The organism is Pontibacter sp. FD36, assembly GCF_015686655.1.
Lineage (GTDB): Bacteria > Bacteroidota > Bacteroidia > Cytophagales > Hymenobacteraceae > Pontibacter.
Genome location: NZ_JADPMP010000014.1, coordinates 115,343 through 166,969, shown reverse-complemented (window position 1 = coordinate 166,969; position 51,627 = coordinate 115,343). Strand labels below are relative to the sequence as shown.

At 49.7% G+C, this 51,627-nt stretch carries 43 protein-coding genes (1 of these 43 running past the window's edge); 27 read left to right on the top strand and 16 right to left on the bottom strand.

Going from position 1 to position 51,627, the window contains the following annotated elements:
• Positions 1 to 396 precede the first annotated feature (396 nt).
• The 5 genes from aspA to I0P70_RS19475 form a co-directional block, all read right to left on the bottom strand.
• Positions 397 to 1,806 (bottom strand): aspartate ammonia-lyase, encoded by a 1,410-nt coding sequence (gene aspA / locus I0P70_RS19495; RefSeq protein ID WP_196120807.1) that lies wholly within the window; start codon positions 1,804 to 1,806, stop codon positions 397 to 399.
• Between the two features lie 28 nt (positions 1,807 to 1,834).
• Positions 1,835 to 3,022 carry an HRDC domain-containing protein gene (locus I0P70_RS19490; protein WP_196120806.1) on the bottom strand — a complete coding sequence of 396 codons (1,188 nt, stop codon included), beginning with the start codon at positions 3,020 to 3,022 and terminating at the stop codon, positions 1,835 to 1,837.
• Between the two features lie 130 nt (positions 3,023 to 3,152).
• A complete protein-coding gene (locus tag I0P70_RS19485) occupies positions 3,153 to 3,383 on the bottom strand; it encodes a hypothetical protein (RefSeq protein ID WP_007655526.1) in 231 nt (76 codons plus the stop codon).
• A gap of 329 nt (positions 3,384 to 3,712) precedes the next feature.
• Positions 3,713 to 5,440, bottom strand: a complete 1,728-nt coding sequence (locus I0P70_RS19480; RefSeq protein ID WP_196120805.1) for a M28 family metallopeptidase — start codon at positions 5,438 to 5,440, stop codon at positions 3,713 to 3,715.
• Positions 5,441 to 5,517: 77 nt separating this feature from the next.
• Complete coding sequence (locus tag I0P70_RS19475; protein ID WP_196120804.1) at positions 5,518 to 5,997, bottom strand: very short patch repair endonuclease; 480 nt, start codon at positions 5,995 to 5,997, stop codon at positions 5,518 to 5,520.
• Positions 5,998 to 6,273: 276 nt separating this feature from the next.
• Between I0P70_RS19475 and I0P70_RS19470 the strand changes: the two genes are divergently transcribed.
• The 3 genes from I0P70_RS19470 to lpdA all read left to right on the top strand — a co-directional run bounded on the left by I0P70_RS19470 (position 6,274) and on the right by lpdA (position 12,496).
• A complete protein-coding gene (locus I0P70_RS19470) occupies positions 6,274 to 9,027 on the top strand; it encodes a 2-oxoglutarate dehydrogenase E1 component (RefSeq protein WP_196120803.1) in 2,754 nt (917 codons plus the stop codon).
• Positions 9,028 to 9,272: 245 nt separating this feature from the next.
• Positions 9,273 to 10,838: a 2-oxoglutarate dehydrogenase complex dihydrolipoyllysine-residue succinyltransferase gene (gene odhB / locus I0P70_RS19465; RefSeq protein ID WP_196120802.1), complete on the top strand. Its 1,566-nt coding sequence runs from the start codon at positions 9,273 to 9,275 to the stop codon at positions 10,836 to 10,838.
• A 254-nt stretch (positions 10,839 to 11,092) separates the two neighbouring features.
• Entirely contained in the window at positions 11,093 to 12,496 is a 1,404-nt protein-coding gene (gene lpdA, locus I0P70_RS19460; RefSeq protein WP_196120801.1) for a dihydrolipoyl dehydrogenase, read from the top strand.
• 172 nt (positions 12,497 to 12,668) lie between these two features.
• Here lpdA and I0P70_RS19455 read toward each other — a convergent pair whose 3' ends face one another.
• Positions 12,669 to 12,884, bottom strand: coding sequence for a hypothetical protein (locus tag I0P70_RS19455; protein WP_196120800.1), 216 nt, complete (start codon positions 12,882 to 12,884; stop codon positions 12,669 to 12,671).
• A 48-nt stretch (positions 12,885 to 12,932) separates the two neighbouring features.
• Between I0P70_RS19455 and I0P70_RS19450 the strand changes: the two genes are divergently transcribed.
• Positions 12,933 to 13,721, top strand: coding sequence for a pentapeptide repeat-containing protein (locus I0P70_RS19450; RefSeq protein WP_196120799.1), 789 nt, complete (start codon positions 12,933 to 12,935; stop codon positions 13,719 to 13,721).
• A gap of 16 nt (positions 13,722 to 13,737) precedes the next feature.
• Here the strand turns inward: I0P70_RS19450 and I0P70_RS19445 are convergent, their stop codons facing one another.
• Positions 13,738 to 14,301 carry a hypothetical protein gene (locus tag I0P70_RS19445; protein WP_196120798.1) on the bottom strand — a complete coding sequence of 188 codons (564 nt, stop codon included), beginning with the start codon at positions 14,299 to 14,301 and terminating at the stop codon, positions 13,738 to 13,740.
• 309 nt (positions 14,302 to 14,610) lie between these two features.
• Between I0P70_RS19445 and I0P70_RS19440 the strand changes: the two genes are divergently transcribed.
• From I0P70_RS19440 to I0P70_RS19425, 4 genes are all read left to right on the top strand, one after another.
• Positions 14,611 to 15,330: an ABC transporter ATP-binding protein gene (locus tag I0P70_RS19440; protein ID WP_196120797.1), complete on the top strand. Its 720-nt coding sequence runs from the start codon at positions 14,611 to 14,613 to the stop codon at positions 15,328 to 15,330.
• A 45-nt stretch (positions 15,331 to 15,375) separates the two neighbouring features.
• Positions 15,376 to 16,620 (top strand): ABC transporter permease, encoded by a 1,245-nt coding sequence (locus I0P70_RS19435; protein ID WP_196120796.1) that lies wholly within the window; start codon positions 15,376 to 15,378, stop codon positions 16,618 to 16,620.
• A gap of 247 nt (positions 16,621 to 16,867) precedes the next feature.
• Entirely contained in the window at positions 16,868 to 18,118 is a 1,251-nt protein-coding gene (locus I0P70_RS19430; RefSeq protein ID WP_196120795.1) for an ABC transporter permease, read from the top strand.
• Positions 18,119 to 18,161: 43 nt separating this feature from the next.
• Entirely contained in the window at positions 18,162 to 19,259 is a 1,098-nt protein-coding gene (locus I0P70_RS19425; RefSeq protein WP_196120794.1) for an efflux RND transporter periplasmic adaptor subunit, read from the top strand.
• Positions 19,260 to 19,314: 55 nt separating this feature from the next.
• On the opposite strand, the gene I0P70_RS19420 is transcribed toward I0P70_RS19425, so the two are convergent.
• Entirely contained in the window at positions 19,315 to 19,908 is a 594-nt protein-coding gene (locus I0P70_RS19420; RefSeq protein ID WP_230392304.1) for a membrane-associated protein, read from the bottom strand.
• A 190-nt stretch (positions 19,909 to 20,098) separates the two neighbouring features.
• On the opposite strand from I0P70_RS19420, the gene I0P70_RS19415 reads away from it, so the two are divergent.
• Together I0P70_RS19415 and I0P70_RS19410 are read left to right on the top strand one after the other, a co-directional pair.
• The gene (locus tag I0P70_RS19415; protein ID WP_196120793.1) at positions 20,099 to 20,596 is read left to right on the top strand and encodes a CHRD domain-containing protein; all 498 of its coding nucleotides are present in this window, start codon (positions 20,099 to 20,101) and stop codon (positions 20,594 to 20,596) included.
• Between the two features lie 88 nt (positions 20,597 to 20,684).
• A complete protein-coding gene (locus I0P70_RS19410) occupies positions 20,685 to 21,164 on the top strand; it encodes a GNAT family N-acetyltransferase (RefSeq protein WP_196120792.1) in 480 nt (159 codons plus the stop codon).
• A 49-nt stretch (positions 21,165 to 21,213) separates the two neighbouring features.
• Here the strand turns inward: I0P70_RS19410 and I0P70_RS19405 are convergent, their stop codons facing one another.
• Complete coding sequence (locus tag I0P70_RS19405; protein WP_196120791.1) at positions 21,214 to 21,756, bottom strand: DUF4864 domain-containing protein; 543 nt, start codon at positions 21,754 to 21,756, stop codon at positions 21,214 to 21,216.
• A gap of 157 nt (positions 21,757 to 21,913) precedes the next feature.
• Here I0P70_RS19405 and I0P70_RS19400 point away from each other — a divergent pair, with 157 nt between their 5' ends.
• The 4 genes from I0P70_RS19400 to I0P70_RS19385 all read left to right on the top strand — a co-directional run bounded on the left by I0P70_RS19400 (position 21,914) and on the right by I0P70_RS19385 (position 25,318).
• Entirely contained in the window at positions 21,914 to 22,705 is a 792-nt protein-coding gene (locus I0P70_RS19400; protein WP_196120790.1) for a phosphatase PAP2 family protein, read from the top strand.
• A gap of 65 nt (positions 22,706 to 22,770) precedes the next feature.
• Entirely contained in the window at positions 22,771 to 24,030 is a 1,260-nt protein-coding gene (locus I0P70_RS19395) for a zinc dependent phospholipase C family protein (RefSeq protein WP_196120789.1), read from the top strand.
• Between the two features lie 256 nt (positions 24,031 to 24,286).
• Complete coding sequence (locus I0P70_RS19390; protein WP_143732152.1) at positions 24,287 to 24,733, top strand: hypothetical protein; 447 nt, start codon at positions 24,287 to 24,289, stop codon at positions 24,731 to 24,733.
• A gap of 138 nt (positions 24,734 to 24,871) precedes the next feature.
• Complete coding sequence (locus tag I0P70_RS19385; RefSeq protein WP_196120788.1) at positions 24,872 to 25,318, top strand: hypothetical protein; 447 nt, start codon at positions 24,872 to 24,874, stop codon at positions 25,316 to 25,318.
• A gap of 45 nt (positions 25,319 to 25,363) precedes the next feature.
• Here I0P70_RS19385 and I0P70_RS19380 read toward each other — a convergent pair whose 3' ends face one another.
• The 5 genes from I0P70_RS19380 to I0P70_RS19360 form a co-directional block, all read right to left on the bottom strand.
• The gene (locus I0P70_RS19380) at positions 25,364 to 26,878 is read right to left on the bottom strand and encodes an HTTM domain-containing protein (protein WP_196120787.1); all 1,515 of its coding nucleotides are present in this window, start codon (positions 26,876 to 26,878) and stop codon (positions 25,364 to 25,366) included.
• 88 nt (positions 26,879 to 26,966) lie between these two features.
• Entirely contained in the window at positions 26,967 to 27,545 is a 579-nt protein-coding gene (locus I0P70_RS19375) for a hypothetical protein (protein ID WP_196120786.1), read from the bottom strand.
• A gap of 175 nt (positions 27,546 to 27,720) precedes the next feature.
• Positions 27,721 to 29,085: a lysophospholipid acyltransferase family protein gene (locus I0P70_RS19370; RefSeq protein WP_196120785.1), complete on the bottom strand. Its 1,365-nt coding sequence runs from the start codon at positions 29,083 to 29,085 to the stop codon at positions 27,721 to 27,723.
• A gap of 168 nt (positions 29,086 to 29,253) precedes the next feature.
• Positions 29,254 to 29,652, bottom strand: coding sequence for a hypothetical protein (locus I0P70_RS19365; protein ID WP_196120784.1), 399 nt, complete (start codon positions 29,650 to 29,652; stop codon positions 29,254 to 29,256).
• Between the two features lie 265 nt (positions 29,653 to 29,917).
• The gene (locus tag I0P70_RS19360; protein ID WP_040574204.1) at positions 29,918 to 30,139 is read right to left on the bottom strand and encodes a hypothetical protein; all 222 of its coding nucleotides are present in this window, start codon (positions 30,137 to 30,139) and stop codon (positions 29,918 to 29,920) included.
• Positions 30,140 to 30,249: 110 nt separating this feature from the next.
• Between I0P70_RS19360 and I0P70_RS19355 the strand changes: the two genes are divergently transcribed.
• The 6 genes from I0P70_RS19355 (at position 30,250) to I0P70_RS19330 (ending at position 38,043) form a co-directional block, all read left to right on the top strand.
• Positions 30,250 to 30,411 carry a helix-turn-helix transcriptional regulator gene (locus I0P70_RS19355; RefSeq protein WP_196120783.1) on the top strand — a complete coding sequence of 54 codons (162 nt, stop codon included), beginning with the start codon at positions 30,250 to 30,252 and terminating at the stop codon, positions 30,409 to 30,411.
• A 133-nt stretch (positions 30,412 to 30,544) separates the two neighbouring features.
• Complete coding sequence (carB, locus tag I0P70_RS19350; protein WP_196120782.1) at positions 30,545 to 33,358, top strand: carbamoyl-phosphate synthase large subunit; 2,814 nt, start codon at positions 30,545 to 30,547, stop codon at positions 33,356 to 33,358.
• A gap of 226 nt (positions 33,359 to 33,584) precedes the next feature.
• Complete coding sequence (locus tag I0P70_RS19345) at positions 33,585 to 33,857, top strand: DUF4834 family protein (protein WP_196120781.1); 273 nt, start codon at positions 33,585 to 33,587, stop codon at positions 33,855 to 33,857.
• Between the two features lie 99 nt (positions 33,858 to 33,956).
• On the top strand, positions 33,957 to 36,401 hold the full coding sequence (locus tag I0P70_RS19340; protein ID WP_230392303.1) for a YfhO family protein: 2,445 nt from the start codon (positions 33,957 to 33,959) through the stop codon (positions 36,399 to 36,401).
• Between the two features lie 39 nt (positions 36,402 to 36,440).
• The gene (locus tag I0P70_RS19335; protein WP_196120780.1) at positions 36,441 to 37,346 is read left to right on the top strand and encodes a 1-aminocyclopropane-1-carboxylate deaminase/D-cysteine desulfhydrase; all 906 of its coding nucleotides are present in this window, start codon (positions 36,441 to 36,443) and stop codon (positions 37,344 to 37,346) included.
• Between the two features lie 61 nt (positions 37,347 to 37,407).
• Positions 37,408 to 38,043 carry a DUF4230 domain-containing protein gene (locus I0P70_RS19330; protein WP_196120779.1) on the top strand — a complete coding sequence of 212 codons (636 nt, stop codon included), beginning with the start codon at positions 37,408 to 37,410 and terminating at the stop codon, positions 38,041 to 38,043.
• 398 nt (positions 38,044 to 38,441) lie between these two features.
• Here the strand turns inward: I0P70_RS19330 and I0P70_RS19325 are convergent, their stop codons facing one another.
• Positions 38,442 to 38,924: a regulatory protein RecX gene (locus tag I0P70_RS19325; protein WP_196120778.1), complete on the bottom strand. Its 483-nt coding sequence runs from the start codon at positions 38,922 to 38,924 to the stop codon at positions 38,442 to 38,444.
• A gap of 148 nt (positions 38,925 to 39,072) precedes the next feature.
• Between I0P70_RS19325 and I0P70_RS19320 the strand changes: the two genes are divergently transcribed.
• The 3 genes from I0P70_RS19320 to I0P70_RS19310 all read left to right on the top strand — a co-directional run bounded on the left by I0P70_RS19320 (position 39,073) and on the right by I0P70_RS19310 (position 43,225).
• Complete coding sequence (locus tag I0P70_RS19320) at positions 39,073 to 39,954, top strand: DMT family transporter (RefSeq protein ID WP_196120777.1); 882 nt, start codon at positions 39,073 to 39,075, stop codon at positions 39,952 to 39,954.
• A 213-nt stretch (positions 39,955 to 40,167) separates the two neighbouring features.
• Positions 40,168 to 42,753, top strand: coding sequence for a DUF5686 and carboxypeptidase regulatory-like domain-containing protein (locus I0P70_RS19315; protein WP_196120776.1), 2,586 nt, complete (start codon positions 40,168 to 40,170; stop codon positions 42,751 to 42,753).
• A 112-nt stretch (positions 42,754 to 42,865) separates the two neighbouring features.
• Positions 42,866 to 43,225 carry a hypothetical protein gene (locus I0P70_RS19310; protein ID WP_196120775.1) on the top strand — a complete coding sequence of 120 codons (360 nt, stop codon included), beginning with the start codon at positions 42,866 to 42,868 and terminating at the stop codon, positions 43,223 to 43,225.
• Between the two features lie 79 nt (positions 43,226 to 43,304).
• Here I0P70_RS19310 and I0P70_RS19305 read toward each other — a convergent pair whose 3' ends face one another.
• Positions 43,305 to 44,255 (bottom strand): EamA family transporter, encoded by a 951-nt coding sequence (locus tag I0P70_RS19305; RefSeq protein WP_196120774.1) that lies wholly within the window; start codon positions 44,253 to 44,255, stop codon positions 43,305 to 43,307.
• Positions 44,256 to 44,562: 307 nt separating this feature from the next.
• On the opposite strand from I0P70_RS19305, the gene I0P70_RS19300 reads away from it, so the two are divergent.
• From I0P70_RS19300 to I0P70_RS19285, 4 genes are all read left to right on the top strand, one after another.
• Positions 44,563 to 47,013: a bifunctional UDP-N-acetylmuramoyl-tripeptide:D-alanyl-D-alanine ligase/alanine racemase gene (locus I0P70_RS19300; protein ID WP_196120773.1), complete on the top strand. Its 2,451-nt coding sequence runs from the start codon at positions 44,563 to 44,565 to the stop codon at positions 47,011 to 47,013.
• A gap of 245 nt (positions 47,014 to 47,258) precedes the next feature.
• A complete protein-coding gene (locus I0P70_RS19295; protein ID WP_007657272.1) occupies positions 47,259 to 47,507 on the top strand; it encodes a FeoA family protein in 249 nt (82 codons plus the stop codon).
• A gap of 12 nt (positions 47,508 to 47,519) precedes the next feature.
• On the top strand, positions 47,520 to 49,673 hold the full coding sequence (feoB, locus tag I0P70_RS19290; RefSeq protein WP_196120772.1) for a ferrous iron transport protein B: 2,154 nt from the start codon (positions 47,520 to 47,522) through the stop codon (positions 49,671 to 49,673).
• A gap of 899 nt (positions 49,674 to 50,572) precedes the next feature.
• Positions 50,573 to 51,627 carry the 5' end (the start) of a SusC/RagA family TonB-linked outer membrane protein gene (locus tag I0P70_RS19285; RefSeq protein WP_230392301.1) on the top strand. The gene runs 2,188 nt beyond the window's last position, so the window shows 1,055 of its 3,243 coding nt (coding positions 1–1,055); its start codon is at positions 50,573 to 50,575; its stop codon lies off the right edge, out of view.

The following is a 51,627-nucleotide window of genomic DNA, read 5'->3' as shown; positions in this document are numbered from 1 at the left end:
ATGGTACTGGGGTCACACCCGGGAGAGTAGGTGGCCGCCAACCCCAACAACAGACAGCCCCTGATTCTGAAAAGAGTCAGGGGCTGTCCCCGTTTGAAGCACTCACATGAAAGGGGGGAGCTGGACCGCCAATCAACTCAGTCCATGGCGATAATAAAGAGGACTTGCGCTAATCAATAAGGGCATGAATGAAGGGATGGTAGGTAATAAACATTGTTGTAATGCTTACCTACATACTATATAGGTATGACTTAATCTGATTGCAGTGCTTAGTTATGTGATGTTAAAAGCTATTAGAAGCTTTATCTCTTATTATTTTCGTTACTACAATACTAGCAATAAAAAAGCGGCTGCATTTGATTAAATGCAGCCGCTTTTTTATTGGGTACCTTAAAACTATATGTTGATGAACTTCGGGTTGATCAGGTTCTCCATAGAGAAAATCTCATCCCATTTAGCCTGGGTAATCAGTTTACGCTCTAGCACTGTAATCTCATGAATAGACTTGCCGGTTGCTAATGCTTCCTTAGCGATTGAGGCAGACTCCTCGTATCCAAGTATCGGGTTGAGCGATGTGACGATACCGATGCTGTTCATTACCATGTTGCGGCATATCTCTTCGTTAGCCGTAATGCCATCAACACATTTGCTTTGTAAGGTATAGCATGCATTCTCCAGGAAAGTCAGGGAATTAAATAAACTGTACGCTATAACAGGTTCCATTACATTGAGCTGTAATTGACCAGCCTCTGCAGCCATAGTCACCGTCATGTCTGCCCCTATAACGTAATAGGCCGTTTGATTGACTACTTCTGGTATTACAGGGTTTACTTTACCAGGCATGATAGAGGATCCCGGTTGCATGCGCGGAAGATTAATCTCATTTAAACCTGCCCGTGGGCCGGATGATAACAAGCGCAAGTCGTTGCAAATCTTAGACACTTTGATGGCGCAGCGCTTCATGACACCAGATACCTGCACATAGGCTCCCGTATCACATGTGGCTTCGATCAGGTCCTCGGCAAGTACAACAGGTACACCCGAAATCTCCTGCAGTATATCCGTTACCATTTGTGGATAACCCTGTGGTGCGTTGATAGAAGTACCGATTGCCGTAGCACCCATGTTTATTTCACAGATCAGCATCTTTACTTCATGAAGGCGCTGGATGTCTTCCCGAATCGTGGTAGAGAAACCGTGGAATTCGGCTCCCAAAGTCATAGGCACAGCATCCTGCAATTGGGTGCGCCCCATTTTCAGAACTTCTTTAAACTCATCAGCTTTACGTCCAAATGATTGCTGTAAAGCCTCGAGGCTCTCTATAAAGGCCTGTATCTTCCAATAAAGGGCCAGTCTGAAAGCAGTAGGATAGGCATCGTTGGTAGATTGCGAACAATTCACATGGTTATTAGGATGTAGATAGTTATACATGCCCTTTGTATGTCCCATGTGCTCCAAGCCAATGTTGGCAATCACTTCATTCACGTTCATGTTCACGGAAGTACCAGCACCCCCTTGAATCATGTCAGTGACAAATTGATCCAGGTACTCACCGGCAATGAGTTTGTCACTGGCATAAACAATAGCATCGGTTACCTCTTTGCTCAACACGCCACACTTATGGTTGGCCAGAGCGGCTGCTTTTTTTACATAAGCAAAGGCCTTTATAAAGAGCGGCTCTTTTGAGATGGGTGTCCCTGTTATATGAAAGTTCTCGAGTGCGCGTGTTGTTTGAATTCCATAGTAGACCTCATGCGGGATTTCTTTTTCTCCCAGAAAGTCGTGTTCTATCCTTACTTTGTCCATGCTATATGATGTGTTCTTTAAAGCGAATTTATTTACTCCCTGTCTGCTGAGGAGCAGTAGAGATATGTATTTCTATACCTAGATCCTGTGCCACCTCCAGTACGATGTTGCTTGCATATTTCTTCGTGCAACGCAACTTTCCATTCTGGCTATAGTCCGTAATCAGGCTTTGGTTAATGATCAGTTTGGAAGAATACTCCCCATACCTGGCAATAATTTCTTTCTGCACCGCAGTCATTAATTCTTTGCGACGTTCTGTTTCAGGAGTACGCAGCGGCCTTTGGAAGCGATGCTCAGGATAATCATGGCTGATATGGTTGGCCTTGGCTGCGTCCTTAGCATCCTGCAATGCGTCCTGTAGCATGCGCTCGTTCTTTGGCTTCTTCAGGTTCCCGTGTATACCTCTCGTATGGTTAAGCCATTCGTGTAGGTCGGCGTTCGGGTTGTTGGCTAATTCGACAAGTGCATCATTCGGGATAACGAAATGGGCAGGTTTGTTAAACTGTCGGGCCATGTTCTCCCGAAAGGTATAGAGACCCTTCAAGAGATACTGTTGGTAATAGTTAAGGCGGTATGAGTGCTTCAGACGTAAGTGTGGATTTTCTGACTCAGTATACTTAAGCTGCTCCAAGAGATGGTTCTCTTCTTCAAGCCAGTGCATGCGGTCCAGTTTCTCAATTTCCTGAAGTAGCTTGGCTTTTATTTTATGCAGGTATATCACATCAATAGCCGCATAGCGAAGTTGGTCTTCAGTAAGAGGTCGCTTATTCCAGTTACTAGACTGCTGTGACTTATCGATCTCTTTACCAAACTCCTCCTTAAGCACAGTAGCCAATGAAGAGCGCTCATAGTTTAGGATCTTGGCAGCAACATCGGTGTCAACTATACCTTTAACGGAGCATCCCATTTTGTCAAGTAGTAGGATGTCGTTGTTAGAGTGATGGATGATTTTCGTGATGGCCTGATTTTCCATTAGCTGGAAAAATGGCGTCAGATCATCAATGTAAAAAGGGTCTATTATAAAGCAGTTTCCTTTGCCGTCAGCAATCTGGATCAGGCAAAGGTTAAAGCCATAGGTAAAGCGGTTCTGATCAAACTCAAGGTCAACGGCTAGTTCGCCACACTGCTCTAATTGGTGTATAGCCTGATGCAGGTCCGCATCAGAGGCTACCAACTCAATTGCCACACCGTCTTCTTCTAAAGATAATTTTTCCATTGGCTAAATTTAAACAAGTATTAAGCCATATCCATACGTCTAATGCTATTTTTCTTCAGTGAGCGAGGTATAAAAAAGCCCCCTTTCAGCACGCTGAAAGGGGGCTTTTCATTTCGTAAATTTATGTAGATTATTGAATAGGTCTTTCTTCTGGAATTTCGTCTGCTACGCCGTCATTTACAGTTGTATCCATAACCGTAGTAGTATCGGCTTCCATGTCCATGTCTGCATCGATATCCATGTCAGAGGTTTCTACCTCATCAATACGGTCAGTTTCAGTAGCTGTGTTGTTTTCTGAACCACAAGCTGTGAAAGCAAAGAAAGCGAATGCAGCAAATGCAAATTTTATTGTCTTTTTCATGATTTTCAAATTTTGTTAAACAAGTAAATTTGTACTTATTTATTCGGTTTATACGGAAAGGTAACCCCTAAGATTATTTTTTTTTATAGTAATCCCTGTGAATGCATTGTATTTGGCTGCAAAACAACATTTTAAAAGGGTGAGTGGAGGGCATTTGAAGAAGCATAGCTTCAGGTCTATTATAGTGGGTTCTTTATAAAATAAGATTTTATTTATGTAAAGGTATGGGTGGGCTGATGAAGGAAAGAGTACTTAGCCTTAATATAGGCCATTAAAAAAGGAGCCCTGCTGAATTTACAGCAAGGCTCCTTCAGGCTAGTGGAATTCAGTTATTGCACTTCAGCTAAGGACTTCTCTCGCTTTGCTCTGAACTCAGACTTTTCGCGCCATGCTGGATAGGAAGTACCGTTTGCCACACGATAGCCTACCCGGAAGTAAAGTTGCAGATCTTCTACAGCACCGTCCAGGTTCCAGTCGTCATATACCTCGTCGCCCACCTTATGATAGTGCTCAGCTGTATACTGTTCCTGTCTTTTGGTTATGAAGTCAGCAGGCTGATCGCGGGCGACTATACCTGATTTGGCGTATAGCGCGGGTACGCCCTGCTTGGCGAACTCGAAGTGATCAGAACGATAAAATGAGCCTTTCTCAGGAGATGCCTCCGGCACGATACGACGGTTTTGCGTACGGGCCTCTTCAGCCAGTATATCTTCCAGGTCAGAGTTGCCATACCCGATTACGATCACATCCTCCGTGGGGTGATAAGGGTTGAGCACATCCATGTTAATGTTGGCCAGTGTTTTGTTTAGTGGGTAGAGCGGATTGGACGCATAGTATTTAGAACCCAGCAAACCTTTCTCTTCAGCAGTCACAGCCAGAAACAGGATAGAACGTTTAGGCTTTTCGGGTAATTGGGTAAATGCCTTGGCCAGCTCGATCAGGCCCGCTGTACCGCTGGCATTGTCCATGGCGCCATTATAAATCTGATCACCTTGCAGCTTCTCGTCCTTGCCCAGGTGGTCCCAGTGTGCCGTGTAAACTACGTACTCATCCTTAAGGTCCGGATCAGATCCTTCCAACTTGGCAATCACATTGCGTGACTCTACTTCCCGCAGCTGGTTCTTAATGTTGAAGTTTGCTTTGGCATTCAGTGGAACAGGTTTGAAGCCTTTTTGGGCGGCAGCGTTCTTTAGTTTTTCAAAGCTATTACCAGAAGCTGTAAAGAGCTCACGGGCCTTTTCTTCTGTTATCCAGGATTCGACAGAAAGGCGGTCCATATTCTTGCCTGCGTTGCTGATATCAAAGTTCTCGCGACTCCAGCTTCCTGATACCACTTCGTAAGGGTAGCCTGCAGGGCCGGTCTCGTGGATGATGATAGCAGCGGCAGCGCCCTTCTCAGCAGCTATCTCATATTTATAGGTCCAGCGACCATAGTAGGTCATGCCCTTGCCGCCAAACATGGTGCTATCCAACTGCTCAGGGTTATCAGGATTTGGTATTGGCGGGTCGTTGATGAGCATGACAATGGTCTTGCCTTTTACGTCCACACCTTTATAATCATCCCAGCCATACTCAGGCGCCACAATGCCGTAGCCCACAAATACTAAATCAGAGTTGTTCACATTCACATCCCGAACAAAGCGGCGCGACACAGCTACGTAATCATCCGGAAAGGAAAGGTTAATAGTTCTGCCGCCTGCTGTAAAGTTTGCCTGAGGCTGTGCGGTGAAGCCAAACATGGGAACATTCTGCACGAAAGTGCCGTCCGGATTGCCGGGCTGCAAGCCAAGCTTCTGAAACTCACGGGTAAGGTAGTTGACAGTAGAGTCTTCGCCGGGAGTGCCGGGGCTGCGGCCCTCAAACTCATCAGAAGCGAGCACGCGGATGTGCTGCAGGAGGTCATTTGCGTTAATGCTCTGTTGGGCAGCAAGCAAACCGGTCGTATCACCGGCAACAGCAGTGCGCTCACCATCGCTGTCTGCTACTTCCCTGGCATTTTCGTTGCAACCAAAAGCTACCAGGCTAAGCAAAGCCAGGCCGATCATATCTTTTTTCATAGGGTTTTGTAGGTATGTTAAAGTACTGAAGATAATACTTTTATTCATACCGTTGGTTGCGAATGGCCGGATTTCGATCAGGCGGCTATTTCCCAGCTGGCAGGAACACCGCGGTGCAGTGCCTTGATCAGACTGAGGCAGGATGCGAGGTCCTGATACAGTTGGCACTCCCACACCACCACCCGTTGCCAGCCGGCTTCCCGGTACAGCGTTCTGTAGCGTTCGTCTCGCATCTGATTATTGATAAACTTTTCTTCCCAAAACCGTAGGTTTGACTTTGGAAATGCAGGTTGGCAATAAGGGCAGCGATGCCAGAAGCAGCCATGTACAAAAATTGCTAACCGGCGGGATGGATAGCAGATGTCAGGCTTGCCTGGGGCTTTGCGCCAATGGACCCGGTAACCACGGAGGCCGTTCTGCCACAGGGCACGACGCAACAGAAGCTCTGGTTGCGTATCACGGCTTTTGTTTCCGCGCATGTATTTGCTCACTTTCTCGCGGGCAGTGAGCGGGACAGGTTTCTGGCTATACTTTTTGACTTTTTTTCTGGCGGCCAATTTTGAAAGGCTGTTATGATAGTTTTTAACAAACAGCTGCTGTTGAAAGTGCCGGATAAAGCTAGGATGCATTAAAAACAAAAAGTAGCCTACATTGGACACAGAGATTTGACTGGTCACATGATGAGTCTCTTTATTATTCAACACTATATATAAATAGTATATATGATAGTATGATGTTGATAAACAGACGTATTTGCTTATGCGAATGTATAAAGTTTGAATTCTTATAAATACTCTTAACTTTGCCTTTACACACAGCCGTAAACATTAGTTATGGATAAATATACCTATATCGCCAATGCGCACGGAGCCTACATTGATGAGCTGTACAAAGCTTATCAGCAGGATCCTGAATCAGTTGATTTTGGATGGCGCAAATTCTTCGAAGGCTATGAATTCTCAACTACTTACACTGAGAATGGCCACGAAACAGCGGAAGCTCCGGCTGCCGCCCCTGCCAAAGCCACCGCAGCAGGTGAATCCGACAAAGAAGTAGCAGTACGCAACTTTATATACGCTTATCGCAGCCGCGGGCACTTGCGCTCTAAGACCAACCCGGTACGCGAGCGAAAAGACCGTAAAGCCTTGCTCGACCTGAAAGACTTTGGTTTATCAGAGGCTGACCTGGATACAGTTTTTCAGGTAGGTGAAATTGTTGGTATCGGACCTGCCAAGCTGCGCGATATAGTAGCAGCAGTTCAGAAAATCTATGAAGGCCCGATCGGCTACGAGTACATGTACATCCGTGATCCGGAGGTACTGTCTTGGTTGCAAAACAAGATTGAGAACGAGTCCCTGAACTTCAATCCAGGTATAGAATACAAGAAACGCATTCTTTCTAAACTGAACGAAGCAGTTGTATTTGAAAACTTCCTGCACACCAAATTCTTGGGTCAGAAGCGTTTCTCACTGGAAGGTGGCGAAACGACTATACCTGCACTGGATGCTATCATCGACAAAGCTTCTGAGCTAGGCGCGAAGGAAGTGGTGATCGGTATGGCGCACCGTGGCCGCCTGAACGTGCTGGCCAATATCATGGGCAAAACTTACGAGCAGATTTTCTCTGAGTTTGAGGGTACGGCTACGCCAGACCTGACCATGGGTGACGGTGACGTGAAATACCACATGGGCTTCTCTTCTGAAGTGGATACCCCATCTGGCAACAAAGTGAACCTGAAACTGGCACCAAACCCATCGCACCTAGAGGCGGTGAACCCGGTGGTAGAGGGCTTTGTCCGTGCTAAGATTGACTGCATGTACGACCGCGATCCGAAGCAGATCGTGCCGATCCTGATCCATGGTGACGCAGCCGTAGCCGGACAGGGCATCGTGTACGAAGTAACGCAGATGGCAAAGCTGTCAGGGTATCAGACTGGCGGTACAATCCACTTTGTGATCAACAACCAGGTTGGATTTACGACTGACTTCGAAGATGCCCGTTCTTCTATCTACTGCACGGATGTGGCCAAGATCATCGACGCACCAGTGCTGCACGTGAACGGCGACGATCCGGAGGCAGTGGTTTTCGCTGTGCGTCTGGCTACAGAGTACCGTCAGAAGTTTGGTAACGACATCTTCATTGACATGGTGTGCTACCGTCGTCATGGCCACAATGAAGCTGACGAACCGAAGTTCACACAGCCGCACCTTTATAACCTGATCTCTAAGCACCCGAACCCACGTGAGGTATACAACAAAGAGTTAATCAGCAAAGGAGATATTAATGCAGAACTGGCAAAGACAATGGACAAGGAGTTCCGTCAGATGCTGCAGGACCGTCTGGACATGGTGAAGCAGAAGCCGCTTCCATATAATTACCAGACACTGGAAAAAGAGTGGAAAGAACTGCGCCGTTCCAAGCCGGAAGATTTCAATCAATCGCCTGAAACAGGTATATCAGAGGAAGTGATCCAGAAAGTGGGTACAGCACTTTCAAACGTGCCGCAGGGCTTTAAGCCGCTCAAGCAGATTGAGAAGCTGTTGAAAGAGCGTAAGGAAATGTTCTTCGAGACCCGTCAGCTGAACTGGGCAGCAGCCGAGTTGCTGGCTTATGGTTCTATCCTGGCTGAGGGCAGAGTAGTGCGCTTAAGCGGGCAGGATGTGCAGCGCGGAACGTTCTCGCACCGTCATGCGGTATTGCGCGACGCCAACACAAGTGCTCCTTACTCTAACCTGAACTACATCCAGGAAGACCAGGTTAAACTGGAGATATATAACTCTCTGCTGTCAGAGTATGGCGTACTGGGTTTTGAGTTTGGCTATGCCATGGCCAACCCGAATGCACTTGTAATCTGGGAAGCACAGTTTGGTGACTTCGCTAACGGTGCGCAGGTTATGATCGACCAGTTTATTGCGGCTACAGAGTCTAAGTGGCAGCGTATGAACGGCGTGGTGATGCTGTTGCCGCATGGCTACGAAGGTCAGGGACCGGAGCACTCCAATGCCCGTCCTGAGCGCTTCCTGCAGCTGGCAGCTGAGAACAACATGTTCGTGACCAACATCACAACACCAGCTAACTTCTTCCACTTCCTGCGTCGCCAGTTGGCCCTTCCATTCCGCAAGCCGGCCATCAACATGGCGCCTAAGTCGCTGCTGCGTCACCCGAACGTGGTTTCTCCGGTAGAGGAATTCACCAAAGGTGGTTTCAGAGAAGTGATCGGTGACAACTATGCATCAGCTAAGTCAGTGAAGAAAGTATTGCTGTGCACTGGCAAGGTGTACTTCGACCTGTTGGAAGAGCAGCAGAAGAACAAGCGCAAAGATGTGGCCCTGATCCGTATGGAGCAGCTGGCGCCGTTCCCGAAAGTGCAGTTGGAAGCTGAACTGAAAAAGTATAAGAACGCGAAAGTATACTGGGTACAGGAAGAGCCGGAGAACATGGGTGGCTGGATGTATATCCTGCGCATCATGCGCAATGGCATTGAGGATGTTGTGGCACGTAAGCCAAGTGCATCGCCTGCAACCGGTTACAACAAGATCCACGGCAAAGAGCAACAGGAACTGGTTGAACGCGCGTTCGCGATCTAATTAATAATGAGTATTAAATAATGACGAATGATTAATGAATAGGGGATGAGGAGTAATCGCTAATGGGTAGTAAATGATGTTTGATTCGGTATTGACTAACAAGAGTTATTTCTTCGTCATCACCCAACACTATTTCGTCATTATTCACTACTCATTATTCCTGCATAACTAAACATTAATAATTCGTCATTAATCATTATTCACTCGTAATTCTTAATTCGTAATTCATAATTGATCAAAAAAATATGAGCTTAGAAGTTAAAGTGCCTGCTGTAGGTGAGTCGATCACCGAGGTAACCATAGCCCAGTGGCTAAAGAAAGACGGCGACCGTGTGGAGATGGATGAGGTGATTGCTGAGCTGGAATCTGACAAAGCCACCTTCGAACTGCCCGCAGAAGCCGCAGGCATTTTACGCATCGTTGCGCAGGAAGGTGATACCATTGATGTGGGCGCCACCATCTGCCGCATCGAGCAAAACGGCGAGGCCGGTAGCGCACCAGCTGCCCCGGCCGCCAAAGAAGAAACCGCTGCCCCGGCTGCACAGGAGTCAGCTCCTGCCGCTGCACAAGGCACTGGCGAAACAGTAGAAATGCGCGTGCCAACTGTAGGCGAGTCGATCACAGAAGTAACGATCGCCAGCTGGTTGAAGAATGAAGGTGACCACGTAGAAATGGACGAGGTAATCGCAGAGCTGGAATCTGATAAAGCGACGTTTGAGTTGCCAGCAGAGGCTGCAGGTACTTTACAGATCGTAGCGCAGCAAGGCGACACGGTAGAGATCGGTGGACTGCTTTGCCGCATTGTGGCAGGTGCTGGTGCAGGTGCATCTAAACCAGCCGCTCAGCCAAGCGCTCCGGCTGCACAGCAGGCTTCGCAGCCAGCTGCCGCTGCTCCGTCTGGCGCACAGACTTACGCTTCAGGCACACCATCACCAGCTGCCGGTAAGATCCTTTCTGAGAAAGGCATCAATCCAGCCGATGTACAAGGCACAGGCCGTGACGGTCGCATCACGAAAGAAGACGCGATGGGTGCTCAGAAATCAGCTGCGCAACCAGCCGCCGCTCCAGCCGCCAAGCAGGAAACTGCCGCTCAAGCTCCTGCTGCCGGCGATCGCAACCAACGTCGCGAGAAAATGAGCTCGCTGCGTAAGACAGTTGCCCGTCGTCTGGTACAGGTGAAAAACGAAACGGCTATGCTAACTACCTTCAACGAGGTAGACATGAAGCCGATCATGGACATCCGCGCCAAATACAAAGACAAGTTTAAAGAGAAGCACGAGGTAGGCTTAGGTTTCATGTCCTTCTTCACGAAGGCCTGTACTGTAGCCTTGCAAGAGTGGCCAGCTGTTAACGCCATGATCGATGGCAATGACATGGTGTTCAACGATTTCTGCGACATCTCCATTGCGGTTTCTTCTCCGAAAGGCTTGGTGGTTCCGGTTATCCGTAACGCAGAGCAGCTGACGTTGGATGGCATTGAGAAAGAAGTGATTCGTCTGGCTAAGAAGGCTCGTGATGGGAAACTTTCAATTGAGGAGATGACAGGCGGTACCTTCACGATCACCAATGGTGGTGTGTTTGGTTCTATGATGTCTACACCAATCATCAACGCACCGCAGTCGGCTATCTTAGGTATGCACAACATCGTGCAGCGCCCGGTTGCCGTGAACGGACAAGTTGAGATTCGCCCGATGATGTACCTGGCCCTCTCTTATGACCACCGTATCATTGACGGTCGTGAGTCAGTTAGCTTCCTGGTACGCGTGAAAGAACTGTTAGAGGATCCGATGAGACTCCTGTTAGGCGTTTAATTTATTGAGATAAGGAAGGAGGGGTAAGCGAACAAGTTTGTTCCTCCTTTTTATGTTACTTAGTTGCAGTATGGCGCGAGCGTCCTCGCTCGTGACTTATATAGTGGGGCCTCTGGCCTATATGGCTGTATCTAAGTTATAAGCTTGCTGGACCAGAGGTCCAACCATAATAGACACGAGCGAGGACGCTCGCGGCATATTAAAAGAAATCAAAAACAGAAACGAGAGTATACCTCTCTTCAAAGTATAGAAAGATGAAATACGACGTTACAGTAATCGGTTCTGGTCCTGGCGGGTATGTGGCAGCTATACGCTGCGCGCAGTTGGGCCTTAAAACCGCTATTATAGAGAAGTATAACGTGCTGGGCGGTACTTGCCTCAACGTAGGCTGTATACCTTCTAAAGCACTTCTTGATTCATCGGAGCATTACCACAATGCGGCGCATACCTTTAAGGAGCACGGCATCGAGCTGAATGACCTGCAGGTGAACATCCAGCAGATGATCAAGCGGAAGGGCGAAGTAGTGAAGTCGAATAACGACGGCATCGCCTTCCTGATGAAGAAGAACAAGATCGACACGTACTATGGTCTGGGTTCATTCGTGAACAAGAACACCATCAAGATCGCAGGTATAGACGGTCAGGAGCAGCAGATCGAGACGGATAAAACCATCATCGCGACGGGTTCTAAGCCGACAGCGCTGCCATTCCTGCCAATCGACAAAAAGCGTATCATCACGTCTACAGAAGCTTTGTCGCTGACGGAGGTTCCGAAGAAAATGATTGTGATCGGTGGCGGTGTGATCGGACTGGAGCTGGGCTCTGTGTATGCGCGCCTGGGTACGAAAGTTCAGGTGATTGAGTACATGGACGCCATCATCCCGACGATGGACCGTGCGCTGGGCAAAGAGCTGCAGCGTGTGCTGAAGAAAACACTCGGCTTCGAGTTCTTCTTCAACCACAAAGTAACCGGCGCTACCAACGAAGGCGAAACAGTGACTGTGACAGCTGAGAACCCGAAAGGCGAAACTGTTACGTTTGATGGTGACTACGTGCTGGTATCAGTGGGTCGCAAGCCATATACCGAAGGACTTGGTCTGGAGAATGCTGGTGTGCAGATGGGTGAGCGCGGTATGATTGCCGTGAACGATCACCTGGAAACCAACGTGCCGGGCATCTACGCGATCGGTGACGTGGTGCGTGGCGCTATGCTGGCTCACAAAGCTGAAGAAGAAGGCGTGTTTGTGGCAGAGACCATTGTAGGACAGAAGCCGCACATCAACTACAACCTGATACCGGGTGTGGTGTATACCTGGCCGGAAGTGGCAGGCGTAGGCTACACTGAAGAGCAATTGAAAGAGCAGGGCCGTGCATATAAAACCGGTTCGTTCCCGTTCAAAGCGTCTGGTCGTGCCAAGGCATCGATGGATACTGACGGTTTCGTGAAGGTGCTGGCTGACAAAGAAACAGACGAAATTTTGGGTATGCATATGATCGGCCCGCGTATCGCTGACCTGATTGCAGAGGCAGTTGTAGCGATGGAGTTCCGTGCTTCGGCTGAGGATATCTCCCGCATGAGCCATGCGCACCCAACCTATACGGAGGCCATTAAAGAGGCTTGTCTGGTAGCGACTGAAAACCGCGCCCTGCACATTTAAGAAGAGTTACGTATCAATTGTAGAAGCAGCATCATCCGAGAAGGGTGGTGCTGCTTTTTTATTACTATATAGTTGGAATAACTATATTTAAATATTTTTCGTTATATTTAAACATGAAAAATTGAAAAAAAATATAATTATGAATGAGCCGCAGCAATCCTTCGACAAAGCATTAAGAATCATGATAGGTCTCGGTGTTCTGCTGCCTTTCCTGGTGGCGAGCTATACCTGTCAGTTGCTCTGTACCAATCTTGTGGAAAAAGCACTTACCTTTTCTGCGGTCTTCCTGTTTGTTTTCCTGATTTTTTGGATTGTGGTTCGCACTGTTGTGCAGTTTCTGGATGAATAAAAAATAATAGCCAGGCAACCTTTCCCGGATATGCTTCATCTAAGGGGTATAAGCTGATGTTCAACTCAATACTTATACCTTAAAACCATGAAAAAATCATTTTTGCTCCTCTTCCTGTTAGCAATTCCTTTCCTAACATGGGCACAAACCCGAGTGAATGCTTCCGAAATCATTGACAAGATAAACCGTGGTGAAGCCGTCACTTACAAGAATGCTGTGATTGTGGGTGTGCTGGATCTAACGACTCTGGACAACATGCGCCTTGAGAAGAAATCTGCTGACGATAAATATAGTACAAGGGAATATCTGAGCACCGTGAAAGTGCCACTAACCTTTGTTGACTGTACTTTCAAAGATGATGTGCTGGCTTACTACAACCCGGATAATCAGGACATCAAGCTATTTAACAGAAAAAACGAGGTGTTCAATACGAATTTCGATAAGGCCGTGCGCTTTGAGAACTGTGTATTTGAAGGGTACAGTGCATTCAAGTACTCAAAATTCAAAGAAGACGTATCATTTGCAGGCAGCCGCTTCCGGCATGAGGCAAACTTCAAGTATAGTAAGTTTTCGAAATCTGCTGATTACAGCAATGTAAAGTTTGAAGAAGAAGCTAACTTTAAATACACCAATTTCCCGCAGACTGCCAGCTTTGACCGTGCTACTTTCAGAAGAGAAGCAAACTTCAAGTACACAAAGTTCAGCCAGGACGCCAACTTCAGACAAGCGAACTTCAGAGGCTTGGCTAACTTTAAGTACACCAAGGTAGGCAACAACCTGGACTTTCAGAGAACCGAGTTTAATGGGGAGGAAGACTTTAAGTACACTCAAGTCAACAACCGAAAAGTATCAAGAGCGGATCTGGTGAATAACTAGAAGTTTCTTACATCTGTTAGCGGGCCTTGAGCAACAGCAACAAGTTGTGCAGCAAGCTTTGAGGCAGGAATAGCGGCACTGGAGGCAAGTTGAGCCATTGCTGGCGTACCCGATTGATCATTTGAAGGTCTGGTGGCTGCTGATTACCCAGTGCCGCAATGTTGACTGCAATGGCTGTCTTGAGGGTGTTGGCCTTAACCCGGATCGTGTGCTGGCTATACCTTGCTGGATGCAGGTGCACATGCCTTCCTTCTACAACTCCCCATCGCAATACCCAACTACTTTCGTCGGACAAGGTAATAACCCTATAGTCAGCCTCACTACTTGATAAGTAAGTCTGGAAAGCTTCTGGCTCCAGGATCTGGTGCTTTTGCAGGTATAGGATAGTCTCGTGAGCAATTTGTTGAGTCGATAACTCACCCAGGTACAGGTCGAGCTGTGAGCTACCTATCGTTTTGAGCTGAGCGACAAGTGTTGTCTCCTCCGCAGTTGCCTGCTTCTTTATAAACTCCCGGATATAACCCAAGTGATGCTTGAGTGGATGGAAGAGGATAGGCGCAGGTATATCCGTATATCGCATAGCTCTTCTACGCAAAGAGAGCTTGGTCGGCAAAATATTTACCATAGCTCAGGCAACCTACCAGCCGTCTTTTTCATCTTTATGATGAGCACGGCAAAATAGTCGTGTATTGAGTTTCGTTTTAACTTAAATAAGAGCAAAGGAGACTAAAGCTTGCCTGCTGAACTGTAATTGGTTGATAGATAAACTATACCTGTCAATCGATATAATGTCGCTGTAGGTATAAGTTTTGGAAAACTTAACACTATATAGAGCACTTTGCAAAGCAATTACTTGTAATTTATTTGCCACCATTTTCGTCTGCCGCCTATGATACAGTTGGAAAATATACACAAATACTATGCGGTAGGGCACAACAAACTGCATGTGCTCAAAGGAATCGACATGCACATAGAAGAGGGGGAGCTGGTCTCGATCATGGGTTCTTCCGGCTCCGGCAAATCCACTTTGCTCAACATCCTCGGCATTCTCGATGACTACGACAGCGGCAGCTATACCTTGGCGGGCACGCCTATCCGAAACTTGTCGGCTGCAAAGGCGGCTTATTACCGCAATAAGTTTCTAGGCTTTGTGTTCCAGTCCTTCAATCTGCTCTCTTTCAAAAACGCAATGGAGAACGTGGCCTTGCCACTTTATTACCAGAATGTAGGACGCAAACAGCGCAACAAACTGGCACTGGAGTACCTCGACATGGTAGGCCTGAAAGACTGGGCGGAGCATTCCCCTAACGAAATGTCGGGTGGTCAGAAACAACGCGTAGCTATTGCCAGAGCACTTATTTCGCAGCCCAAACTGATCCTGGCCGACGAACCGACAGGTGCTCTTGATACACAAACTTCCTACGACGTGATGGACATCTTCAAAGATGTAAACAGCAAAGGGATGACGGTGGTCATCGTAACGCACGAAAACGACATTGCTGCCCAGACGCATCGTGTGATTCGGCTCAAAGACGGCCTGATCGTGCACAATGACCATAGCGCAGAAGAAGCCATACTCGCAGCAGAGGCGGTAGCCGCTAAAAGCTAAGCCTGACGACCAGCATTCAATAATTAACAACCAGCAATCCAAAATATGTTTGACCTAGACAAATGGCAGGAGATACTTGGGACGATGCAGAAAAACAAGCTGCGCACGTTCCTGACCGCCTTTGGCGTGTTCTGGGGCATCTTTATGCTGGTGCTTTTGCTGGGCGCTGGCAAGGGGCTGGAGAATGGCGTGTACAACCGCTTCGGGGCTGGAGCCAAGAACAGCATCTACTTATGGACTGGCAAGACCGCGTTGGCGCACAAAGGCATGTCACCGGGGCGTGAGATTAAGCTGACCAATCAGGATATAGCGTCGGTGCACCGCGATGTGGATAACGTGCAGATTCTCTCGCCCCGCAATCGGGTGCTGGGTGAGTTCACCATCAACTACAAAACCAAGAACGGCTCTTACCAGGTGTTTGGTGCTGAGCCGGGCTTTCTGAAAATAAACGGCGAGATACCCTTCAGAGGTCGCTTGCTCAACGAAATTGACGAGCGCGAGAAGCGCAAAGTCGTTGTGATCGGCGACCAAGTAAGCAAAGTGCTGTTCGGGGAAGGCGATCCGGTGGGCGAGTATGTCAACATCAAAGGAATACATTTTAAAGTGGTGGGCACTTTTAAGATGCGCGGCAATAACAGTAGTCGTCGCGAAGAACGGGCCTACGTGCCTTTCTCGACGCTGCAGGGCGCTTTTAACCAGCCTAACCAAGTACATATGATGGCGCTGGTGGCAGAGCCCGGTGTGAGTGCCAAAGACATGGAAGGCCGCTTGCGCAATTTGCTGGCCGAGCGCCACAAGTTCTCCAGCGAGGACAAAATGGCTATTGGGGTAGAGAATACCGAAGCAGAATTCCTGAAAGTGATGGGACTCTTCAATGGCATCAAAATATTTGTCTGGATAGTGGGAATAGGCACCCTGATTGCCGGCATCGTGGGCGTGAGCAACATCATGCTGATCATCGTGAAGGAGCGCACCCGCGAGATCGGTGTACGCAAGGCGCTGGGCGCAACACCGTTCTCTATTGTGAGCCTCATTCTGCAGGAGTCAGTAGTGATAACGGCCTTTTCGGGTTATTTAGGCTTGTTGGCAGGCACTGGTGTGCTCGCTGGTCTGGAATACCTGATGGAATCGTCGGGGGCAGAAGCGCCCTTCTTCGCCAACCCCGAGGTAGATCCAGGTGTGGCGCTGGCGGCCACCTTGGTACTGGTAATCTCTGGAGCTTTAGCCGGTTTGATGCCTGCCTTGAAAGCAGCCAGAATCAAACCGATAGAGGCGCTAAGGGCGGATTAAATCTGTGAGTGAGCGATTGAGTGATTTTCATATTTGACTCACTAAGTGGTTAAATGGAGATAAGACTATAGAACCGGTTATTTATTCATTTAGTAAATCATGAGCATAATCACTGCTTAACAAAGACTTTCAGAATCAATAAATCAATAATCAACAGAACAGCTTTTCACGGAAAACTTACTAATTCAATCAATTAAGGAATAGACAATCACACATTCGCTAAATCATTCATTCACTCAATAAAAATATGATCGACATTGATAAATGGACCGAGATTTATAACACCGTAAAGAAGCACAAGCTGCGTACGGCGCTGACGGCTTTTGGGGTGTTCTGGGGCATTTTCATGTTGGTGCTGTTGCTGGGTGCGGGCAAAGGGCTGGAGAAAGGGATTACCTCTGAATTTAATGTGGCCAAGAATGCGGTGTTCGTATGGACGCAGCGCACGAGTGTGCCTTACATGGGCTTGAAAGCAGGCCGCTTTATCCAGATGACCAACGATGATATAGATGCCATTCGGACATTTGTGCCGGAGGTGGATGTAATCGCACCGAGTAACCAAGTGCGCGGCAGCTTCTCGGTGGTATACGGCACCAAGAGCTCTTCCTTTACCGTGAATGGCGAAACGCCGGAGGTACTGCAGGTGAAGCCGACAAATGTCATGAGTGGTCGCTTTATTAATCAAAAAGACGTAAATGAGCGCCGCAAAGTGGCGGTGGTGGGGCCGCGTACCCTGGAGCTTTTGTTTGGGGAGGGCGAAGACCCGATTGGCAAGTACATCAGCATCAAAGGCATTTACTTTCAAGTGGTGGGTACTTTCAAGCCGCTCGGTAAAGACGAAGATGTGGTGCAGGACGCGCAGACCATTTTTATACCGAACACCACCTTGCAGCAGGCCTTTAATCAGCCTAATCAGGTGAACTTCTTCGCCATGACACCCAAACCCGGTGTGCCAGCCGCAGTGGTAGAGGAGAAAGTGAAAGCCCTGCTGATGAAACGGCACAAAGTGGCCCCGACCGACCTTAAGGCTTTTGGTTCGGCCAACGTGGAGAAAGAGTTTCAGGATGTGCAGGGGCTGTTTGCAGGTATAGCGGGCTTTAGCTGGCTGGTGAGCATCGGCACTATCATCGCGGGTATCATCGGGGTGGGCAACATCATGCTGATCGTGGTGAAGGAGCGGACGAAGGAAATCGGTATACGCAAGGCACTCGGCGCTACGCCGCTTTCCATTGTAAGCCTGATCATACAGGAATCCATCGTGATCACGGGCTTTGCCGGTTATATAGGTTTGCTGGCTGGGACGGGGCTCATCGCGACCATCGAAGGCTTTATGGTGGATAACAATGTACAGGCTGGCTTCTTCGGTCCGCCGGAGGTGAACCCGACCGTGGCTGTGACCGCGACAATACTACTGGTGGTAGCCGGTGCATTGGCCGGGCTTATACCTGCTACCAAGGCAGCCCGAGTGAATCCGGTCGTGGCCCTGCAGGAAGAGTAATTTTAAGCATCGAATAACAAAGAACATAATTGAGTATAGCACTATGAAAAAGGTTTTTATCGGACTGTTCGTGATTGTCATGCTGGCCTTATCTGTTTGGCTGGGCCGGTACTTCTACAACAAGGCCAACACCGACCCGATCGTGTACAAAACGGAAGAGCCCTTCGAAGCAGACATCGTGAAAAAGACGGTGGCCACGGGCTCCATCGTGCCACGAAAAGAGGTAGAAGTGAAGTCGCAGGTGTCGGGTATTGTGGAGGAGCTGTACGTGGAGGCCGGGCAGATCGTCAAGCAGGGGCAGCTACTGGCTAAGATCAAGATTGTGCCGAACATCGTGAACGTGAACAACGCCCAGAATACACTGGAGACCGCCCGCATCAACTTCGAGGAGGCCAAGCGCGAACTGGCCCGTCACGAGCAGCTCTACGAGCAAAAGGTGATTGCCGAACAGGAGTTCCGCCGCTTTAAATCAGACTATGACCTGAAGCGCGAAGCCCTGCAGTCAGCGGAGAGCAACCTGCAACTGGTGCGTGAAGGTGCTTCCAAGCGTAGTGGACAGGCCTCTAACCTGGTATACTCCACCATCGATGGTATGCTGCTGGATGTGCCGGTGAAAGTGGGTACTTCCATCATTGAGCGCAACAACTTCAACGAGGGTACAACCATCGCCTCGGTAGCCGATATGCGCAGCCTGATCTTTGAGGGCAAGATAGACGAGTCGGAAGTAGGCAAGCTGAAAGAGGGTATGGACCTGATGCTGACCATCGGCGCTATTGAAGGCCGCGTGTTCAATGCCGAGCTCGAGTACATCGCTCCGAAAGGCGTGCTGGAAGAAGGCTCTATCAAATTCCCGATTCGTGCCAAGGTGTTGCTCGACGAGAAAGATTTCATCCGGGCAGGGTATAGCGCCAATGCCGACATTGTGCTCGACAAGCGAGAAAACGTAATGGCGGTGAAGGAAAGCCTGCTGAAGTTTGAGAAAGATAAGTCGTTTGTTGAAGTAGAGACTGCTCCGCAGGTGTTTGAGAAACGTGAAGTGAAAACCGGTCTGTCAGACGGGATCAACATTGAAGTGGTGTCCGGCCTGAAGACTTCGGAGAAGGTAAAAGTGCCGGATGCGAACGCTACGCAGAATATTTAATTGTTTGTTTAAGGTGAGTAAAAAAAGCGGGTTATACCCGCTTTTTTTATGCGCTCTAATTAAACAGCCACTGCAAGATGAAGTGTGAAGGTAGAAAGATGCAGAGCGGGAAGAACAGCATGGCCAGCACAAAGTACAGGCCGCTAGGTATAGCTTGCTGTGGTTCATTGCCCGGTCCGAATACCCAGTTCACATTCTCTTTGGGGTCAGTGAGGAGATAAGTAAGTGGCAGCACGATCCACGCCAGCACCGTTTGGTACCAGATGGCGCGGGTATCATAGCCCCACTCGATCAATAGCCAGATCACAATAGCTGGCAGAAAGACATGAAACAGAGACAGACCTCTCAGAAACAGGCTTTTGTCAGGGTGAAACATGTAATCACTCAGGCCTAGCAGCTCCCTGCCTGTGAGCAGGCGACCAAAATAATCCACATTCCAGACAAGCTCCAGTCCCAATACGCCCACGGCCATCATACTCAGCAAAAGATGGTTCTCCGTCCAGAGCACGATGCCCACCGAGAACAGCGCCACATCCGAGAACCAAAGAAAGTTGCCTGGCCCGTAGTGCTTCCAATAAACTGGTACCAATACCAGCAGAAACAAGGTATAGGCGATCGGTAACCAGAGTGGAATGGTCTCAGGAGTCATGATGTAAGATTCGGTTTCACATTTATACCCCAAAAGACTGGAAAGGATCAGGTATAGCACATTCACCCATCAGGCTTATTCGATGGGCCACCTTATACTCCACTAAATATCACTCAACAGTTAACAATTGGCGACAAGACAAGTAAAATAATATAAGGATTTGATTTATAACGATTTGATTTTAAGATTTATGGAATACCAAGATATAAATATCAGGAGGGTAATGTTCTATTGTTTGGTGCTGTTGAGTGGCTTTGCCTATGCCTGCGATGACGAAGATGATATAGATGACATGCTCGAGAGTGAAATAGAATTCACAAACGTAGAGCTGACCGGTGAAAATGAAGTGCCGGCTGTTGCCACAAGCGGATCAGGTTCACTTACGGCTACCTACGATCGGAGCACCCGGATTCTGACATACAATTTCAGCTGGACACTCGGTGATGCCGGCGACAACACAGTGGGTATTCATTTCCACGGCCCTGCCCTTGCCACCGAGAATGCTCCCGTTGTGATACCGATTGAAAACCACACAAGCAGCTATACTGGCTCCGTAACAGGTACCACCAGGGAGCTCACTCAAACAGAGGAAGAGCAGTTGCTTGATGGCAGGTGGTACCTGAACATCCACAGTAGCACCTATCCGGACGGAGAACTGCGAGGACAGCTACTACGCGGTGAAAACTAGCAGGCAGTATTGCCGGTGAGGATTATGTTCAGCCTGTTTGACAATAAGGCAGGTATAGGTGTACCTTTGTGGCAAATTAGAATACCCTATGCACTTGGCTACTACTGAAGCTACCGTTAAGATACTTGATTTTGAACCCCAATACGCTGCTGCGTTCCGGGCCCTGAACGAAGAGTGGATCACCCGCTATTTTGTGATGGAGGATGCCGACCATAAGTCTCTTGGTAATCCGCAAAGCTACATTATAGACAAGGGAGGCTTTATTTTGATGGCGAGCCACCAAGGCAAGATCGTAGGGACCTGTGCGCTGATCAACGATGGCGATGGGGTATACGAACTGGCTAAAATGGCGGTGACACCCAAGGCGCAGGGACTGAAGATCGGGAAACTCTTAGGAGAGGCGGCTATACAGAAGGCCCGTGAAGTCGGAGCCCGCATGGTATACCTGGTGTCAAACAGGAGACTTGAGACAGCGCTGAACCTGTACCGTCGGCTGGGATTTGTGGAAGTACCGATGCCACCCAGCATCTACGAGCGTGCGGACATCAAAATGGAATTGCCTCTTTAAGAATCTGTGGAAGTTGCTTAGGTATAAGCCTGCAGCAGGTATAGCTGTTTTAAATCAGACTGGTCTGGCGGTTTGAGTCCTGCCTGGCGACGCCCACTGTCATCCAGCAGCCTTTGTATATGCCTTTTCGTTGCTTTGCTAATATGAACAGGTAAGGAACTTGCTCTCCGCTTGAGCCCTTGATAACGACAAGTTGATAGGCCGTGTCATCGGTTATCACCATTTTGCCGGTTTTGTATGAAACAAAGTTGAGCATGGGGCTGTAGGCAGGGTCGCGCACCATCATCCGGAAATGGTTGAGTGGTCCTAAACTTACCCGACTGGTTGGCGATGAGAAATTAAAAACTGTGATAATACCGCTGTCGGTGATATCGTTTCGCTGCAGGGCGTGTAGCTGTATTTTGATAACCTGACGAGGAGAAAGTGTCTTAGAGGGCTTCAGAAAGCGGGCTTTTGAGTTCATGACCGTCCTGGCTTCGTCCGAGGTGTAGCGTACATGGTCTTCCGCATTCATCTCGGGCATAGCCGGAAACTGCACCCACAGCAATACCAGCAAAATAACCCCTACACCGAGCAGGAGTTTGTCGTACATATTTTCAAACCCTCTCATATTAAATATGTACTTTATATAGAGCTAATAAGTTGTTAATAAATCATTTTGCCATGTAAACAGCTCTTTTTTAAGGGTAAATGGCCTGCGGGACATATAAAATTGAGAAGATTGCGTATAAGAGTTGGATTTTTCCTGTATGAACCATTTTCTGACACATCTTTTTCAATCTACACGTGGCTGGCTTGCCAGGCAACCGCTGGTGCAGCGGCTGTTTCATCGGTTTCCCGGGCTTTTCCGCTTTCTGCTCCGCCGCTTCGACACTACCACTTTCATTGGCTTGCCCCTGACCATCCTGTTGTTGGTTATAGCGGTCAACGCGGCGTTGCTCTCACAACTAACTGAAGATGTGGTGGAGTCAGAGGGGGTGGTGCACCTTGACAAAGCCTTTACAGCTTTTCTCTACAGCATGCGCAGCGAGTGGCTGAGCCATACCTTTTATGCATTTACCCAACTAGGCACACGGGAGGCAGTCTTTGCCATCGGGGGGCTGGCTACGATTGTATTCCTATACAACCGGCGCTACACAGCGGTATTGGCTTTCTGGCTTACCATGGCCGGGGTGGGGCTATCGGTGCAGTATGGCAAGAAGTTTATCAGCCGCGATCGCCCTACTGAGGTGGCTTTCTATCCGGAGCATAACTTTTCTTTCCCAAGCGGACATGCTACCACAAGTATGGCGCTGTGGGGCATACTGGCCTACTTTGGCTATCGCCACCTGCACCAGCGGCGCTTGCGCAACGCAGTGCTGGCTGGAGCAGGAGCTTTGATCTTACTGGTAGGGTTCAGCAGGATTTACTTAGGGGTGCACTTCCTGTCGGATGTCTTGGCGGGCTTTCTGTTAGGGGCCATGTGGGTGCTCTTAGGGATAAGCATCGTGGAGGTGATGAGTTACCTCAGGACCCGCAAAAAGCTACGGGCCTCCACCTAAATATAGTCTGTGTGCTATCTCTTGTGCCATCTTCTGCGTACAACACCTGACGCATACCCACTGTTATGAACTACAGCACTCTGACAAGGCTGAGCTCTCTGGCCCTTTTGCTATACCTGTTGCTGACAGCAACTACCGCCCGCGCCTATGGCGTGCTCACGCACCAGGCCATTATTGATGCCGCCTGGAAGGACTCTATTAAGCCTCTGCTGCGCAAGCGTTTTCCCAATGCCACCGACGAAGACCTGCAGAAAGCCCACGCGCATGCCTATGGAGGCTCCATTGTGCAGGATATGGGCTATTTCCCTTTTGGCAACACATTCTTCACAGACCTGACCCACTACGTGCGCAGTGGCGCTTTTGTCGAGAATCTTATAAAGTCGGCTACTACTATAGAGGAGTACGGTTTCGCGCTGGGAGCGCTGTCGCATTACAATGCTGACATACACGGGCATCCGCTGGGCACGAACAAGGCAGTGGCACTGGTATACCCAAAGGTTAAAGCTGAGCATGGGCAGGAAGTGACCTACGCCGAAGATCCTGCATCGCATATCAAAACTGAGTTTGGCTTTGATGTGTTGCAGGTAGCCCGGGGCAACTATGCACCCGACGAATACCAGTCATTCATTGGATTTAAAGTTTCAAAAGAACTGCTGGAGCGTGCCTTCCTGGAAACGTATGGGCTTGAGCTGAACGATGTGTTTATGAACGTGCCACTGGCGATTGGGACTTACCGCTATACCATCCGTGGCCTGATACCCGATTTGACCAAAGCAGCCTGGCAGGCCAAGAAGAGTGACATACAGGAAGCCAGGCCGGGTATGACCCGCCGCAAGTTTCATTACCATATGAAGCGGTCGAATTTCAACCAGGCCTGGGGCACAGATTACGAACGGCCCAACATTTTCGCCCGTTTCATTGCCTGGGTCATCAAAGTGCTTCCCAAAGTAGGACCTTTCCGGACACTCGCCTTTAAACCGCCTACACCTGAGGCCGAGGAAATTTTCTACCACAGCTTTAACGCCACTGTCGAAAATTACACAAAGCTTATAAAGCAGCTCAGGCAACAGGGCCAGCTTAAACTCGACAATATGCAGCTTGATACAGGAGAGCCAACAAAGCCCGGCGGCTACAAGCTCACGGACGAGACGTATGCTGAGCTATTGCAAAAACTTGCTAAGACTGAATTCAAGCAAACAAGTCCTGCTCTGCGACATGATATCCTCCAGTTTTACCAACCCCGAAAAGCGATGCAGGAAGTAGAGGAGGACGAGCGTCCTGAATTAAAAGAAGCCCTCCTGAAACTAAGAGCGCATCAGTTGTAGAGCATAAGCAGCCCCAGTGTGGGTATAGCCCATGACGCAACCAGCTCGGAAATCTACTGCCCTTGGTCACTCGCCTGGACGCTGATGAGCATATATGATTATAGCGGGCCGGACTTGTGCGCATTAGAGAATATGAGAGGCAATTGCAACCCTGCACCCCAAAAACCGATACATATAAGTCTGATACCCTGTCTGAACAGGCTACGTGCAGTTGTATGCCAGGGTACATATGTGTTTAATTAAAAGAAACTTACCTATGGAAAACAAAACGAATAAGAATTCGCAATCGAATCAGAATCCAACAGCTCAGAGCAGCTCACAATCAAATACTTCGAACATGGGCTCAAGCCAGTCATCAGCTTCAAACGCTATCAGTGGCAACCAGTCCTCTGCCAGAAACTCATCTGGAAATAGCCAGTCGGCTTCTTCAGGCAAGTCGAATTGGAAAGATACATTCAAGAAAGAGAACTTGGATAACCTGACAGGCAAGCTGCAGGAATTTGGCAACAGCACCATGAACAAAGTAAATGGGCTGAGCACTACTCAAAAGGTAGTAGGCGGCTCTTTGCTGGCACTGGGTGCAGGCTGGGTAGCCATGAACTCGATGAACAAAAATAAATCAGGTAAAATGGGCTCTAAAATAGCGAGCGCCCAGGAGAAGCTGAAGAAAAATCTGAATAAGAATCTGGGAAGCAATAGATAATTGCTCCAGTTACAAAACTATATGGCAAAAAGCCGGGTAATCAGCCCGGCTTTTTGTTTCGTATAGGTATAGCAGACACGCAAATCTTGCGTATAGCAACAAAACTGACCTTAATAACTCTATGAAGAAGCGAATACTATGGAAGTAAGTAAAGCACTGGTAAGCGGACTGGCAGGGGCCGTTGCCATAACAATCGCACATGAAACCCTGCGCCGGCTCGTACCTGAAGCACCCCGTATGGACGTACTCGGAATGCGGGCCATTTCGAAAACAATGAAGAAAGCAGGGGCGCAACCACCTGAAAGCAGTTCCCTGCGGGCCTGGGCCATGTTAGGTGATATCGTCTCCAATTCTATCTATTACAGCTTTGCCGGCGTTGGCAAAGATGCCTGGCTGCGTGGCGGTCTGCTAGGGGCCGGAGCCGGAGCGGGCGCCGTACTGCTGCCCGGGCCCATGGGTTTAGGCACTGACCCGAGCAATCGCACCAACAGCACGCGTGTGATGACTGTGGGGCTATACCTGATGGGAGGCCTGGTAGCCGCTGCCGTGGGTAGCGCGCTCGCCTGCGATGATGATAATTGCTGATAGCTGCATTCGGATTTTATTTTGTGCTCTGTAATTGTGACTGGTTTACTCTGGTAAATTGGCGCAGGTACAGAGCACTTCTCTTTGAGGAGTTACGTGCTGATAGTCGGGTAAGGTATACTCTTTCATATACACTACCTGCAGTTCTTTTATAGGGTTGCCTGGGTGCGCCTCGTTCCAGCGACGCACCAGGTAGTTGCAGTAGTAGGGCCTCAGAAACGCATAATGAACAAACAAGTAGTTTTCGGAGTACTTGCGCCAGCGATCATTTTTAAACATGCTCACAACAGAGGCCGGCTTAGCATAGTCTGCCTCTTTCCCTTCACGGTTCAGGTCGATTAACTGACCACGTTCTGTATGACCTTCCAATACATACCAGCCGTCGTCCTTGAAAACAGCGGGTGCAAACATGCCCCAGCGTTGGTCTACACGCAGTAGGTTGCCAAACCAGGTTGTTGAGTCGGGCATAGCGGGTACCCGCGCAGTAGCTCCTGACAGATTCCACCAGATGCAGTAGATCAGCACAAAAGTCACGAAGCCTTCCCGGGCGTACCGCAGCTGGTTTTTAGTAAGCAGCGGCTTTTGCAGGCTAATCTGTAGCCTTAGCTGAGCCGGGCTTCTAAAACCTTTGAATATGCGCTGAAACTGGCCTGATAATGGTCTCCTGAAAGATGTGAGTAGTTTTCTCTCCGCCCAATTCATGGCCTGAGGAGGAAGGAGACCAGAAATTGAGGCAATATTAATGAGGTAGAACAAGCCTACAAACAGCGTCAGGCTGATGCCGATATGAAACATAAACAACACCCCCACCACAATGAGCCGCCATACGTGATTATAAAAAGGAATCAGCAGGAGGAAGGGCAGCAGCAACTCGGTATACCAGGTCGTGAGCGTCAGGAACCGGAGCAGCTCAGGGTATGGGTATATGAGTCTGCCTACTGGCATCAGGATCTGGTCGAGGCTCAGGGCATAGTAGAGTGCGGTGCCATCCAGGTTCCATTCCGGTGAACTTTTGAGCAGGGCAGTGCAGAAGTATACCAGGAAGATCTGTAGGATGTAAGCAGCTGTAGCCGCGCTAAAGTAAGTAGTTTGGAGTGGTTCCGGTTTTTGGGCTTTAGCTGCATCATAGCTGTAGAATTTCCCCCATGGCAGAAACATCCCCCAGAAGAGCAGCATACGCAGCAGGTCATCGCCTCCCTGTGCAATGAAGGTGTTCCGGTTTTGGAGCGATACAAGCAGAATCCAGCTGACAATAGAAGCGGTGCGGGTCTTGTAGCCGAGCAGGAGGAAAATAGCGAACACGGCTGCGATCAGGAAAAGCACGACCTGCACTTGCCAAAGTCCACTTAGGGTATGGAAGGAAAAGTGGTACGGATGCCAGCCAAATTGATGCAGTACATGCAAGGGCAGTACGCCCATGTTGGAATAGTGCGCTTCGAGGTCTGTTGCACGTATAGCGAGGTCGGTTAAGATAATACCGGCTACCCATATGCGCATGACTGCCAGGGCCCGAAGGTCAACTGTAAAAACACGTCGCAGGTATTGCTGCAGCTGATGCATGTTTTAATAAGGGGTTTAGTTTAAAAACAAAAAGGCAAAACCCGGTCTGGTGCTTGCCTTTTTGCTTATAGATACCTGAGTATAATTCCTATCTAGGAGAAGTACCCATAGTAGTTGTTCCAGTTGTTGTACCAGTCGTGGTTCCAGTGGTCGTACCAGTTGTAGTACCCGTGGTAGTACCAGTTGTAGTACCCGTGGTAGTACCAGTTGTGGTGCCCGTGGTAGTACCAGTTGTGGTGCCGGTGGTAGTTCCGGTAGTAGTACCAGTGGTCGTGCCTGTAGTAGTTCCGGTAGTTGTACCTGTTGTGGTACCTGTAGTTGTTCCGGTTGTAGTACCTGTAGTCGTTCCGGTAGTGGTACCAGTCGTAGTACCAGTGGTTGTGCCGGTAGTCGTACCAGTTGTAGTGCCAGTTGTTGTACCCGTAGTAGTACCGGTCGTGGTTCCAGTGGTCGTTCCGGTAGTTGTACCTGTGGTAGTTCCCGTAGTAGTACCGGTTGTGGTTCCCGTAGTAGTACCAGTTGTGGTTCCCGTAGTTGAACCAGTTGTTGTACCATACACATCGGTATCTGTTGAATCAGTACCGGTAGTCGTTGTGTCTGCACACCCTGTCATTACCGTCGCTGCTACAAATGAAAGAGCGAGAATGTTTACAAATGTCTTTTTCATAGTCCTTATTGTTTGTAATACTGTAAAAATTAGATTTCAGTATCCTGTTTACGGAACTATGGCTATTTGGATAGTTTTTTTGTGGAAATACACTAGCCAAATCCTGTTTTGATGCTAAATACTCAGGACAGGAATTCGGATTGATACGTAGTAATACCTATCAGTTTAAGGCTTTTCAATCTGGGTTCTTGTTAGTTGCCTGCTCGTAAAGAAACTCCTTGCGGGCTCCTTCAAGTTCATTGATAAGCTCCTGCCGTTGGCGTTTCAGGCTTTCTGCTACCGGGCTCTTGCTCAGAAAGAGGCGTAGCAGCAGCCAGTGTTCACGTACGCGCAGCAATGTGTTCCAGTAGCGCAGTGCAAAAAAGCCTGACAAGGGTAGGCTAATCAGGTATAGCAGCAGGTATACTGCGTTTGGCCAGAAGTGCCAAAGTATAGCGCCCTGCAGGGCATATAATACCGGAAACGAAAAAATACCCACCGACAGCATGATCGGTGCTCTGAATTCCTGCTCCTCTGTAAGTGCATCAGCTACTTTAGAGGGTATAATATAAGCCAGGTAGTTATTTATAAGCCCGTAGAGGTATAGCGGCATAGTAAGCGTTAGTAGCAAGGTACGGGCAAGACTCTGGCGCAGTAGCACATTGTTTTCCTCCATAGTGGGAAGGTGCTGCAGGTCCAGTTCCTGAAGCTGCTGCGTATACGATCGCATTTTATTCCGAAAGCGCTCCACCCGCTCCGGTTGGGTTTCCATAAAGTGCGCCAGCCCTTTTACAATAGCTCTTGTCAGCAGGAAGTCACGCACGTGGCGTGGGGCATCGATGGGTGTTTGTGCCGCCAGTTTCTCTTTGTATACCTGCTCAATCTGACGCACAAGTGCATCCTCATCATCAGAAGGGGTTACCACAATCAGCTTCTCGAGCTGCTGCCGTATCTGGTCAGTCAATTCATTGACAGTGCCCTTCTCGTCCTGCTGGTATTGAGTCAGGTAAGTGGCGACAGCAATGGGTCTGCCCACATTTACGAACACATCACTTCGGAAGCGGGTAGGGTCAGAGTAGTTAAGGCCGACAGGGAGTATCTGCAAGTCAGCTACCGCTGGCGTATGTGCCACAGCACCCAAGGCCATACGGGCCGTGCCTGTCTTGATCTTGCGCAGGCGCCTTTCGTTAAAGCTGGTCCCCTCCGGAAAAATAAGCAGTGTTTTGCGCTCCTTCAGTGCCTGGTAGCTGGCTCTGAACGTCGCCTCATTGTCTACTAGAACGCCCGGCGTATCCGCCTGCCGATGAATCGGAATCAGGTTCATGCGGTGTAGCAGCCAGTTGTGAAGCGGCGAACTGAACACCGTACTCTTCGCGATAAAGTATACCTGTTGCGGAAGCAAGGAGGCGATCACGATCGGATCCATGAAGGTGTTGGGGTGATTGGCAACCACGAGTAACGGTCCACGCACTGGCATTAGGTGACGGTTGCGCACCACAAACCTGCGGAAGAACACCCAAAGGCCTGTGCGTAAAATCAGCTTTAAAATAAAGTATAGCATGTGGGCTTTTCAGGTATGAGCATACACTTGCCGGGTAGTATGCCTGCATTTAGCCTGACAATATAAGCAATATCTTGAATAGCCGGACATAGGGAAATGGGGCAAACAAGACGCAGTTGCAGGTATGGGAAGTTATTGATAGATAATAGGCGAAGTAAAAAAATCAGCTTATTCTTCAGACGTAAGCCAATCGTAAGCGGAAGTAAGGTCATCAAATTCCCGGGTTTCGAAAGGAAGCGGATGGGGGCGGCTGGCAAATACCTGCTGAATCTGGCGACTGGCGGCAGGGTCGAATGGATTGAGAGAAGCAGAGCGCTTGAGTGGGAGTTGGCTAAAAGCCTGAGCATATACATCGCGGGTCCAGGCCAGGTCGTCGGGGTCGAGGGGAGAAAGTAGACGGCTGTCAGTTATGGTGTAAGGCGCACCCAACTCCCGGGCAAGCCGGATCAGCCTGATGAGTGCCTGTCTGTATTGCAGGCTGCTGCACTTGCCATACCATTGACTTAGCAGCACATGGCTGGCTGCATGATACTCTAGGAGCAGATAATCCGTTTGAAAGTAGACCATAAGTTATGGCATTAAACCGGTGAATATCAGCTTAATGATACTGAATAAATATGGTACAGTCAACCTTTTTATTATAAAATGACGCTATCATAATATTGTAGTAATGCTATGCTTTGCGGAAGTTCTCCTGATTTATGCTGCAACCTGAAGCTAAAACAAGTCTACAGAGACATTTAGAGCCCCTTCCTGGTAGTGTAGGGATACAAAAAAGCCGCAGATAGCAGCACTGAGTGCCTGAATCTGCGGCTTTCGCACCTGAAGAAAATTATTTTGTTCTCAGGTTATTGGCGTTACTACCGTCAAGTTTGCGGGTGTCTTCTTCATTTTTGGCTGCGGCATTGCCGCCCTCCTCTATACCTTCTGGCTCAGCGTCTATAATGTCGTGCTCCTCTTTTTTGAGGCCCTCCAGCGGTTCCGGGTTTTCTTCAGGCAGACGCTCGCTCTCTTCCGAATTGGTTATATAATCGTCTTCACGTGGTGTTTCCATGGCTGTTTATATTAGGTTATACTTTGTGTACGTATCGCGGACGCAAGGTTTGGCTACATCCTGTGTTAAGGCTGGATGATGCTAGTTAAAATTTTTGCTTTTAAAAAGGCATGACCCAGGAGCAACTGGCCGAGGCTTTGGGTGTGAGCCGCCAGACCATCAACGCCATCGAGAAAAATAAATACCTGCCTTCTACCTTGCTTTCGCTCAAAATGTCAAACCTCTTTGGCTTGACTGTAAACGAGCTTTTTGTGCTCGAGGAGGGCGATTAGCAAGCTTCCTTTCCGTTAGTTTTAGGTATAGCGGGTGTCTTATGTTAAAAAAAGAAAGCCTTGGGTCGCACTTTTCGTTTGTGAGCCCCAACAATTTGCGGTAACTTTGGGCAATTTATACCTACCAAAGCACATGCCTAGAGACACCAGTATTAAATCCGTTCTGATTATTGGTTCTGGCCCTATTGTAATCGGCCAGGCCTGCGAGTTTGATTATGCGGGCTCCCAAGCCTCCCGTTCCCTTCGCGAAGAGGGGATCGAAGTGACGCTTATCAACTCGAATCCCGCCACTATCATGACCGATAGCGTAACGGCGGACAATGTGTACCTCAAGCCGCTTGAGAAGAAGTACATCATTGAAATTCTGGAAAAGCATCAGATCGACGCCGTGCTGCCGACCATGGGTGGGCAGACAGCCCTGAACCTGTGCATCGAATGCGATAAGGCAGGTATCTGGGAGAAGTATGGCGTCAAAATAATCGGTGTAGACATCAACGCGATTGAGACCACCGAAGACCGCGAGAAGTTCCGTTTGAAGATGCTCGAGCTCGGGGTGAATGTTTGTAAGGGAGAAACAGCTACCTCGTTCCTGGAAGGAAAAGAGATAGCGCAGGAAATCGGTTTTCCACTCGTGATTCGCCCTTCGTTTACCCTTGGTGGTACGGGGGGCGGTTTTGTTAATACCCCTGAGGAATTCGACGCAGCCCTGACCCGCGGCCTGCATGCCTCGCCGGTGCACGAAGTACTGGTAGAGCAAAGCATCATGGGCTGGAAAGAGTACGAGCTCGAACTGCTGCGCGACAACCTTGGCAACGTCATCATTATTTGTTCGATCGAGAACTTTGACCCGATGGGCGTACACACCGGCGACTCCATCACAGTAGCGCCAGCCATGACCCTGCCGGACACAGTATACCAGCAGATGCGCGACCTGGCTATCAAGATGATGAATGGCATCGGGCAGTTTGCAGGTGGCTGTAACGTGCAGTTCTCCGTGAGCCCGGATGATGATACCATTATCGGCATCGAGATCAACCCGCGCGTTTCCCGCTCGTCGGCACTGGCCTCTAAAGCGACGGGTTACCCAATCGCCAAGATCGCTGCCAAACTGGCCATCGGTTATAATTTGGATGAACTAAAGAACGCTATCACCAAGACTACCTCGGCTTACTTTGAGCCGGCGCTGGACTACGTGATCGTGAAGATACCACGCTGGAACTTTGATAAGTTTAAGGGCGCTAACCGCACGCTGGGTCTGCAGATGAAGTCTGTGGGCGAGGTGATGGGCATTGGCCGTACCTTCCAGGAGGCGCTTCAGAAAGCCTGCCAGAGCTTGGAGATCAAGCGTAATGGTCTGGGTGCTGACGGCAAGGAGATGACCAACTACGATGACCTCATTTACAACCTGAAGAATCCAAGCTGGAACCGTTTGTTCTGTATCAAAGATGCCATGCGCATCGGTATACCTACCAGCACCATCCAGAACCTGACCAAGATCGACCCTTGGTTCCTGGCGCAGATCGAAGAGATCGACATGCTGGAGAAGGAGATGGAGAAGTATACCCTGGCTACCCTACCAGGCGAACTGCTGCGTGAAGCCAAAGTGAAAGGCTACGCCGACCGTCAGATCGCGCACATCCTGCGCTGTCTTGAGAGCGAAGTACATGCTGTGCGCATGGAGCTAGGTATACAGCGTGTTTACAAAATGGTGGATACCTGCGCTGCCGAGTTCGAAGCCAAGACGCCATACTTCTACAGCACCTTCGACGGTGAAAACGAAAGTGTAGTAACTGATAAGAAAAAGATCGTGGTGCTGGGTTCGGGCCCGAACCGCATCGGCCAAGGCATCGAGTTCGACTACAGCTGTGTGCACGGGGTACTGGCGGCCAAGGAGTGCGGCTACGAAACCATCATGATCAACTGCAACCCCGAAACGGTTTCAACAGACTTCGACATTTCGGACAAGCTGTACTTCGAGCCAGTGTTCTGGGAGCACATCTACGATATCATCCTGCACGAGAGACCGGAAGGTGTAATTGTGCAGTTAGGTGGACAGACAGCCCTGAAACTGGCTGAGAAACTGGATCGCTATGGCATCAAAGTGATTGGTACAAGCTACAAAGCACTTGACCTCGCCGAAGACCGTGGTTCGTTCTCTTCTTTACTGCGTGACCTTGACATTCCTTACCCTCCGTTTGGTGTAATTGAAACAGCTGAAGAGGCACTGGAGCTTTGCAAAGAGCTGAAGTTCCCGCTGCTGGTGCGCCCAAGCTACGTACTTGGTGGCCAGAGCATGAAGATCGTGATCAACGAGAAAGAGCTCGAAGCTCACGTGATCGACCTGCTGAAAGACCATCCGGGCAACAAGGTGCTACTTGACCATTTCCTGGACCATGCCATAGAGGCAGAGGCCGACGCGATCAGTGACGGCGAGGACGTGCACATCTGCGGCATCATGGAGCACATCGAGCCGGCTGGTATCCACTCCGGTGACTCGTACGCGGTACTTCCTCCGTTCGACCTAAGCGAAAACGTGATCAAGAAGATCGAAGATTACACGAAGCGAATCGCACTGGCACTGGACACGGTGGGTATTATCAACATACAGTTTGCCGTGAAGAATGAAGAGGTATACGTGATTGAGGCGAATCCGCGTGCATCACGTACCATTCCGTTCATCGCGAAAGCTTACCGTGAGCCATACATCAACTACGCTACCAAGATCATGCTGGGAGAGAAGAAGGTGAAAGACTTCAACTTCAACCCCCACAAAGAGGGATATGCCATCAAAGTGCCTGTGTTCTCGCACAGCAAGTTCCCTGAAGTGAATAAGGAGCTCGGCCCTGAAATGAAGTCAACGGGTGAGGCGATTTACTTCATCGACAATCTGCAGGACGACTACTTTGTGAAAGTATACTCCGAGCGCAACCTATACCTGAGTGTGTAGTGAGTCGCTTCTGATAAACCGAAAAGCCTTCTCTGTCATGGGGAAGGCTTTTTGCATTTTGGGCACAACCGTCATTTTTAAGCCGTATACAAAATCCTTATCTTTGCCTAAGCCCCGCCGAAATGACAGGAAAAACTTTTTGGCAGGGGAATTGTATCTGAACAGGTACTGTTTTTGTTAAATAATAGACAGCCGTCTTGTGCTGGCTATACCTTAACCGACTATCATGATCAAATTCATATTCGTTACCCTACTCGTTGTCTTTTTTATCCGATTGGTAGCGCCTATTCTGTTTCGCTGGTTGCTTGCTTTTTTTGTGAAGAAGAGCCTGCGCAACGGCACTTTCTTTTACTCTAACATGAACCAACCACGTCCTGAGACGCAAGCGAATGGCAATGGCCGACAAAAGGGCGATATCAAGATCGACTATGTGCCAGAGCAACCAGATCGCAAGGATTTCAATGGCGGGCAGTACGTCGATTATGAAGAAATAAAATAAAAACCCTATCTTTCAGCTCTATTCAAAGAGCATATTTGAATTTCGTTTTTGCAGCGCAAAGGATGAATTTTAAACATGCTCTAAGGTTTCCTGAAAGATATGACAGCTTCTATTGACTTTAAGCGCGATGTGCTTCCGCATCTCATCGCGATCCTGATTTTCCTTCTTCTTACTGCCGTATACTTCGCTCCTGTCCTGTTTGAGGGCAAGGGGATGGCGCAGCATGACATCCTGCAGTTCAAGGGCGGAGCCAAAGAGATACAAGACTATCGCGAGGCTACCGGCGAAGAGACCCTCTGGACAAACTCCATGTTCAGCGGCATGCCTTCGTACCTGATCAATACCCGCTATCCCGGCGACTTTTCGGGCTACATCCATGCCATCCTGACTTTCAACCTGCCAGCTATGGCGGGTAATATCTTTATCACGCTCCTCTGTGCCTACATTCTGCTGGTCACGCTGCGGCTCAATACCTGGGTGTCTATTATCGGCGCTATAGCCATTGCCTTTACTTCCTACAACTTTATCATCCTGGAGGCGGGTCATAATACCAAATCACTGACCATTGCTTACATTCCGTTGGTACTCGCCGGTATGTTCTATGCCCTCCGGCGGAATGTCTGGATAGGGGCTGCCATTTTTGCATTGGCACTCACACTCAACCTGCACTTCAACCACCTCCAAATGACCTACTACATGCTTCTGATGGTGCTGGTATGGATAGTGGTGGAACTGATCTATGCTATAAAAGAAGGCAGAATAGCCGACCTGATCAAGCGTGGACTGGTGCTGGCAGTGGCTGCCGTGCTGGCGGTAGGCGTGAACTTTGGCAGACTGTATACCGTGGCTGAGTACAGCCAACACAGTATCCGCGGCAAGTCGGAGCTAAGCGTGGCCAACAGTGGCGACAAAACTTCCAGCGGCCTTGACCGCGACTATGCCTTTAGCTGGAGCTATGGCGTGGGCGAAACCATGACACTGCTTATACCTGACTTCTATGGAGGGAGCAGCAGCAACACCCGACTCGATAAAGATTCGCAGAGCTACCAGGCGTTACTGGGGCTTGGCTTGCCACCGGTTCAGGCAGAGCAAGCACTAGAGCAAGGCTTGCCTACTTACTGGGGACCTCAGCCGATGACGAGCGGCCCGGTGTACGTAGGAGCCATTATAATATTCCTGTTCGTGTTGGGCCTCTTCATCGTGCCCAAGCCAACCCGCATCTGGCTGGTTGGCGCCACCATCCTGTCTATTGTGCTGGCTTGGGGTAAGAACTTTGAGGCTTTCAACTACTTCATGTTCGATTACTTCCCGGGCTACAACAAGTTCAGGGCAGTTTCATCAGCCCTGATCATTGCACAGATCACGATGCCGTTGTTAGGTATACTGGCGCTTTACAAAGTCATCCGCGATCGTAATCTGATCAAAGACCTGGACAAGAAACTGATGATTTCAGGTGGTATCACAGCCGGTATCTGTTTGCTGGTGTGGGTGTTTGCGGGCTCAGCCAGCTTTGTAGGAGCAGTCGATCCGCAATTGCAGCAGTCTTACTTCCCATTAGACGCTATCCGTGCCGACCGCGAAAGCATGATGCGCTCGGATGCCCTGCGTGCATTCGTCTTTATCGCGCTGGCCTTCGGACTACTTTACTTCTACCTCAAAGGCAAAGTGTCGGCTACTATGGCCATGGCAGGTATAGGTTTGCTGATACTCGTGGACCTGTGGAGCGTGAACAAGCGCTACCTGAACGACGGCGACTTTGAGAAACGTGTAGTAGAAAACCACTTCCAACCGACCAAAGCCGACCAGATGATCCTGCAGGACAAAGATCCGCACTACCGCGTGCTCTACCTGCCGAATCCGTTCAACGATGCCCGCACTTCTTACTTCCATAAGTCAGTGGGTGGGTACCATGGCGCCAAAATGCGCCGCTACCAGGATGTGATCGACCGCCATATCGTGCAGAACAATCTGGAAGTGCTGCGCATGCTCAACACCCGCTACGTGATCACAGGCGATCCGCAGCAGCCGGTGCAGCGTCTACCGGGTGCCTTGGGCAATGCCTGGTTTGTGAGTGAGGTGAAGACGGTGAATACTCCGGATGAAGAGATAGAAGCCCTGAACGGACTGGACGCCAGCACCACGGCTGTGGTGGATGTTTCGAAATTCAAGACGGCAGCGACTAGCTATAATGCGGAAGGCTCTACCATCGAGCTAACCGAATACCAGCCAAATGCCCTGACCTACGCGGTAAATGCGGCGCAGGCCGGTCTGGCAGTATTCTCAGAAGTATACTATGCCGACGGCTGGCAGGCTTACCTGAACGGACAGCCGGTGGATCACATCCGGGTGAACTACATCTTGCGTGCCATGGAAGTGCCGGCAGGTAAGCATACCATCGAGTTTAAGTTCGAGCCGAGTTCTTATACCTTAGGCAATACCATCTCACTGATTTCATCGATTCTACTGTTGGTAGTGATCGGTGGGGCGATCTTTTATGGGATGCGTCGCAAACCTGCAGAAGTAGAAAAAGAAGTAATCGTATAAGCCAAAGGCCCTGTATGCAAATACGGGGCCTTTGTTTTGATGCCGATGGAAGCACCGCTGCAACAGTTGCACAGTCCAGTTTGGGAGGAACAAGGTATAGCGCTTTGGGTGAAGCGGGAGGACTTGCTGCACCCCACTATATCGGGCAATAAGTGGCGCAAACTCAAGTACAACCTGAAGGAGGCAAAGCGGCTGCTACACAACACGCTGCTGACCTTTGGCGGCGCCTATTCCAACCACATCGCGGCAGTAGCGGCGGCAGGGCAGGAGTTCGGTTTTAAAACCATTGGCATCATCCGGGGAGAAGAGCATCTGCCGCTCAACCCCACGCTTACATTTGCCCAGGCAGCAGGTATGGAACTGCACTACATCTCCCGCGAAGCGTACCGACAGAAGTCTGACCCGCTATACCTGACGCAACTGGCTGAGCAGTTCGACAATCCTTATATTATTCCCGAAGGCGGCACCAATGCCCTCGCCGTAAAAGGCTGTACTGAAATTGTGTCAGACATCTCCATCGACTACGACTACATCTGCTGCGCCAGCGGCACGGGCGGTACCCTGGCCGGCATCATCGCCGGGCTTAAAGGCGAGAAGCAAGTGCTGGGCTATCCGGCTTTGAAAGGTGGAGACTTCTTGAAAGAAGAAATAGAGCAACTGATCAAAAGCTATAGCGGGCAACACTACGACAACTGGCAGCTGATTAATGACTACCACTTTGGTGGCTATGCCAAGGTAAGGCCTGAATTGTTGGACTTTATACGTGACTTTCAGCAGGAGCACAGCCTGCCGTTGGAGCCTGTGTATACCGGTAAGATGTTCTACGGGCTAATCGATTTGATACAGAAAGGTTATTTCCCCAAAGGCAGTCGCATTGTGGTGGTGCATACCGGTGGACTGCAGGGCAATGCCGGTTTTAAGGAGCGGCTAGGTATAGCCCTGTAGCGAATTTGAACTTTAGCACCATAATTGCTGTGTAGACAATAGCGATCACAAAGACACAAAAATGCTCACGCCCCTTATCCGACTGTTGTTTCGTCTGCTCCCTTTTGTTTTGCTGCTACTGGTAGGCTGGTTTGTCTGGCGCCAGGTGAAAGACACTTTCGGACCCGACGAAAAACAACCCGAAGTTATCGTCAACCACAACACTATCCTGACTACTGTAGAAGAACTCGGGAAAATGGAGCTGGTGCGCTATAATTTCAAAGATGTGGTGGAGTACGAAAAAGACGTGTCGCGCTGGGTGCCTAACTCCAAAGTGGTACTGATCGTGACGGGAGAAGCCGTGGGCTGCATCGATTTTACGAAACTGACAGAACAGGATATCCTCTTTCGAGGTGACTCACTGGTGCAGATCAGTTTGCCGGAGCCTGAAATCTGCTACTATAAAATAGACCACAACAAGTCCAAAGTCTTTTCAAAAGAGAATACATATTTCCAGGATGCAGACCTGGTGCAGGAAAGCTACCGCTATGCCGAGTCCAACGTAAAGGAGGCGGCCCTGGAATCAGGTATACTACGCCAGACGCAGGTAAATGCCGAGAAAGTACTGAAGCCTATGCTGGAGGAAATCACCGGCCGCAAAGTGGTGCTGGTCCCGCAACGGCGTATTCAAAATCCGGAGATGCCGAAGAGGAGGTAGTTTGATGGGTAAATTGTTGATGGTTAAATTGTTGTTGATGCACGGTTTTATGGCCCTCGCTTGCGTCCCGCCACTTTCAAAGGATTTGAGCCATTTGCTATGAATCATATACTTTGAATTTAGTAGCTACACGAAGCCTTCATTATAGCAAAGTCATTTCATTCTACACTTTCATGTCCTCCTGTAAGGATCTTGGTAGTAGATAGCATAGGCTTAATTTCCTTCTGACCGGGTTTCTTTACAGAATGACAGTGGGCTCTACACAGGCTTTGATTGAATCCAGATTTCTCCTATCGTCGAAATGACAGTAAAATATGAAGATAGGTGAGCGGAGTCCGCTGGATAACTCACACTCGCGGGTCGCGAGCGAGGGCAGGAGATACTCTATCCCCAACTTTCTACTTTTCTAACTGTTTCAGCGCATCCTGCACTAAATCATTTTCATAGCCTTTGCTGACCAGGTAATACGTTAGCTTCTGGCGTCGGGCGAAGGGGTTCTTTTCTTTTTCGGTGGCGTTTTTCTTCTCTAAAAGCTGCAGCAGGTTCTGCTCGTACACGTCGTAATCAATTTCCTTTAGGCCCTGCTTAATGCAGTAGTCCGAAATGCCTTTAGACTTTAGGCCCTGCACAATCTTACGGCGTCCCCATTTCTTAAGGCCATACTTGCCGCGCACATAGGCCTGTGCATAGCGTTCTTCATCCAGCATCTTTTCCTGACCCAGCCGCACAATGATTTCTTCTACATCGTCCGGTTCGAGTCCATAGGTATACAACTTCGTGCGCACTTCCTGCTGGGTGCGCTCCTGGTATGCACAGTAAGCCGCCGCCTTAATCAGGGCCTCTTTCGGGGTATAGGTTTTCTGTTTTTTCTGTCGTTCCAAATCGTTCGTTTTGCTCCTGTTTAAAACAAGTTTGGGCTTACAAGAGTTGCGCTATTGCCAACTAAAAACAAGTTAGCAATACCACAATTAAATTACGCAAATCAACCTAATTCCCCCCACCTTTGTGGTTTCAAAAATAGAATTAAGTATGTTTTCAAAAGGAGTCAGGTACATGCTACTGTCTACGCTGTTTTTCTCGCTCATGAACGTGTGCGTGAAAATGGTGCCGCATATACCTGCCATTGAGGTGATCTTGTTCCGTTCGGTGGTGTCGCTGGTGATGAGCTTCGTCGTGCTACGTGCTAAGCGGGTAAGCGTATGGGGTAGCAACCATGGCCTGCTGATAGCCCGAGGGGCGGCCGGAGCCATGGCGCTCATGCTGTTCTTTACCACATTGCAAAATATACCGCTAGCCACAGCGGCTACGCTACAATATCTGTCGCCCATCTTTACCACGATCATGGGTATTTTCATTGTGAAGGAGAAAGTCAGATCCTGGCAGTGGGTATTCTTTGCGGTGTCGTTTGCAGGGATTCTTGTCATTGAGGGTTTTGATGCCAGTGCCGATTCATTTTATGTGTGGCTGGGCGTGATGAGTGCTGTGTTCTCAGGACTGGCCTATAACTTTATCCGACGCCTGAATACACGGGAACATCCGCTGGTAATCGTGTTTTACTTCCCGCTAGTGGCGCTCCCCATCTCAGGTATCTACTCCATTTTCAACTGGGTGCAGCCCGATGGCTGGGACTGGGGCATTTTGTTGCTGGTGGGAGTGCTTACGCAACTGGGGCAATACTACATGACCATGTCGTACCAGGCAGAAGAGATTTCCAAGGTGGCGAATCTTAACTTCATCGGGATTATTTATGCACTTTCGCTGGGCTTTATCCTGTTCGACGAGCACTTTGAGCTGGCAACTTACATCGGTATGGGGCTGGTGTTGGTAGGGGTGGTGCTAAACGTGCGCTACAAAAACCGGCTGTCACAGCGCGAGATCGAGGCCCACGAAACGAAGCTGCCCAAGGTATAGCAGCAGCTGAGGCTTTGCCAGATGTTACCGCACCTGTTACAAAATGACCAAGGATAGCGTGCGCTGGGGTTTTCTAAGGTATAGCCATGCAAAAGTGTATACCTGTAAAGGGTTTGGCGAGCTAAAATTCTGAAAAAGCTAAACACGAGGGGCTGGTTTTGTCGTTAGTTCTTAAATTGTAAAGCATAACATTCCAGATAAGAGCCTCCGTACATGCGCCCTGCTTTTCTACTCTTCCTGCTATACCTGTTGCCGGCCATCACCATGGCGGGCACCTTGCGTGGACGCATCACAGACGAGAACAACCAAGGCCTGCCTTTTGCCAGCATCTACATCAAAGAAACAGCCAGCGGAACCGCCTCCAACGACCAGGGCAATTACCAACTGCAACTACCAGCGGGTACCTATACCCTGGAGTTTAAGTATGTCGGGTATCGGGCACGCATTGAGACGGTGACCATAGGCGACGGAGCGCAGGAACTGAACGTGCAACTGATGCCGGAGGTACTCAACCTGAAAGAAGTAGTGGTGAAAGCAGCGGACGAGGACCCGGCCTACGGCATCATGCGCAATGCCATCCGGCTGCGCAAGTACCACCGCGACGAAGTGAATGCCTGGAGTGCCCGGGTATACATGAAGGGCGTGGCCCGCATGGACAAAGTGCCCGGCAAAGTACTCGGTGTGCGGGTGGTGGATGTGGACACGGGCATCGTATACCTGTCGGAGTCGGTGTCGGAATTGCATTTCAAGAAACCGAACAAGGTGAACGAGCGCATCATCTCCTCTAAAGTGAGTGGCAAGAAGCAGGGCTTCAGCTTCAATCAGGCTTCGGAGATGAACATCAGCTTCTATGATAACCTGCTCAAGGTGCAGGGCCTGAGCGAACGGGGCTTTGTATCGCCGCTGGCCAACAATGCCCTCTTCTTTTACCGCTTCGAGTACCAGGGGGCCTTTGAAGAAAACGGTCGCACCATCAACAAGATCAAAGTCATTCCAAGGCGCAAAAATGACCCGGTTTTTCAAGGCAACATCTACATCGTAGACGGCACCTGGCGCATCCACAGTACCGACCTTACCCTCACCAAGAATGCCGGCATCGATTTCGTCGATTTCATCCGGGTGCGACAGGTATACGCGCCGGTGCAGGACCATGTCTGGATGCCGGTGTCACAGCGCTTTACCTTTGAGGCCTCCGGACTGGGCTTCAAGGGAGGTGGTTATGCCATGGGCGTGTACTCCAAGTATAAGGTGCAACCCGCCTACAGCCGTCCACCAACGGTGGTGGAGCCCGAACCGGAAATAGTGGAAGACGCCGTAGCAGTAGAAGTGAAACCAGCACGACGGCAGCGTGCCCGGGTGATCAAGCCTAAGGAAGTCACGCCTGAGGAGCAGCCTGCCATACATAATGAAAAGTTGTTTAGTCGCGAAGTGTTGGTTGTAGAGAAAGAGGCGAACACCCGTGACTCGGCCTATTGGGCTGAAATCAGACCGGTGCCGCTGACTGAGGAAGAGCAAACAGATTACCAACGCAAAGACAGCCTGGAAGTGATCCGTGAGTCTAGGGTTTACAAAGACTCGCTGGACCGTATCCGGAACAAGCCGACCTTTGGCAACTTTTTCATGCGTGGCTATACCTACAGCAACACCTACGAGCGCCACTATTTCCGGATAGACCCACTGCTGAGTCTGACAGGTGGACCAAGTGTGCTGCAATACAACACCGTGGAAGGCACTGTGCTGAATGTAGGCATGGAGTACCGCCAGAGCTTTGAGGACCGTCGCCACTACGAAATAGAACCTACCATCCGTTACGGACTGGCAAATGAGAAGCTCAACGCCAAACTGCGCCTGAACTATACCTACGACCCCATCAAGCGGAGTTCGATTTCGGTGGAGGGCGGTCGCTTTGTGGATCAGATTAATTCTACCAACCCGATATCGCCTTTCGCCAATACAATCTATACCTTGCTGCTGCAGCGCAATTACCTAAAGCTCTACCAACGCGGCTATGCCCGGGTGAATTACCGCTCTGAGATATTCAATGGCGTCACGATACTCACATCACTGGACTACAGCCACCGGATGCCGATGGAGAATTCCACTGACTATACCTTCCGGGAAAGCAGTAGCGGCGGCTTTACCTCCAATGTGCCAGAGAACGCTGAGCTGGCCGATGCCTCCTTCGATCCGCACCAGGCTCTGACGGCTGCCTTTACCGTAGCCTTCCGACCGGGCATGAACTACATCTCCCGACCCGACCGCAAGATCAACATCGGTTCGCGCTGGCCTACCTTTTCGCTGGGTTACCGGGGAGGTATCAAGGCGCTGGGCGGTGATGTGCAGTATACTACCGTGGCGCTGCGCCTCTCCGACGACTTCAGTTTAGGCTTGCTGGGCAGTAGCGAGTACAGCTTTACGGCGGGCACTTTCTGGGGCAAGGAGAACATGCGGCTGATGGACTACCGCCACTTCAATGGCAACCGCACCATTTTCGCGGGGGTGTACACCGGCTTCCAGCTCCTCGATTACTATAGGTATAGCACCAACAGTCGTTACCTGGAGGGACACTACGAGCATCACTTCAATGGTTTCCTGTTCAATAAAATACCGCTCTTCCGTCGCTTGAAATGGCAGGAAGTGGTAAGCCTGCACTACCTGAACACACGCAAGTCAGAAAACTATCTGGAGCTGGGCTTAGGTATAGAGCACATCTTCAAAGTGCTGCGCGTCGATTTCTTCACCTCGTTTCAGGAGAGGCAAAAAGTGCATACAGGCGTGAGAGTAGGATTCGGGTTTTAAGCTGAAGGGCTAAGATAGCATAGTGCCAGCGAAGGGGCAGGAAGGCTGTATTACAACCAAATAGACAGGTTGGACGTTAGAAATCAGAGAAGACTAATATTTTGAAACGACCATGAAAAACCTGAAAAATATATTTAAAACCGGACTTGCCGCTGCCTTTATGGCTACCATCACGGTGGCTTGCGGCGATAGGCCGGCCTCGAACCCGACAGACGATACCAGTACATCAGAAGCCATTTCCGGAAAGAGTGAATCAACCCGTAATTTGATTCGTCCACGACCGGCTCCTATAGGAGACACTGCCGAAACAGGTGAGCAGGCCGATCGCTTCGGTAACCTGCCATCTAATGTAGACACGGCTGCCCGCCGACAAGTGGAGCAGGATATTCTAAGACAGGCAGAAGAGAATCCTAACCAGCGCCCTGAAATCAGGACGCCACCTAATAGACGCATCGACGGGACTAACCAGTAACCGGATACTTCATCAACAGAAAGAGGCCATACCTGTACGCATAGCAGGTATGGCCTCTCTGTTTTCTGGCAGGTAAGCGTTACTTCACCACCGCCGTAGTGCCCACTGGCGGAATGACCAGACCTGCCCCGGTCTTCTTGCGCCCTTTCAGGTTGATGTTGTAGATGATCACCGAGATAAAGATCAGGATGTAAGCCGCCACCTTTACCGCTGTGGTCTCTTCGTTGAAGTACAGGAAAGCCACCACGAAGTTGAGGATCGGGTTGATGTACATCAGGATGCCAATCGTTCCTGACGTGAGCTCTTTAAGCGCATAAAGGTTCAGAAACAACGGCAATACCGTAAAGAGGGCACTCAGTATACCTGTCATCAGAAAGAAATGACCGTCCAGTGCTACTTCAGAGCTTCCTTTGAGCTGCCCGTAAAACGGTGCTATAAACACAAAAGAGAGCAAAAGCTGCAGCGTGAGCAGCACGATCTTGTCGTATACCTTGAGAATGCGCTGGGTGATCAGGTAGAAGGCGTAGCTCAGCGCAATCAGCAAACTGAAAAGCAGGCTGGTCAGTTCACCGGTCCCGATCAGCACACAGCTCAGAGCGCTGAGCCCGATAGCCACCCACTGGTTAGCACGCAGCTCTTCTTTAAGCAGCGCAAAACCCAGCACCGCCGTCAGTATCGGGCAAAGCAAATAGGAGAAAGAGCCCGTCTGGATGTTGATGTGGTTGATAACATAAATGAATGCCAGCCAGTTTATGGTCAGTAATGAACCACCCAGAAAGGTGAAGAGCAGAAATTTGCGGGCCTCCCGTGGTTTCGATGCCTTTACCAGTGATAGTGTCTGCATCAGGTTCTTGCGCCTGAAAAGTACCGTGATCAGCAACAGCAGGACGACCGACAAGGCCACCCTGAAGAACAGGATCTGTCCGCTGGGATAATCTGCCAGGGCCTTGAGCGGAAAAGGTATAAAGCCCCAGATCACAAAGGCTGCTATACCTGCCGCATAGTATGGTTTGGTGTTCGTTGTTTCCATTGTAAAATATTGTTGAAGTCAAGCCATTCGGTCCAGCGGTCTGCAGCATATAGAGCTACATTTTCTGACTACCTGTGGATGCTCCTAATCTTTCATTATTTGATCTTCGTCCATTTCCTTCAAACAGGAGAACCGCCTTTCTGAGAAATGAAAAGAGCGCAAAGGTATCGTTTTGATTTTGAAAATGCTGCTATATAGTTTCTTGCAATCATGTTTTAACATTAATTGCCTGGCGCTTTAATTCTTCGCCGCTCCTCACATCACTTCATCCGAAATAGTATCTTTGAGCCTGAAAACCGATTTGTTTATGCTTACCTTTTACCAGCTTCAAGCCATTACTGGAGGCACTGTAGTACAGTTGCTTCAGGACAGCCCCGTGGTGCACCTGCTTACCGACAGCCGCAAGCTCTCGCAGCCGGCAGGTACGCTGTTTTTTGCCATCAAGGGGCGGTACAACGACGGGCATGTATACCTGAGTCAGCTGTACAAGCTGGGCGTGCGGCAGTTTGTTGTGGAGGAAATGGCAGGACTGATGCAGCTATACCCGGAAGCCAGCATCCTGCAGGTGCAAAGCAGTCTGGAGGCTTTGCAGGCGGTGGCGGCCTGGCACCGGGCGCAGTTTCGTATACCTGTGCTGGGCATCACTGGCAGCAACGGTAAGACTATCATAAAAGAGTGGCTGGCTCAACTGCTGAGTCCGGAGGAGTTGGTGGTGAAGAGTCCGCGCAGTTACAACTCCCAGATCGGTGTGCCGCTCTCGGTTTGGCAACTCGACACCAACCATACCTTCGGTATTTTTGAGGCGGGTATATCGAAACCAGGCGAGATGCAGAAGCTGCAAAATATCATCCAGCCTACAATTGGCCTGTTTACTAATATCGGCAGCGCCCACGACGAAGGCTTTGCTGATCGACAACAGAAGGTGGGAGAGAAGCTGCAGCTATTCAAGCAAGTGAAGTTGCTCTTCTACTGTCGCGATCACGAGCTGGTGCATGAAGCGGTGCTGGCGAATGCTATACCTGCTTTCACCTGGTCCCGCAAGCAGCAGGCGGATGTTCAGATCAGCAGCAGTACGATTTCGGGCCATAAAACGATCGTGAGCTATACCTGGCAGCGCGAGCAGCACAGCCTGGCTATACCTTTCACAGACGATGCCTCCGTGGAGAATGCCCTGCACTGCTTGGTGGTGTTGCTGCACCGGGGCATGTCGCTCACCGACATACAGGACCGCATGGACCGGCTGCAGCCCGTAGCCATGCGCCTCGAAATGAAAGAAGCCATCAACGGCTGCTACCTGATCGACGATACTTACAATAACGACCTCGCCGGGCTATCCATCGCGCTTGATCTGCTGGCCAGTCAGCCAAGGCGTGGTAGGCGCACCCTGATTCTCTCTGATCTGCTGGAGTCAGGTATGGCCGAGGAGAAACTTTACGGCGAAGTAGCAGTTCTGACCAAAGCTCACCAGGTAGAGCGCCTGATCGGGGTCGGCCCGACTATACAAGCGCATGGATCAAAGTTTGGAGGCGATACAGCCTTTTATACTAGCACTGCCGAATTTTTGCAGCAGTTCAGTTCCGAGCAGTTCCGCAATGAGTTAATACTGGTCAAAGGTGCCCGGGTATTTGGTTTCGAGAAGATCGTGCAGGCCTTTCAGCAGAAAGTGCATGGCACGGTGCTGGAGGTCAACCTGGATGCGCTGGTGCACAACCTGAATTACTATCGCTCCAAGCTGGCGTCTGGTACCAAACTGATGGTCATGGTAAAGGCCTTCGCCTACGGTAGCGGCAGCTTTGAGGTGGCCAACCTGCTGCAGTTCCACCGGGTAGATTACCTGGCGGTGGCCTACGTGGACGAAGGGGTGAGCCTGCGGGAGCATGGCATTACGCTGCCCATCATGGTCATGAACCCGTCGCCGGACAGCCTGGCTAAACTGCACCAGTATAGCCTTGAGCCCGAGATCTACTCCCTGGAGCTGCTGCGTGATTTTTTATCCACAGCCCGGCCGGATGTTAACTATAAGATTCACCTGAAGCTCGACACGGGCATGCACCGCCTAGGTTTTACAGGGGATGACTTTGGGGAGCTATTCACATTGCTTGCCCAGCACCCCCAAGTGCGGGTGGTCAGCACCTTCAGCCATCTGGCCGGGGCTGACGAAGCCCTCCACGATGATTTTTCGCGGATGCAGCTACAAAACTTCAGGACTTTGGCTGCTGAAGTAGAAGAGCGCCTCGGCTATACCGTGCTCAAGCACATTCTCAACTCAGCAGGCATCGTGCGTTTTCCGGAGCATCAGCTGGATATGGTACGCTTAGGTATAGGTGTGTATGGGGTCGAGTCCACCGGTTCCGAACAGGAGGCATTGCAGCCTGTCAGCACACTCAAAACGACTATCTCCCAGATCAAGCAGATCCGTGCAGGTGAAACCGTGGGTTACAGCCGCAAAGGTATAGCCGACACCGACAAGACCATTGCCACCATCGCCATCGGTTACGCCGATGGCTACGACCGTCGCTTCAGCAACGGCGCGGGCGAAGTGCTGCTCCATGGCAGAAGAGCCCCCATTATCGGCAATGTGTGCATGGACATGTGCATGGTCGAAGTGACCGGTATACCTGCCAAAGTAGACGATGAAGTGACAGTGTTTGGCCCGCAACTCACGCTGGTCGAGCTGGCGCAGCGCATCGGCACCATCCCTTACGAACTCCTCACAAACGTCAGCACCCGCGTCAAGCGCATTTTCTTTTCGGAGTAGGTTTAGGAATTTGGGGATTTTCAGATGATGAGGGATGTGAGGAAGTGGAAGCTGGTTTGCCAGGGTGTACAAGTTGTAATTCTCTGTTTACTACACTAGCGCATTAAACAATTAGCAAATCGGTCTATCTCCAGATCTTCAAATCACCTCATATCCAAATCATCAGTCTTATTCTTTTGCAATACCGGGGAACAGCTTGTATCTTGCAGTTGTTTATAACGAGTCTAAATAAAAGAAGAGAAATCGTGCGTAATAGGACAGAAGAAACACAGGCCCAGAAGAGTGTGCGCGATCTGAAGATCGGGGAGAGCGGAGAGATATGCTGTTTGAATGACCCTGAGATGGCACTCAAGCTGCTGGAGATGGGTTGCATACCTGGTACCGCTGTAAAACTGAACAGCAAGGCCCCCTTTGGTGATCCTGTCACGATCATTGTGAATGATTATACACTTTCTTTGCGTTTAGACGAAGCTGAAACCATTCTGCTGAAGTAGATTTATTACCACATGGCTGTTACCATAGAGGCGGAAGCGCCAGAAGCCAAAAAAGCAACGCTCCATCAGCCGGTGGCTAAAATTGCTTTGATTGGCAACCCGAATTCGGGTAAAACTTCACTATTCAACCAACTCACAGGCCTTAACCAGAAGGTGGGCAATTTCCCGGGCGTTACTGTCGACAAGAAGACGGGCATCAGCCACATCACCCCCAACCTGAAGGCGCAGATCATTGACTTGCCCGGCACCTACAGCCTGTATCCTAAGTCGCTGGATGAGCGTGTGATCATCGACCTGCTCTACGATCCGGCCTCCAAGCACTACCCGGATCTTGTTATTGTAACGGCTGACGCCTCTAACCTGAAGCGCAACCTACTGCTGTTTACCCAGCTGGTAGACCTGCGCATACCTGCCGTACTGGCCCTCAATATGATGGACGTGGCAGAAACAGAGGGTGTGAAGATCGATGTTGATGCGCTGCAGCGCGAACTGGGTGTGCCGGTTATTCCTCTCAATGCCCGCAAAGGCATAGGTATAGCCGCACTCAAGATTGTAATGTCGCAGCAGCTGACCCCTGCCAAAGCTACTTTCTTTGAAATTCCGGAAGAGCTGAAAGAGGCGGTTAGCCAGATCAAAGCGCGTTTCGATCTGCGCAACGATTACCTGGCGCTGCACTACGCTCATCAATATAAAAACCTGCGCTTCCTGTCCGAGCAAGATAGAGTTTGGATAGCGCAACTACTAGAGTCGGCTGACTTTAAGTCAAATACAGCACAGGCTAACGAAACGATAGCCCGCTATGTGCGCATAAATGAAGTGCTGCTCGATGTGGTGCGCATAGAGAAAGCCAAAGAAGAGGAGAAGTTCAGCAACAAGATCGACCAGGTGCTGACGCACCGCGTGTTCGGCTACCTGATCTTCCTGGCGCTGCTGTTCCTGGTGTTTCAGGCGGTGTTTGCCTGGGCCAGTTACCCGATGGACCTGATCGATGAAGGTATAGCCGGACTCAATACACTTATCCAGGAGAACTTCAGCGGACCGCTAATCAACCTGCTCACAGAGGGCGTAATCGCCGGTTTAGGTGGTGTGCTGATCTTTATACCACAGATCGCGATATTGTTCGCTTTCATTGCCATTCTGGAAGAAACCGGCTATATGGCCCGCGTGACTTTCATGATGGATAAGATCATGCGCAAGTTCGGCCTGAATGGTAAAAGTGTAGTGCCGCTTATATCAGGCGTGGCCTGTGCAGTACCTGCTGTCATGTCGGCGCGTACCATCGAAAACTGGAAAGACCGCATGATCACGATCTTCGTGACGCCGCTCATGAGCTGCTCGGCCCGCATACCGGTATACACGGTGCTGATTGCCTTGGTGGTACCGGAGGTATACTACTTTGGCTTCCTGAACCTGCAGGGCATTGTGCTCATGGGGCTATACCTGTTGGGCTTCCTGTCTGCCATCTTCTCAGCGCTTTTATTAAAGGTGTTGCTGAAGGCCCGCGAGCGCAGCTACTTCATCATGGAGTTCCCAGTGTATAAAATGCCGCGCTGGAAAAACGTGGGACTTACCATTTTCGAGAAGTCCAAGACGTTTGTGCTGGAGGCAGGTAAGATCATCGTGGCGGTTTCCATTATCCTATGGGTGCTGGCCTCTTACGGTCCCGGCGATAGCTTTGAGCGTGCCGAGGAGCGTGCCACGGTAGAGGCTGAAGCCAGAGGCTTGAGCGAAGAACAAACTGATAATCTGGTGTCGTCTTACCAACTAGAGTCGAGCTATGCCGGCAAGTTCGGACAGGCGATTGAGCCGGCTATCCGTCCACTGGGTTACGACTGGAAGATAGGTATAGCGCTGCTCACTTCTTTTGCCGCACGTGAGGTGTTTGTAGGTACGATCTCTACCATCTATAGCATAGGGGAGGAAGAGAACGTGAGCACGATCAAAGACAAGCTGATGTCAGAGAAAGATGCCGACGGCAATCCGTTCTTCACGCCGGCCCGTGCCTTCTCACTCCTGATCTTCTACGCCTTTGCCATGCAGTGCATCAGCACCCTGGCCATTGTTCGTCGCGAGACTAAAAGCTGGGTGTGGCCACTGGCGCAGCTGGTGTATATGACAGGTCTGGCATATGTATCCGCCTTCGCTGTTTTTCAACTGATGAGCTAAGCGTCCTATAAAAGCATTTGATCAGCCCGCTCCCTAAAGGAGCGGGCTTTTTTGTGCCCTCAAATTAAGAGCAGGCACTATATGCTGGAAGTTGTAGAAGTAGTTAAGTACTGTTTCGCGATAACCTAAGATCTTGATTATGTACAGCTTATGTTTTATAAATTTAATTTTTCTACTATAATATTGAATAAATTTATCTTTTCTGACACTTTATCGTATAAAGAGGAGCTTTTACCGTTTTGCTCGAAATCTGCTGATGCAAGAAGTACCTAAAATGCCCTGTAAGAATGATCAGGATGAGTGTTTGAGATCAAAAAACGCATTAAATATTTGTGAAAGCCGAAAACATTCTTTATAATTGAATATCTCTCACCTTAAACAAATAAAACAATGAAAAGACCTCTACTACTCTCAGAGTCATTTTTACCCCACTGCCGCTTACCTATTTCAACCAAACTAGCGGCCTCCTAAACAATTTTTGAAGTAGCATAGCCTGCTGTTAAGGCTATTAGCCTGTTATGTTCAGACTTTACTGTCTGCCCTAACGATGGCTGTGTCCTTATTTTGATAAATAATTTAACCTGCTCCAGTTTTTCCGGTGTCTGATACAGTGATCTGTAGAGGATGATTATCTGATTTGGATTATGTAACTGTTTCCTTAAATGTGCTGGTGTCAGCACTATAGGTAACCTGAGTCGCAGAAATCCTTGTTAATGGTAGCATCTTCAGTATCAAATGTCAGGAGCGAAGGAATTGATAGAAGAAGGAGGTGATCAAAAGACAGAGCAAGCCTGTGCTCAATTTTCAATATAGAACATACAGACTGTGGCTGCTAGCCAGCATAGTAAAAATAACACCTTAACTATTTTGAATTAATTCTTACCTAAACAAACAGCGCAATGAAAAAAATTTTAATGCTATGCCTGCTGCTTGTGTCGGCCTTGATCCACGAGGCCATGGCTCAAGTCAGGGCGATCACCGGTACGGTGACAGATGCTACTACCAATCAGCCGCTGCCAGGAGTTACAGTCCTGGTGAAGGGCACTACGGTGGGTACTGCCACAGGGGCAGATGGTACCTATACTGTGAATGTGCCAGAAGGCAGCAACACACTTGTGTTCCGCTTTGTAGGCTATCAGACTATTGAGCGGCCAATCGGCAACGCAACTACTGTGAATGTATCCCTGGGAGCCGATACCCGTCAGCTGGGTGAGGTTGTGGTAACAGCCCTCGGTATCGAGCGTACCCGAAACGAACTTCCTTATGCAGCGCAATCTGTAGGAGGAGAAGAAGTTGCCCAAACTCGTCAGCAGAACTTTACCAATGCGCTTTCTGGTCGTGTGGCTGGTGTGCAGGTAACTCAGAACAACAACCTGGGTGGTTCTACTAACGTGATCATCCGCGGTAACAAGTCTATCGGCGGTGCTAACCAGGCACTCTTCGTAGTAGACGGTGTTCCGCTGGACAACTCTACCAACAACACTGCTGGTCAGCAGAGAGGTACAGGTGGTTATGACTACGGTAACGCCGCAGCTGACATCAACCCGGACGACATCGAGTCGATGACGATCCTGAGAGGCGCCGCTGCAACTGCACTTTACGGTTCGCGTGCTGCCAACGGTGTTGTAATGATTACTACCAAAAGAGGTTCTAAAAGACAAGGTATAGGTGTGACGATCAACTCGGGTGCCAACTGGGGCTTCCTGGATAAAAGCACTTATACCCGCTTCCAGAAGGAGTATGGCAGAGGTTATCCGGGAGCCGTTTATAGCGATGAGTACCCTGGTTTCTACGCCAATGACGTTGATGGTGACGGAACTCCTGAGAGAGTGGTTGTATTGAACGAAGACGGTTCTGCCGGTCCTCGCTTCGATCCGAACCTGCTTGTTTGGAACTGGGATTCTTTTGACCGCACATCTCCAAACTTTGGTCGTCCTACACCTTGGGTGGCTGG

Excerpts from the sequence above, each read along its gene's own strand:
- I0P70_RS19405 (WP_196120791.1), bottom strand. The coding sequence starts at position 21,756 with ATGTACGACAAACTCCTGCTCGGTGTAGGGGTTATTTTGCTGGTATTG.
- I0P70_RS19315 (WP_196120776.1), top strand. The coding sequence starts at position 40,168 with ATGCGCCCTGCTTTTCTACTCTTCCTGCTATACCTGTTGCCGGCCATC.
- I0P70_RS19335 (WP_196120780.1), top strand. The coding sequence starts at position 36,441 with ATGCCGATGGAAGCACCGCTGCAACAGTTGCACAGTCCAGTTTGGGAG.
- I0P70_RS19440 (WP_196120797.1), top strand. The coding sequence starts at position 14,611 with ATGATACAGTTGGAAAATATACACAAATACTATGCGGTAGGGCACAAC.
- I0P70_RS19425 (WP_196120794.1), top strand. The coding sequence starts at position 18,162 with ATGAAAAAGGTTTTTATCGGACTGTTCGTGATTGTCATGCTGGCCTTA.
- I0P70_RS19355 (WP_196120783.1), top strand. The coding sequence starts at position 30,250 with ATGACCCAGGAGCAACTGGCCGAGGCTTTGGGTGTGAGCCGCCAGACC.
- I0P70_RS19390 (WP_143732152.1), top strand. The coding sequence starts at position 24,287 with ATGGAAAACAAAACGAATAAGAATTCGCAATCGAATCAGAATCCAACA.
- I0P70_RS19320 (WP_196120777.1), top strand. The coding sequence starts at position 39,073 with ATGTTTTCAAAAGGAGTCAGGTACATGCTACTGTCTACGCTGTTTTTC.
- I0P70_RS19415 (WP_196120793.1), top strand. The coding sequence starts at position 20,099 with ATGGAATACCAAGATATAAATATCAGGAGGGTAATGTTCTATTGTTTG.
- I0P70_RS19470 (WP_196120803.1), top strand. The coding sequence starts at position 6,274 with ATGGATAAATATACCTATATCGCCAATGCGCACGGAGCCTACATTGAT.
- odhB (WP_196120802.1), top strand. The coding sequence starts at position 9,273 with ATGAGCTTAGAAGTTAAAGTGCCTGCTGTAGGTGAGTCGATCACCGAG.
- I0P70_RS19340 (WP_230392303.1), top strand. The coding sequence starts at position 33,957 with ATGACAGCTTCTATTGACTTTAAGCGCGATGTGCTTCCGCATCTCATC.
- I0P70_RS19445 (WP_196120798.1), bottom strand. The coding sequence starts at position 14,301 with ATGCGATATACGGATATACCTGCGCCTATCCTCTTCCATCCACTCAAG.
- I0P70_RS19395 (WP_196120789.1), top strand. The coding sequence starts at position 22,771 with ATGAACTACAGCACTCTGACAAGGCTGAGCTCTCTGGCCCTTTTGCTA.
- I0P70_RS19435 (WP_196120796.1), top strand. The coding sequence starts at position 15,376 with ATGTTTGACCTAGACAAATGGCAGGAGATACTTGGGACGATGCAGAAA.
- I0P70_RS19330 (WP_196120779.1), top strand. The coding sequence starts at position 37,408 with ATGCTCACGCCCCTTATCCGACTGTTGTTTCGTCTGCTCCCTTTTGTT.
- I0P70_RS19305 (WP_196120774.1), bottom strand. The coding sequence starts at position 44,255 with ATGGAAACAACGAACACCAAACCATACTATGCGGCAGGTATAGCAGCC.
- I0P70_RS19370 (WP_196120785.1), bottom strand. The coding sequence starts at position 29,085 with ATGCTATACTTTATTTTAAAGCTGATTTTACGCACAGGCCTTTGGGTG.
- I0P70_RS19485 (WP_007655526.1), bottom strand. The coding sequence starts at position 3,383 with ATGAAAAAGACAATAAAATTTGCATTTGCTGCATTCGCTTTCTTTGCT.
- lpdA (WP_196120801.1), top strand. The coding sequence starts at position 11,093 with ATGAAATACGACGTTACAGTAATCGGTTCTGGTCCTGGCGGGTATGTG.
- I0P70_RS19480 (WP_196120805.1), bottom strand. The coding sequence starts at position 5,440 with ATGAAAAAAGATATGATCGGCCTGGCTTTGCTTAGCCTGGTAGCTTTT.
- I0P70_RS19455 (WP_196120800.1), bottom strand. The coding sequence starts at position 12,884 with ATGAAGCATATCCGGGAAAGGTTGCCTGGCTATTATTTTTTATTCATC.
- I0P70_RS19300 (WP_196120773.1), top strand. The coding sequence starts at position 44,563 with ATGCTTACCTTTTACCAGCTTCAAGCCATTACTGGAGGCACTGTAGTA.
- I0P70_RS19490 (WP_196120806.1), bottom strand. The coding sequence starts at position 3,022 with ATGGAAAAATTATCTTTAGAAGAAGACGGTGTGGCAATTGAGTTGGTA.
- I0P70_RS19430 (WP_196120795.1), top strand. The coding sequence starts at position 16,868 with ATGATCGACATTGATAAATGGACCGAGATTTATAACACCGTAAAGAAG.
- carB (WP_196120782.1), top strand. The coding sequence starts at position 30,545 with ATGCCTAGAGACACCAGTATTAAATCCGTTCTGATTATTGGTTCTGGC.
- aspA (WP_196120807.1), bottom strand. The coding sequence starts at position 1,806 with ATGGACAAAGTAAGGATAGAACACGACTTTCTGGGAGAAAAAGAAATC.
- I0P70_RS19365 (WP_196120784.1), bottom strand. The coding sequence starts at position 29,652 with ATGGTCTACTTTCAAACGGATTATCTGCTCCTAGAGTATCATGCAGCC.
- I0P70_RS19380 (WP_196120787.1), bottom strand. The coding sequence starts at position 26,878 with ATGCATCAGCTGCAGCAATACCTGCGACGTGTTTTTACAGTTGACCTT.
- feoB (WP_196120772.1), top strand. The coding sequence starts at position 47,520 with ATGGCTGTTACCATAGAGGCGGAAGCGCCAGAAGCCAAAAAAGCAACG.
- I0P70_RS19360 (WP_040574204.1), bottom strand. The coding sequence starts at position 30,139 with ATGGAAACACCACGTGAAGACGATTATATAACCAATTCGGAAGAGAGC.
- I0P70_RS19310 (WP_196120775.1), top strand. The coding sequence starts at position 42,866 with ATGAAAAACCTGAAAAATATATTTAAAACCGGACTTGCCGCTGCCTTT.
- I0P70_RS19400 (WP_196120790.1), top strand. The coding sequence starts at position 21,914 with ATGAACCATTTTCTGACACATCTTTTTCAATCTACACGTGGCTGGCTT.
- I0P70_RS19345 (WP_196120781.1), top strand. The coding sequence starts at position 33,585 with ATGATCAAATTCATATTCGTTACCCTACTCGTTGTCTTTTTTATCCGA.
- I0P70_RS19385 (WP_196120788.1), top strand. The coding sequence starts at position 24,872 with ATGGAAGTAAGTAAAGCACTGGTAAGCGGACTGGCAGGGGCCGTTGCC.
- I0P70_RS19410 (WP_196120792.1), top strand. The coding sequence starts at position 20,685 with ATGCACTTGGCTACTACTGAAGCTACCGTTAAGATACTTGATTTTGAA.
- I0P70_RS19420 (WP_230392304.1), bottom strand. The coding sequence starts at position 19,908 with ATGACTCCTGAGACCATTCCACTCTGGTTACCGATCGCCTATACCTTG.
- I0P70_RS19450 (WP_196120799.1), top strand. The coding sequence starts at position 12,933 with ATGAAAAAATCATTTTTGCTCCTCTTCCTGTTAGCAATTCCTTTCCTA.
- I0P70_RS19375 (WP_196120786.1), bottom strand. The coding sequence starts at position 27,545 with ATGAAAAAGACATTTGTAAACATTCTCGCTCTTTCATTTGTAGCAGCG.